The organism is Escherichia sp. MOD1-EC5990 (genome assembly GCF_002965285.1).
GTDB lineage: Bacteria > Pseudomonadota > Gammaproteobacteria > Enterobacterales > Enterobacteriaceae > Escherichia > Escherichia coli_F.
Genome location: NZ_PTRV01000026.1, coordinates 1 through 57,671, shown reverse-complemented (window position 1 = coordinate 57,671; position 57,671 = coordinate 1). Strand labels below are relative to the sequence as shown.

At 47.9% G+C, this 57,671-nt stretch carries 50 protein-coding genes, 2 tRNA genes and 5 pseudogenes; 27 read left to right on the top strand and 30 right to left on the bottom strand.

The genetic code is table 11. The features are described from left to right. Positions 1-217 precede the first annotated feature (217 nt). Positions 218-1,288, top strand: coding sequence for a glycosyltransferase family 9 protein (locus BEB42_RS22265; protein WP_000477870.1), 1,071 nt, complete (start codon positions 218-220; stop codon positions 1,286-1,288). Between the two features lie 379 nt (positions 1,289-1,667). Here the strand turns inward: BEB42_RS22265 and BEB42_RS22260 are convergent, their stop codons facing one another. Both BEB42_RS22260 and BEB42_RS22255 read right to left on the bottom strand, forming a co-directional pair. Then, the gene (locus tag BEB42_RS22260) at positions 1,668-9,656 is read right to left on the bottom strand and encodes an Ig-like domain-containing protein (RefSeq protein WP_157942752.1); all 7,989 of its coding nucleotides are present in this window, start codon (positions 9,654-9,656) and stop codon (positions 1,668-1,670) included. A 767-nt stretch (positions 9,657-10,423) separates the two neighbouring features. Continuing rightward, positions 10,424-11,302, bottom strand: a complete 879-nt coding sequence (locus BEB42_RS22255) for a LysR family transcriptional regulator (protein ID WP_000014150.1) — start codon at positions 11,300-11,302, stop codon at positions 10,424-10,426. A gap of 226 nt (positions 11,303-11,528) precedes the next feature. Here BEB42_RS22255 and BEB42_RS22250 point away from each other — a divergent pair, with 226 nt between their 5' ends. The 6 genes and pseudogenes from BEB42_RS22250 to BEB42_RS22225 all read left to right on the top strand — a co-directional run. Then, positions 11,529-12,128, top strand: coding sequence for a cysteine hydrolase (locus BEB42_RS22250; protein ID WP_001132834.1), 600 nt, complete (start codon positions 11,529-11,531; stop codon positions 12,126-12,128). Then, positions 12,125-13,156 carry a hydrogenase expression/formation protein HypE gene (hypE, locus tag BEB42_RS22245; protein ID WP_105267563.1) on the top strand — a complete coding sequence of 344 codons (1,032 nt, stop codon included), beginning with the start codon at positions 12,125-12,127 and terminating at the stop codon, positions 13,154-13,156. The genes BEB42_RS22250 and hypE overlap by 4 nt, the downstream gene beginning before the upstream one ends. Continuing rightward, a complete protein-coding gene (gene hypF / locus BEB42_RS22240; RefSeq protein ID WP_000068451.1) occupies positions 13,128-15,506 on the top strand; it encodes a carbamoyltransferase HypF in 2,379 nt (792 codons plus the stop codon). Before hypE ends, hypF begins: the two co-directional genes overlap by 29 nt. Continuing rightward, positions 15,499-16,239, top strand: coding sequence for an HAD family hydrolase (locus BEB42_RS22235; RefSeq protein WP_000556237.1), 741 nt, complete (start codon positions 15,499-15,501; stop codon positions 16,237-16,239). The genes hypF and BEB42_RS22235 overlap by 8 nt, the downstream gene beginning before the upstream one ends. After that, positions 16,239-17,432, top strand: a complete 1,194-nt coding sequence (locus BEB42_RS22230; protein WP_001027994.1) for an MFS transporter — start codon at positions 16,239-16,241, stop codon at positions 17,430-17,432. The genes BEB42_RS22235 and BEB42_RS22230 overlap by 1 nt, the downstream gene beginning before the upstream one ends. Before the next feature lie 451 nt (positions 17,433-17,883). Beyond that, positions 17,884-18,021: pseudogene (locus BEB42_RS22225) on the top strand (phage integrase N-terminal domain-containing protein); the annotation flags it as partial. On the opposite strand, the pseudogene BEB42_RS22220 reads toward BEB42_RS22225, so the two are convergent. From BEB42_RS22220 to mtfA, 3 genes and pseudogenes are all read right to left on the bottom strand, one after another. Then, positions 18,016-18,186 (bottom strand): annotated as a pseudogene (locus tag BEB42_RS22220) (Arm DNA-binding domain-containing protein); the annotation flags it as partial. The pseudogenes BEB42_RS22225 and BEB42_RS22220 overlap by 6 nt on opposite strands. 161 nt (positions 18,187-18,347) lie before the next feature. Beyond that, a tRNA-Asn gene (locus BEB42_RS22215) sits at positions 18,348-18,423 on the bottom strand. A gap of 100 nt (positions 18,424-18,523) precedes the next feature. Continuing rightward, the gene (gene mtfA, locus BEB42_RS22210) at positions 18,524-19,321 is read right to left on the bottom strand and encodes a DgsA anti-repressor MtfA (protein WP_001302302.1); all 798 of its coding nucleotides are present in this window, start codon (positions 19,319-19,321) and stop codon (positions 18,524-18,526) included. A gap of 93 nt (positions 19,322-19,414) precedes the next feature. On the opposite strand from mtfA, the gene BEB42_RS22205 reads away from it, so the two are divergent. After that, positions 19,415-19,504: transfer RNA gene (locus BEB42_RS22205), tRNA-Ser, on the top strand. Positions 19,505-20,187: 683 nt separating this feature from the next. On the opposite strand, the gene zinT is transcribed toward BEB42_RS22205, so the two are convergent. The 4 genes from zinT to hiuH form a co-directional block, all read right to left on the bottom strand. Continuing rightward, positions 20,188-20,838: a metal-binding protein ZinT gene (zinT, locus tag BEB42_RS22195; RefSeq protein WP_001007793.1), complete on the bottom strand. Its 651-nt coding sequence runs from the start codon at positions 20,836-20,838 to the stop codon at positions 20,188-20,190. A 256-nt stretch (positions 20,839-21,094) separates the two neighbouring features. Next, positions 21,095-21,730, bottom strand: a complete 636-nt coding sequence (msrQ, locus tag BEB42_RS22190; protein WP_001240068.1) for a protein-methionine-sulfoxide reductase heme-binding subunit MsrQ — start codon at positions 21,728-21,730, stop codon at positions 21,095-21,097. After that, positions 21,731-22,735, bottom strand: a complete 1,005-nt coding sequence (msrP, locus tag BEB42_RS22185) for a protein-methionine-sulfoxide reductase catalytic subunit MsrP (RefSeq protein WP_000740059.1) — start codon at positions 22,733-22,735, stop codon at positions 21,731-21,733. 102 nt (positions 22,736-22,837) lie between these two features. Beyond that, positions 22,838-23,251 carry a hydroxyisourate hydrolase gene (gene hiuH, locus BEB42_RS22180; protein ID WP_000920116.1) on the bottom strand — a complete coding sequence of 138 codons (414 nt, stop codon included), beginning with the start codon at positions 23,249-23,251 and terminating at the stop codon, positions 22,838-22,840. Between the two features lie 132 nt (positions 23,252-23,383). Between hiuH and hprR the strand changes: the two genes are divergently transcribed. Both hprR and BEB42_RS22170 read left to right on the top strand, forming a co-directional pair. Further along, positions 23,384-24,055 (top strand): response regulator transcription factor HprR, encoded by a 672-nt coding sequence (gene hprR / locus BEB42_RS22175; protein ID WP_001339045.1) that lies wholly within the window; start codon positions 23,384-23,386, stop codon positions 24,053-24,055. Next, positions 24,055-25,413, top strand: coding sequence for a heavy metal sensor histidine kinase (locus tag BEB42_RS22170; protein ID WP_105267562.1), 1,359 nt, complete (start codon positions 24,055-24,057; stop codon positions 25,411-25,413). The genes hprR and BEB42_RS22170 overlap by 1 nt, the downstream gene beginning before the upstream one ends. Positions 25,414-25,520: 107 nt before the next feature. Here BEB42_RS22170 and hchA read toward each other — a convergent pair whose 3' ends face one another. Next, a complete protein-coding gene (gene hchA, locus BEB42_RS22165) occupies positions 25,521-26,372 on the bottom strand; it encodes a glyoxalase III HchA (RefSeq protein WP_000218041.1) in 852 nt (283 codons plus the stop codon). Positions 26,373-26,939: 567 nt separating this feature from the next. Here hchA and BEB42_RS22155 point away from each other — a divergent pair. From BEB42_RS22155 to BEB42_RS26845, 4 genes and pseudogenes are all read left to right on the top strand, one after another. Further along, positions 26,940-27,372: pseudogene (locus tag BEB42_RS22155) on the top strand (transposase); the annotation flags it as partial. A 77-nt stretch (positions 27,373-27,449) separates the two neighbouring features. Continuing rightward, entirely contained in the window at positions 27,450-27,752 is a 303-nt protein-coding gene (locus BEB42_RS26510) for a hypothetical protein (RefSeq protein WP_000528690.1), read from the top strand. A gap of 286 nt (positions 27,753-28,038) precedes the next feature. Next, the gene (locus BEB42_RS22150) at positions 28,039-29,415 is read left to right on the top strand and encodes a hypothetical protein (protein WP_000255418.1); all 1,377 of its coding nucleotides are present in this window, start codon (positions 28,039-28,041) and stop codon (positions 29,413-29,415) included. Between the two features lie 158 nt (positions 29,416-29,573). Then, positions 29,574-29,960, top strand: a complete 387-nt coding sequence (locus BEB42_RS26845; protein WP_000633686.1) for a hypothetical protein — start codon at positions 29,574-29,576, stop codon at positions 29,958-29,960. A 603-nt stretch (positions 29,961-30,563) separates the two neighbouring features. Here BEB42_RS26845 and BEB42_RS26415 read toward each other — a convergent pair. Next, positions 30,564-30,875, bottom strand: a complete 312-nt coding sequence (locus BEB42_RS26415) for a hypothetical protein (RefSeq protein ID WP_157945120.1) — start codon at positions 30,873-30,875, stop codon at positions 30,564-30,566. Positions 30,876-30,888: 13 nt separating this feature from the next. On the opposite strand from BEB42_RS26415, the pseudogene BEB42_RS22140 reads away from it, so the two are divergent. Continuing rightward, positions 30,889-31,731: pseudogene (locus tag BEB42_RS22140) on the top strand (IS5 family transposase). Positions 31,732-31,785: 54 nt separating this feature from the next. Here BEB42_RS22140 and ompC read toward each other — a convergent pair. Then, a complete protein-coding gene (gene ompC, locus BEB42_RS22135; protein WP_000824399.1) occupies positions 31,786-32,979 on the bottom strand; it encodes a porin OmpC in 1,194 nt (397 codons plus the stop codon). A 649-nt stretch (positions 32,980-33,628) separates the two neighbouring features. Between ompC and drpB the strand changes: the two genes are divergently transcribed. The 4 genes from drpB (at position 33,629) to vsr (ending at position 36,581) form a co-directional block, all read left to right on the top strand. Beyond that, positions 33,629-33,910 carry a cell division protein DrpB gene (gene drpB / locus BEB42_RS22130; RefSeq protein WP_243040254.1) on the top strand — a complete coding sequence of 94 codons (282 nt, stop codon included), beginning with the start codon at positions 33,629-33,631 and terminating at the stop codon, positions 33,908-33,910. A gap of 39 nt (positions 33,911-33,949) precedes the next feature. Next, on the top strand, positions 33,950-34,645 hold the full coding sequence (locus tag BEB42_RS22125) for a phosphohydrolase (protein ID WP_000365550.1): 696 nt from the start codon (positions 33,950-33,952) through the stop codon (positions 34,643-34,645). A 66-nt stretch (positions 34,646-34,711) separates the two neighbouring features. Further along, entirely contained in the window at positions 34,712-36,130 is a 1,419-nt protein-coding gene (gene dcm, locus BEB42_RS22120; RefSeq protein ID WP_001157284.1) for a DNA-cytosine methyltransferase, read from the top strand. Then, a complete protein-coding gene (vsr, locus tag BEB42_RS22115; protein WP_105267560.1) occupies positions 36,111-36,581 on the top strand; it encodes a VSPR family DNA mismatch endonuclease in 471 nt (156 codons plus the stop codon). Before dcm ends, vsr begins: the two co-directional genes overlap by 20 nt. Here the strand turns inward: vsr and yedA are convergent. Continuing rightward, the gene (gene yedA, locus BEB42_RS22110) at positions 36,570-37,490 is read right to left on the bottom strand and encodes a drug/metabolite exporter YedA (protein WP_001212268.1); all 921 of its coding nucleotides are present in this window, start codon (positions 37,488-37,490) and stop codon (positions 36,570-36,572) included. The two genes, vsr and yedA, sit on opposite strands and share 12 nt — an antisense overlap. Before the next feature lie 172 nt (positions 37,491-37,662). Here yedA and BEB42_RS22105 point away from each other — a divergent pair, with 172 nt between their 5' ends. From BEB42_RS22105 to dgcQ, 3 genes are all read left to right on the top strand, one after another. After that, complete coding sequence (locus tag BEB42_RS22105; RefSeq protein WP_000922683.1) at positions 37,663-38,580, top strand: DUF808 domain-containing protein; 918 nt, start codon at positions 37,663-37,665, stop codon at positions 38,578-38,580. A gap of 78 nt (positions 38,581-38,658) precedes the next feature. Continuing rightward, positions 38,659-38,841, top strand: coding sequence for a YodC family protein (locus BEB42_RS22100; RefSeq protein ID WP_000009244.1), 183 nt, complete (start codon positions 38,659-38,661; stop codon positions 38,839-38,841). Positions 38,842-39,011: 170 nt separating this feature from the next. After that, entirely contained in the window at positions 39,012-40,706 is a 1,695-nt protein-coding gene (gene dgcQ / locus BEB42_RS22090) for a cellulose biosynthesis regulator diguanylate cyclase DgcQ (protein ID WP_105267559.1), read from the top strand. On the opposite strand, the gene BEB42_RS22085 is transcribed toward dgcQ, so the two are convergent. Beyond that, positions 40,703-41,518 (bottom strand): mannosyl-3-phosphoglycerate phosphatase-related protein, encoded by an 816-nt coding sequence (locus BEB42_RS22085; RefSeq protein ID WP_000949115.1) that lies wholly within the window; start codon positions 41,516-41,518, stop codon positions 40,703-40,705. The two genes, dgcQ and BEB42_RS22085, sit on opposite strands and share 4 nt — an antisense overlap. A gap of 297 nt (positions 41,519-41,815) precedes the next feature. Continuing rightward, a complete protein-coding gene (gene yodD, locus BEB42_RS22080) occupies positions 41,816-42,043 on the bottom strand; it encodes a peroxide/acid resistance protein YodD (RefSeq protein ID WP_001353131.1) in 228 nt (75 codons plus the stop codon). Positions 42,044-42,204: 161 nt separating this feature from the next. Between yodD and dsrB the strand changes: the two genes are divergently transcribed. After that, a complete protein-coding gene (dsrB, locus tag BEB42_RS22070) occupies positions 42,205-42,393 on the top strand; it encodes a protein DsrB (protein WP_000867217.1) in 189 nt (62 codons plus the stop codon). Between the two features lie 43 nt (positions 42,394-42,436). Here the strand turns inward: dsrB and rcsA are convergent, their stop codons facing one another. The 14 genes from rcsA to fliF all read right to left on the bottom strand — a co-directional run bounded on the left by rcsA (position 42,437) and on the right by fliF (position 53,809). Next, positions 42,437-43,060: a transcriptional regulator RcsA gene (rcsA, locus tag BEB42_RS22065; protein ID WP_000104001.1), complete on the bottom strand. Its 624-nt coding sequence runs from the start codon at positions 43,058-43,060 to the stop codon at positions 42,437-42,439. A gap of 289 nt (positions 43,061-43,349) precedes the next feature. Further along, positions 43,350-44,135 (bottom strand): flagellar biosynthetic protein FliR, encoded by a 786-nt coding sequence (gene fliR, locus BEB42_RS22060; RefSeq protein WP_000942313.1) that lies wholly within the window; start codon positions 44,133-44,135, stop codon positions 43,350-43,352. 8 nt (positions 44,136-44,143) lie between these two features. Then, a complete protein-coding gene (gene fliQ / locus BEB42_RS22055) occupies positions 44,144-44,413 on the bottom strand; it encodes a flagellar biosynthesis protein FliQ (protein ID WP_000187358.1) in 270 nt (89 codons plus the stop codon). 9 nt (positions 44,414-44,422) lie between these two features. Continuing rightward, the gene (gene fliP / locus BEB42_RS22050) at positions 44,423-45,160 is read right to left on the bottom strand and encodes a flagellar type III secretion system pore protein FliP (RefSeq protein WP_001253450.1); all 738 of its coding nucleotides are present in this window, start codon (positions 45,158-45,160) and stop codon (positions 44,423-44,425) included. Then, entirely contained in the window at positions 45,160-45,525 is a 366-nt protein-coding gene (gene fliO / locus BEB42_RS22045) for a flagellar biosynthetic protein FliO (RefSeq protein ID WP_001059107.1), read from the bottom strand. The genes fliP and fliO overlap by 1 nt, the downstream gene beginning before the upstream one ends. 2 nt (positions 45,526-45,527) lie before the next feature. After that, positions 45,528-45,941, bottom strand: coding sequence for a flagellar motor switch protein FliN (gene fliN, locus BEB42_RS22040; protein ID WP_001281692.1), 414 nt, complete (start codon positions 45,939-45,941; stop codon positions 45,528-45,530). Continuing rightward, positions 45,938-46,942: a flagellar motor switch protein FliM gene (gene fliM, locus BEB42_RS22035; RefSeq protein WP_001353133.1), complete on the bottom strand. Its 1,005-nt coding sequence runs from the start codon at positions 46,940-46,942 to the stop codon at positions 45,938-45,940. Before fliM ends, fliN begins: the two co-directional genes overlap by 4 nt. A gap of 4 nt (positions 46,943-46,946) precedes the next feature. Further along, positions 46,947-47,411 (bottom strand): flagellar basal body-associated protein FliL, encoded by a 465-nt coding sequence (gene fliL / locus BEB42_RS22030; protein WP_000133111.1) that lies wholly within the window; start codon positions 47,409-47,411, stop codon positions 46,947-46,949. Between the two features lie 104 nt (positions 47,412-47,515). Continuing rightward, positions 47,516-48,652, bottom strand: a complete 1,137-nt coding sequence (locus BEB42_RS22025) for a flagellar hook-length control protein FliK (RefSeq protein WP_000620115.1) — start codon at positions 48,650-48,652, stop codon at positions 47,516-47,518. Beyond that, the gene (gene fliJ / locus BEB42_RS22020) at positions 48,649-49,092 is read right to left on the bottom strand and encodes a flagellar export protein FliJ (protein ID WP_000807584.1); all 444 of its coding nucleotides are present in this window, start codon (positions 49,090-49,092) and stop codon (positions 48,649-48,651) included. The genes BEB42_RS22025 and fliJ overlap by 4 nt, the downstream gene beginning before the upstream one ends. Positions 49,093-49,113: 21 nt before the next feature. Beyond that, positions 49,114-50,484 (bottom strand): flagellar protein export ATPase FliI, encoded by a 1,371-nt coding sequence (gene fliI / locus BEB42_RS22015; protein ID WP_000213272.1) that lies wholly within the window; start codon positions 50,482-50,484, stop codon positions 49,114-49,116. Next, complete coding sequence (fliH, locus tag BEB42_RS22010) at positions 50,484-51,170, bottom strand: flagellar assembly protein FliH (RefSeq protein WP_001282657.1); 687 nt, start codon at positions 51,168-51,170, stop codon at positions 50,484-50,486. Before fliH ends, fliI begins: the two co-directional genes overlap by 1 nt. Further along, the gene (fliG, locus tag BEB42_RS22005; protein WP_000067950.1) at positions 51,163-52,158 is read right to left on the bottom strand and encodes a flagellar motor switch protein FliG; all 996 of its coding nucleotides are present in this window, start codon (positions 52,156-52,158) and stop codon (positions 51,163-51,165) included. Before fliG ends, fliH begins: the two co-directional genes overlap by 8 nt. Further along, positions 52,151-53,809, bottom strand: a complete 1,659-nt coding sequence (gene fliF, locus BEB42_RS22000; RefSeq protein WP_000994441.1) for a flagellar basal-body MS-ring/collar protein FliF — start codon at positions 53,807-53,809, stop codon at positions 52,151-52,153. Before fliF ends, fliG begins: the two co-directional genes overlap by 8 nt. A 214-nt stretch (positions 53,810-54,023) precedes the next feature. Between fliF and fliE the strand changes: the two genes are divergently transcribed. The 4 genes from fliE to BEB42_RS21975 all read left to right on the top strand — a co-directional run bounded on the left by fliE (position 54,024) and on the right by BEB42_RS21975 (position 56,542). Next, positions 54,024-54,338: a flagellar hook-basal body complex protein FliE gene (fliE, locus tag BEB42_RS21995; protein WP_001274299.1), complete on the top strand. Its 315-nt coding sequence runs from the start codon at positions 54,024-54,026 to the stop codon at positions 54,336-54,338. Between the two features lie 344 nt (positions 54,339-54,682). Further along, on the top strand, positions 54,683-55,015 hold the full coding sequence (gene emrE / locus BEB42_RS21985) for a multidrug efflux SMR transporter EmrE (protein WP_001070440.1): 333 nt from the start codon (positions 54,683-54,685) through the stop codon (positions 55,013-55,015). A gap of 168 nt (positions 55,016-55,183) precedes the next feature. After that, positions 55,184-55,735 carry a Raf kinase inhibitor-like protein YbcL gene (gene ybcL, locus BEB42_RS21980; protein WP_001353134.1) on the top strand — a complete coding sequence of 184 codons (552 nt, stop codon included), beginning with the start codon at positions 55,184-55,186 and terminating at the stop codon, positions 55,733-55,735. Positions 55,736-55,744: 9 nt separating this feature from the next. Continuing rightward, positions 55,745-56,542 (top strand): helix-turn-helix transcriptional regulator, encoded by a 798-nt coding sequence (locus BEB42_RS21975; protein ID WP_000879832.1) that lies wholly within the window; start codon positions 55,745-55,747, stop codon positions 56,540-56,542. Between the two features lie 938 nt (positions 56,543-57,480). Here the strand turns inward: BEB42_RS21975 and BEB42_RS26835 are convergent. Continuing rightward, positions 57,481-57,671, bottom strand: a pseudogene (locus tag BEB42_RS26835) (transposase); the annotation flags it as partial.

Here is a 57,671-nt window from a genome sequence, read left to right as displayed (position 1 = left end):
ACCGCGCCAGAGCGCTTCTGCAAATGATTTTATGGCTGATTAACGGCAACATGAAAAATTCGATGGAAGATGAAATCGCAGGAGTTGCATAAGGATTGAGCAGAGCACCTACAGTTTTGAGATATGAAACATAAAAGTCCGCATATGCACAAAATTGCACCCTGATGATTCTGATAGACTGCATTGCATTTTAACCAGTAGGGAGGCGAGGTTAGGTATGTTTTTAGCATCATTGTTGAGACGTATTGCATTTAGTTACTACGATTATAAAGCTAATAATTTCAATATTGGAAAAACAGACTTTGTTGTTATCCACATTCCCGATCAAATTGGCGATGCTATGGCCATCTTTCCAGTTATTCGGGCGCTTGAATTGCATAAAATTAAGCATCTTTTAATTGTTACTTCGACTATTAATTTAGAAGTCTTTAATGCGCTCAAACTTGAACAGACTAAATTAACATTAGTCACAATGACTATGCAGGATCACGCAACATTAAAAGAAATAAAAGATTTAGCGAAGAACATAACACAGCGATACGGTACGCCGGATCTTTGTATAGAGGCGATGCGTAAAAAGAACCTGAAAACGATGTTATTTATCAGTCAGTTGAAAGCAAAAACGAATTTTCAGGTTGTCGGTTTAACCATGAAGTGCTATTCCCCTTTGTGTAAGAACGCGTCCCGGATGGATCAGAATCTCAGGGCTCCCGTACCCATGACATGGGCGTTTATGATGCGTGAAGCGGGTTTTCCTGCAGTCAGGCCAATATATGAATTACCATTAAGCGAGCAGGTAATAAATGAAGTACGTGAGGAATTGTGCACTTTAGGATCTTACATTGCGCTTAATTTAGATGGCAGCGTGCAGGAACGCACATTTTCGTTATCAGTAGCTGAGAAACTCATCGCCAAAATTCAAAGTGATAATGATATGCCAATAGTCATTGTTCATGGACCAAAAGGGGAAGATAAAGCCCGGAAATTAGCGGGTTGTTATAATAATGTCTACCGGCTATCCTTATCACCCTCGATTAAACGTTCAGCAGCAATCATAAAAGATGCTTATATCGCAATAACCCCTGATACCTCAATATTACATATGGCAAGTGCCTATAATACCCCCGTCGTTGCAATTTATGCTGATTACAAAACGCGGTGGCCTGCGATGGCAGATATCTCGGAGTCAGTGGTCGTTGGGCAAAAAATTGATCATATAAGTTTGGATGAATTCGGAAAGGCGCTAAAAAGTGCTTTGGAGAGAGTATGTGCCAGTACTTACGTATAGAAGGTAATGCCGATCTATGCTGAACAGGGGACATTAATACCCTGAGGTTGGTCAATCACCACAAAAAAAACCTTTGAATCAAAGCAATACTCACCGAATAATAAGGCAACCTGAACTTAAATCCCCGTTAACTGGCATACATTATTATGACTTGCACTGATGTAATTAGCTAAATATTATCGTGATTTGACTAAATAGCAAAAATGATAGCTATCAAAAATAGCTCATATACTTTGTTTCCCGCTGCCGTAGAATAGATGGTCCTTCCATGTTTCAAGCATTTATTCAAAAAAAAGGGGGCTCGACTGTCTTACGATAAACAGAGAGGGATTGTAAAGTCGAGTGCCCCTAATGGAGCACTCTATAAAAAAATCAACAATCAAATGTTTTTATAACATGTCACATGAGAAAATCCAAGTTTTGCCATTACGCTTTGCTCACCTGTTGCCAGGGAAATTTCGTATTGTTCATTGGAGTTTGCGGGACTAGATGACCAATACATATCTGAATAAAAATCGGCTTCATTCATGTAATGCCCCATATCTCCCCATTCACTGTACAATGTCCCTATACCTCGGGAACGACCCTGGCTTAAAAGGCTTGCGCGGGGAAGCATGTAGCCATTGCTACTGCAAAAATTTTCAGCAAGGCTGTATATCATGAAAGAATCGCCGGAGTTTACCCACCAACTCTTCACCCGGATTTCGTATATATAGCCAGGGCCTCCTGATTTTGGCGTCGCTGTAATCGTTACCCAACTGCTTCCGACATTTTTAAATGTCACTTTACCGGTAGCGTCAACATCGACCCAGGAGGCAGAGCTTGAAAACTCATAATCAGCCGCCGTTTTGCCCGGGGAAAAGTTGTCATTATTCAACTGATAATAAGCCCCAGTGAACCCCTGCGAAGGGAATGTAGTTGTCGGTAGGTTAGCACCATTGACTAACACGGTACCGCTCATTATTTTGTCTTCTGCGCGAGTGAATTGTATTGTGGTACTCAGACCCGCTTGATGAACACCATTCAATACAGGGATCAGCGTTGCGATACCCTCTCCGCCTCCTATAACAGTGGCTTTGTAATCACCGTTGATATTTTGACTGTAATCAATTGCGCTAATTTTCACATAGGGCACGTTAGTACCTGATTGCACAAATTCCATCCCTTCAGAAACTTTGATCGGATTGCCTGATATATCGTGCAAAACAAGATGTAGCTCAGCACTATCGGTATAGTCCCCTTTTAGTGATGACCGATTGTTCTTAAGGACGGACTGCGAGGCGTCTGCCGGGCCTGCCACCAGCGTTATATTAGCTGTTTGCGTTGCACCTGTGCTCGTTCCTGCACTAACAGTTACGCTCCCAGTTCGCGCACTTTTCAAGGTGGTTGTCGCAAATCCGTGTTGATCGGTCACCGCTGTTAATGACCCTAATGTGGCAGAGCCACTTTTTAATGCGAAGTTCACATTGACGCCTTCGACTTGGTTACCACTGCCGTCCTCAACAGTAGCCTTCAGCGTGCTGATATCGCTGTCGTTGGCAGTGATAGTTGACGGATCAGCGCTCAGGCTGACCACATGGGCTGTGCTTTGGTTGCCAGTAACTTTCACGATTGTCTGCGCCTGAATAATTACGCCACTAGTGATAGATGCTGTAACCGTATACGTACCGACTTTATTGCTGGTCAGAACGACTTGTGCCTCCCCGGAAGGATTGGTTTTCATTGTTTCGCTACTTAACGTTGCATCTTCTGGCGTTACGCTAAAGGTAACGAGTTCATTGTTCACTGGGGCCCCATTTGGATTGGTTAGCCTTACTGTCAGAGTTGAACCTAATGGGTCATTGATGCCGATAAGTGGACTTGATGCTGTGAGTGTCAGTTTTAAATCGATTACCACCAGGTCCTTCTCATAAGAGGAGCCATTCGCCAGGGATGCTTGCACAGTATACGAACCGTATCTATTGGGCGTCATGGTGACCTCGGCTATACCCTGTGTATTCGTAGAGACCGTATCCTGACTAATGACCATGTTAAAAAATGACGGCTCTGCACTGAATGTCACAAGCTGTTCAGAAACTGGATTGCCAAACTGGTCGTCGACGTGCGCTTTAACCGCCAGGGGGGTTGCGACCATAACCTGACCTTCAGGCATTTCCAGACTGGTGATCGTCGCAGAATCAGCATCTGCTTTGACAGTCAACGTTTGCATGATGGTATCTGTAGGTGCATTTGCCAGATTAGCCACAACAATTTTCGTCCCTGCAATGGTGCTTGTTACAAGAATTTCTGCCTTACCCTGAGCATCTGTTTCAGCGGTGGTGTTACTCAGCGTGGCGGATAAGCCGCGGAAATTGACCTTGATGCCTTCTAATGGATTGTCATAAGCGTCAGTGACACTTGCCGTCAGGGTCGCACCCTCGGTTGTGCTGGCGATTAATGAGCTTGATGATGCGGTAAAATCAGCCAGTTTAGCGGTACTCGCATCGGCAAGCAAAGTCACCGGCCTCGTATCACTGACACCATAACTGTCCACGCTGACCGTCACGGGATAGGTGCCGGACTTCGTACCGCTTAGTGTAACTTCCGCCTTGCCGTTGATGTCAGTAATGGCGGAACCGCCTTCTCCAAGAGTGAAGCTTGCACTCACATCTGCCGGTAGTGTGAATGTCACCGGCTCATTGGCTAACGGGTTGCCGTGTCCATCAGTCACCGTTGCCTGAAGTTGGGTCATCCCAACGTTATTGGCGATAAAGTTGTTCTCGGTAACGTTCAGATTAACCTGCGCTGTGAGCGTATCCGCAATAAAGTTCACCACCAACTGCTCACTCTTACCGCCAGCCATCGCTGCTGTCACGGTATGTGCTCCTGCTTTTGTACCTTTCAGTGTGACTTTCGCTTTGCCTTCAGCATCAGTAACCGCTTTACCGCCATCGCTCAGCGTGAAGTTTGCCCTCACATCTTCCGGGAGAGTAAATGTTACTTCAGTGTTGGCTATCGCATTGCCCTCTGTATCTGCGACTGTTGCTGTTAATGTCGTGAGATCGTTATTGTCGGCAATCACCGGATCTTTTGAGGCTCCCAGCGTGATTTCAGCATTCGCCACGTTCGGCACATAGGTCACTGTTTGTTGTATCGAATCGCCATTGTCGAGCGTTGCCGTCACTTGATAAACCCCGGCTTTTGTAGCGGTAAAGCTTGCGTAAAAATGGCCGTAGGAGTTGGTAGTATATATAGCGTTATTACTGGGGGTCACACCTTCACTTGGCGAAACGCTGATGGTCACCTTATGTTGGGGTACACCGTTTCCGTAATTATCGTTTACCACAACATACAGATCGGTCGTGTTGCCTGCGGAGACTGTATCAGTAAGTGCTTGTAACAAGGTGATATGTGCCGTAGACGCATCAGCGTTGACATTAATTGATGTGCTAAGCGTGGAGCTACCATTTTCCAGACTGGCCTCAACGGTATCCGGCCTCCCTCCTGATTCTGCCGAGGAACGGGTATTGGTATAAGTGACGGTTGCCTTACCCTGTTCGTTCGTTACGGCTTGGCCGCCATTCGTCATTTCAGCAGAGTTTGTACTGCTGGTGAAACTCACAGTTACACCTTTCACCGGAAAGCTATTATTATCAACGACTGTCGCGGTGATGACGCTGCCGGTGCTATTCTGCGGGGTACCAGCGATTATGCTGTTTGGGACAGACGTCAACCCAATAATTTTTGCCGCAGCTGTGTCGCCAATAAAGTGCACAGTTTTGTGGTCGCTGGCACCATTATTAGCAAGTGATACAGTGACCGTCTGCTCACCAAAGGCAACGCCTACGAGAGTGGCCTGCGCGATGCCAGACTCATTGGTATTACTCTCCCCTGGGGTGAGGGTGAGGCCTGAAGAGGCTGAGCTGAATGTTACCGGAAGATTGTTCACCTCATTGTCGAACTGGTCTTTAACCGTTGCAGTTAACGTTGCACTATCGACGCCATTACCCGTGATCTCATCTTTTGACATCTGCAGGGCAACCTGAGCCGAGGTTTTGTCTGCCACAAATGTTACCGGCTGCGATTCACTGGCATTGTTATTAATCAGCGTCGCGGTAACTGTATGCGTGCCCGCTTTTTTACCTTTGAGGGTGACATGCGCTTCCCCATTGGCTTGGGTGACGGTAATACCGTTATTTTCAAGGGTAAAGTTTGCCGCGACGTCTTGTGGCATGGTGAAATTCACCGCTATCCCCGCCACCGGATGATTCGACGGATCTTTCACTGTAGCTGTCAGCTGCACACTGTCGCTGTTATTCGTCACCACCTGGTGAGCAGGAATGTTCAGCGTGAGCCGCGCGTTGCTGGCATCGGGAGCAATATTGACTGTCTTCGAATCGCTATTGCCGTTAGGCAGAGTGGCTTCGGCTGTATGAACACCCAATACCGCGCCTTTTAGGGTAACTTCAGCAACACCACTGTCGTTAGTATTGGTCGTGCTCTGACTAAGTTGAGTATCTGCCGGGTAGGTACTGAAGGTGACCGGTAGATCTTTTACAACGTTATCGAAAGGATCTTTCACTGTTGCCGTGAGTAACGTCTCGTCCACTCCATTACCCGTGATTTCCACTTTCGAGGTTTGCAAGGCGACAATCGCGCTGTCCTTATCCGCCACGAATGTGACTGGTTGCGCATCGCTGGCATTATTGTTACCCAGCGTTGCGGTAACCGTATGCGTACCCGCTTTTTTGCCTTTAAGGGTGACATGTGCTTCCCCATTGGCCTGGGTAATGGCAATACCATTATTTTCAAGGGTAAAGTTTGCCGCAATGTCCTGTGGCATGGTGAAGCTCACCGTTGTTCCCGCCACGGGATGATTCAACGGATCTTTCACGATTGCCGTCAGCTGCACACTGTCGTTGTTATTCGTCACCACCTGTTGAGCAGGGATATTCAGCGTGACTAGCGCGTTGCTGGCATCGGGCGCAATATTGACTGTCTTCGTATCTCTGTTGCCGTTAAGCAGTATGGCTTCGGCTGTATGAATACCCAAAACCGTGCCCTTAAGGGTAACTTCAGCAATACCGTTCTCATTAGTATTACGCGCGTTCAGACTCAGTTGCGTGTCTGCGGGAGAGGTGCGGAAGACTACTGACAGATTTTTAACCACGTTATCAAAAGGATCTTTCACTGTTGCTGTCAGCGTCGTCTCATCCACGCCATTCCCAATGATTTCCGCTTTCGATGTTTGTAGAACGACAACCGCTCTGTCTTTATCCGCCACAAACGTCATTGGCTGTGCATCGCTGACATTGCTGTTAGCCACACGAGCCGTGATCATATGCGTGCCCGCTAACGTGCCGGTCAGGGAGGCGATTGCAACCCCGTTACTATCCGTCATGCCTTTTCCGCCGTTGCTAATCGAGAACCGACTTGCGACGTCGTTTGGCACAGTGAAGGTGATTTCTTTATCTTTTAGTGGGTTGCCATTTTTATCCTGCAAGGTTGCAGTCATATGTTGCGGAGCTGTGTTGGTGACGGTGATATCACCTGAAGGCACACTGAGGGTCAGGGCAGCAGTACTTTGATCACCGATAAAATTCACCTGTTGACTAGCCTGGGAACCAGAGCTGACAGAGGCCGTAACCGTGTAATCACCATTTTTCAAACTGGTCAGCGTGGCTGTGGCGATCCCGTCGTGGCTATTCACTTCGGTTTGGCTCAGTTTCGCCTCTGCTGAATTAACATTGAAGGTGACCTTGACGTCATTGAGCAGGTTGCCTTTTGCATCCCGGACTGTCGCGGTCATGGTGGCGCTGTCATTGCCGTCAGCGACCACTTCATTTTTCGACTTCTGTAGATCAACCTGCGCGGTACTCGAGTCACCGACAAAACTGACGATTAACGTTTGTTTCACGCCATTTTCAAGGGTGACTTCAACCGTGTTGTCTTCCTGCTTGCTGCTTTTCAGATCAAAAGTCGCCAGGCCATTAGCGTCTGTTTTTGCGGTGTTTTGATTGTTGAAGGAAGTTGCCGATCCGTTTAATACCGCAAACGTGACGGTATGATCATTGATTGGGTTGCTTCCTTCATCAGCGACATTGACCGAGACGGTGTTTGCTGCATTCTCATTGGCGAGCACACCATTATTGCTGGCAGATAATGTCGCAATTTTCGCTGACTGCGGGTTGGCGTCGATGATAAATCCAGCGGTATGCAAATCTTCATTCCAGTTTTGCATTAACAGCTTCGCAGTAAGTCCACTGCCTTTGGTATAGGCGGTATAGGTTGCCTTATAGACGCCATCTGCGGTTTCTTTCCAGTCTGTAGTGACTCCTGGTTTCACGTTGTCGATGCTGACTGCAGTATTCAGTTGCTGTTTTTGCTCCTTAACAGGTTTGTCATTTTCATCTCTCAGTTCTACCGTCACTTCGATAGGATTGCCGGACAGATAATGGTTTTTATCAATCGTAATTGACGAGTGAGTTCGGGATGACGAAACAGAAATGATATTCACCACGGCGGGGGCTTTGGCCGCATCCGCACCGTTCAGCTGTGGCATCAGCGTCAGCGTGCCAGACATCGCTCCTGTGGTCAGGACTTGGGTATAGCTTCCGTCACCATTATCTTTCCAGTCAGAAAGGGTAATGTCCTGAACACCTTCATGACGCGTCGAGAGCACCAGCCCGATAACAGGATTACCAGCTGCATCATGAGCAATAAAAGTCAGTGTGGCGGTTGAATGGGAATCCGCACTCAATGTTTGGGTACTTAACGATACCGAGGAATCTTTCTGGCTTAGCGCAGGTGCCTGAACGACCACCATGCTTTGTTCACGATTCGACAAATTGCCTTTGACGTCTTCAGCGGTAACTTCAATCGGCCAGGTGTTATCGGTTTCTGGCGTACTGGTGAACCGGTAACCAGGCAGGGTAACCAGAATATCTTTACCCGTTGTGACCACTTTACCACCGGCAGCTTCCAGAGCGGTGGCTTCGACGTTATAGCCTTTCAGGGCATATTTGGTTTGTAGCGACGAAACCAGTGATTTCACTTCTCCTGACTTCCCTGTCACGGGGTCTGTCAGGGTCAGGCGAACCAGTTCTTTTTTGCGATATTCCAGAACGATGTTGTTGTTGCGATCCACCAGATCATAACGGCTGCCTGCAAGGCTACGCCGTGCAGCGACTTCGTTCGGGTCAAGCTGTTTCTGCATTGCGCTGCCAGGTTGCCAGGTAAAATCGACGGCAAAACGGGTGTCATTTTCGCCCTGTTTACCCTGGCGTTGCTCCGCGCTGAAGGTCATCAGCGGGAAGGGGGTATAGTTAAGTCCAGCGGTTATGGCATGAGGATTACTTTGCCGATCGTCTTTATCGAACAGGGCCACTTCATCGCCATAATACTGTTCATAGACCAGTTTACCGCCAAGGTGCGGCCAGGCGGGTAACCAGCCTTCTGCGCGTACATCCCAGCCATTGGCCGGGCGTGCTTCATAATCGTTGTCCAGTTCAGGTGCGCTGCGCCAGTTGGTCAGTCGCAAATAGCCGTTACTGCTTAATTTAAGATAGTCGCGCCAGTACTCCGCGCCAATGCCGGCGCGGGAGTGGTAACGGCTAAGATCGTGGTCGAAAAAGAAGTTGATGCCCGACATCCATGTGGGAGTGAAATGACGCCAACCCAAGCCGTTGTTAATCTGCGTACGCTCGTCAGTACGGTGGAGAGTATGCTGGCTGAAAAAGAGATTATCAGGCGTTTCATACCATGGATGGAGAAAATCGAACTGGGAATTCTTCAGGCTAAAATCTTCATCCACGCCCAGCGTGATTCTTGCGGTGCCGAAGCGGCTTAACCAGTCTGTCATTGCGCCAGATGCCTGAGAAGAGGCCCATCCACGCGCCATATTGGCCGCTTGCTCGCTGTTCATATCTTCGGCGAGCAGAGACCCGATTTGCTGTGAAGTACTGGCTATCTGTTGCTCAAGGTTGTCACTGCTATTACGCGGCGACGGGGTTAAATTTTTTTCACTAACTTGTGCCGGGACATCCAGTTCATCACCCTGGCGGACATTATCAAAACCTCGAGCAAACGTACGAAACTGGTTGAGTTTGCGTAACTCAGCCAACGAAATACTGAAACGTTCGGCAACGCTTTGGGCCGATTCGAGCGCTCCAAGGGTGTAGGGCACCGTATTGGTATTTGCAATGGCGATTTGTGCAGGAACTGGTTGTTGGGTTGCGGCGTTTACCACACCTTGTGCTGCCGCAGCCATAGGGAACACAAGTTGAGTTACCAGGCAGATACCCGCAGTTAAGCGGCGTAGTTTAATACCCATCCCGCATAAGATTTGTCGGTCATTTATTTCTTCTCCACTTCTCTTCTTCGTAGCCATGCTTACCTTCCCTGAACGAGCTAACATAAATGCGCCCTTTCTAGCACAGCGAAAAAATATAAATCCTGATAGCAATATGATTGAAAATTAATAACTTTTCGTTAAGCAGTTTTGGGTGTGAGTTGCAAGAGGGGAGACTACTGAATAACTCAGTTTAATAATTGAGGGGGCAATGGTGACGAATATAGGGACGGAGTAGAGAAGATAGTGCTGAACTCTTTGCCAGCAGAAGGTTATGTGGCACAAAAATAACCGTAACTTCTCACTCTCGACAGGAAAGCTGTAGACGGCGTCCATAACAAAACGCCCCCAACCATAAGGTCGAGGGCGCTTAAGATGACAAACCCGCTCTTCGTTAAAGAATCAATGCTTAATGTAGATGAGTTGCATTGCACGATAAAAGCGAATTTTTAGAATTTGGCTCCTCTGACTGGGATCGCCGTAGCCATTAACAGGCTGATTGGTAAAGCTAAAAAAATTTGAGTTTGTCAAGACCACCAGAATGACCACCATTTTAAAGTAACATTTGAAGTTTACTCAGTAGCACCTTTAGCTTCACTTACAATCAATTAACCTGTGAAGATAGCTGTACCTACAATCGCAATAACTTATTACAGATCCGACGACAAACATCACCTGTTATCCACTCTGGCACTACCGTGCATGATAATCAATAAGTCGGGTGCTGGCTTGCAAGGCAATTGCGTTGTAATGTACCAAATCCCAGTTCGCCTTCACTCTAAAATGCCCCGACGTTTCGAACGCGTTTACGGTAAATAATGCGTGACAATCTGCAGGAACTCATCCCGCATCTGGTTGTCGATTTTCGGATTCCATGCCACACCAATGTTCCATATGATCTGCTTTCCCCACAGAGTAATCAGCTTGACTCCTACAGGTAAAAAATTCTCGACGCTGGCGGGTAGCAGCGCGAGACCATTCCCTCCGGCTATCAATGCTAGCAGGGAATGAATATCATTCGTCGCAGAGATTGGCTCAATGATGAGTTCATTATCCCGCAGGAACGCAGTCGTTTGCTCCGCCAGACAAGGGCTGACCGCTGGATCCATGCATAAAATCGGATAGATTGCCAGCGTACGCTGGAGATCGGTGGGATCAATATCGACGGCTACCGGGACAGCCAACACCAGATTTTCTTTATTTATTAAGCGAGAGGCCAATAATTCTGTTACCGGCATACGAACAAAACCAGCATGCAGTTCACCTTCCATCAACATCCTAGCTTGTACGCTGGAGGCAATTTGGCTGATAACAACGTCGCAGTCGGGAAATTTCTGGCGAAAAGTGTTAATCCAAACTGGTGTGCTTTTAAACGAAGATATACCAAATCCGAGCACCAGTTTACCCGTACTCCCCTTTTGGATTTCTCTGGCGTAGGTTAAAAAATCGTGGTGGGATTTCAGCAACTCATAAGCTTTAGCAAACAACTGCCTGCCAACCATCGTCAACACTGCCCCGTGGCGACCACGCAGGAAAAGCTGCCCTCCGGTCTTCTGTTCGAGCATCTTGATCTGCTTTGAAAGCGCAGGTTGTGTCAGAAATAAAGCTTCTGCAGCTTTATTGTAGTTTCCCTTTTCCGCCAGTGTCACAAATGCACGCAGCAGCCTTATATCTATTCCTGACATTTATTGAATCCTGAAAAATTGGAATTATACAAATACTCGCAACAGATGACATGATGCGTAAAATGATTTACGCCGAGATCCCCTTGGTTTGTCAAACTCAGAAACGCCATACCTGCTGCTCTTGGTTCTATTTAACACTCACTAATGCGCAGGTTATTTATAAAAATTGACCTCATAAATCATTCAAAAACATTAATTATATAAATACAATAAGGATTAAATATTTATGCCAAATATTGCCGTTCTCACTAATGACCTGCAGTATGAGTTTACCTACAAAATAACACGCTCTCCAGAAATTCTGGCGCAAAAACTCGTCCAGTTTAATCAGTTTCTCGATGGCATTCGCGCTCTGGATCAATCCATTATCCACCTGCAACTTATCAACGATCCTAATGACCCGGCGGTACAAAAGCGCTATCGCAACCGCGAAGCGGGCATTCCTGCACTAGCTGGTCGCCCGGAAAACCAGATTATCGATAAAGTATACCGCCCCACAGATCTGGTTGTAGTCAAGGGCAGAGACAGCGGTTTTTTTAATAACGATCTCGACGAAATCCTCCAGCAACTCGGGGTAAAAACCGTAATCGTTACCGGGTTGCAAACTCATGTTTGCGTGCAGACCACTGCAGCGGATGCCTTCTTTCGCGGCTATAACGTCTGGGTACCGGGCGACTGCGTGTTCGCTCCTTCGTCCGAAGATACAGAGCGTGCACTCGAGTGGCTTGCCAGCTATTGCGCAACTGTAGCACCTTCTGCGGAAATTTTATCAATATTGCAAAAACAGAACGATCTGCCTGAGCGCGGCGAAAGGGAAGCATCATGAGCTTAACCCAGACGCTAAATCATGAAGAGGTCGTTGTACTGGATCATGGCACCGGGGCGAAATTAAGCCGCGAGTTGGTTGAAAAAATTGCTAGCATTCTCGGTGACACCTATCTGGGCGTGATGGAAGATAGCGCGGTGCTGGGGTTATCCACCAGGCGAATTGCCTTCACCACCGACTCCTTTGTTGCCACGCCGCTGATTTTCGGCAACGGTGATATTGGCAAATTCGCCGTCTGCGGCACCGTTAACGATCTCGCTGTCAGTGGGGCTCGTCCCCTTTACATCACACTCAGTCTTATTATTGAGGAAGGTATGCCGATGGCTGATCTGGTCAGAATCATCGAGTCCGTACGTGAAACGGCTCGTGAGGCAGAGGTCAAGATTGTCGCTGGTGATACCAAGGTCGTAGGCAAAGGTGAAGCAGATCGGCTGTTTATCAATACTGCTGGCATCGGCGTGTTTGAACATCCGCCAGTCTCAGTTAAGAACGTGCGTCCGGGGCAGAAAATAATTCTGAGCGGATATATCGGCAATCACTCGATTCACCTGCTGTCGATGCGGGAAGGACTGGGGTTCGAGCGAAATATTCTTAGTGATTGCGCACCGCTGAACCACATTATTGACAAACTCATCAGCAACATCCCTGAAGGCAAAATAGCGTCAATGCGAGACGTTACGCGCGGTGGGCTGTCCGCTGTTTTACACGAACATGCGCGCGCAACAAATTATCAGATTCATTTCGACCAGCCATCTTTGCCCATACAGCCGGAAACCGCCATGGCAGCTAATATGCTGGGTGTTGACGTCATTAATCTCGCTAATGAAGGTTGTTTGTGCCTGTTTGTTGAACCTGAGTATGCTCAGAAGGTACTACATTTGCTGCAGGAGCATCCTGTCGGCAAGCACGCGACAATTATCGGCGAGATCACCGCTGTCTCGGGTACTGAAGTCTATATGATTGAAGCTGATGGAACACACACAGAAGTCGAGGAATTATATGGCGCAGAATTACCCAGACTCTGTTGAGCTTCACGAGACGCCGGAAACCCGGCGTTACCGCATCTGTGGGGTCGTTCAGGGCGTTGGATTTCGTCCCTTTGTTCACCGACTGGCCCGCACCTATGGTGCCACCGGCTGGGTGTTAAACGATTCAGAAGGCGTGTTGCTTGAGCTGCAGGCATCCGGCACGGTTATTGCCAGAATCATGGACAAACTGGTGACCGAGGCACCACCACTGGCAAAAATCATCAGTACGCAGGAAGTTAGCCCAACGGATACCAGAGCGCACTATGAAACGTTCAGCATCCGTAAAAGCCGCGATCATACCAGCATGGACACGATTATCCCGCCAGATACCAACGTCTGCAGCGATTGCCTGCGCGAGATAAGCGATCCTGATAATCATCGTTATCGTTACGCTTTCACCAATTGCACCAATTGTGGGCCGCGCTATTCCATTATTCTTGGTATGCCTTACGATCGTGCCCAGAGCACTATGCGTAAATTCCCTTTATGTCCAACCTGTGAGCGTGAATACAACGATATTGAGGATCGACGCTATCATGCCCAGCCCAATGCCTGCCCAGTTTGCGGCCCACAGTTGCAACTTACCGATCGACAGGGCACATCCGTTCACACAGATGATATTGTCAAATTTGCCATTACGAAACTAAAAGAAGGCGGAATTCTTGCAATAAAGAGCCTTGGTGGCTTTCATCTCGTGGCCGATGCTTGCAATGAGAATGCTGTCAATGAACTTCGGCAACGCAAGCGAAGAGACGCCAAACCTTTTGCAGTGATGGTCGCGGATGTGGAAAGCGCGTCGCGTATTGCTTTCATCCCCCCCTGTAATCACAAATTGCTGGAAAGCCCGCAGCGTCCCATTGTCTTGTTGTATAAGCGCAACGTCCTGCTGGCGAGTACCGTTGCGCCACATAATCCGAACATCGGTGTAATGCTGCCTTCAACGCCGCTTCAGCATTTATTGCTGGAAGACCCGTCTCTGCCGATCCTGATTATGACCAGCGGTAATATTTCCGGTCATCCGATCGTCTTTGACAACGACATGGCAATTAAGCAACTCGGGAAAATCGCGGATTACTTCATTCTGAATAATCGCGATATTCATACGCGTGTTGACGATTCGGTGGTCCGCACGGTGTTTCGCAACGACGCCATTACCTCGCAGCTATCGTTTTTGCGCCGCTCCCGCGGTTACGCGCCATACCCTATTCATCTACCTTACGCAGTGGATTCCGTTATCGCGCTCGGGGCGGAGCTAAAAAACACGATCAGCATCGGCAAAGGAAAACAGGTTTTTCTGAGCCAGCATATTGGCGATCTTAAGAATAACGTGACTTTTAAATCACATATCGAATGTATTGATCATCTTCAAAACCTGCTGAACGTGAAGGCAAATGTCGTGGCCTGCGATTTGCATCCCTCTTTCCGCTCTACCCGGCATGCGCTGGAGAATTTAGAGCATCAGGTTGTTCAGGTTCAACACCATCACGCGCATATGGCATCCTGCATGGCGGAAAATGGCCTGTCAGGTACTACTCTAGGCGTAATTTTTGACGGTACAGGATATGGCACCGACGGCACCATTTGGGGCGGTGAGTTTCTCGTTGGTGATTTCGAAAAATTCGAGCGTGCAGGATGCTTGCGTTCAATGACCCTGCCCGGAGGCGATCGGGCAGTTAAAGAGCCGCTGCGCGTCGGCATCTCCTTACTGGTGGAAACCTTCGGCGAAGATATCAGTACGCTCGCAGTACCAGGCTTGCAGGCGCTCCAGCCTCAGCAGCGCGATATATTCAGTAAAATGGCGACCAGAAAAATCAACACCACCACGACCAGCAGCATGGGCAGACTATTTGACGGCATCGCCGCGCTGATGGGCGTTTGCACTCAGGTGGAGTACGAAGCCCAGGCGGCCATTGAACTGGAAGCGCTGCTGCAGTGTAAACTTCATATGACGGCTCCGTTCAGCTACATCATTGCCGATGTCGAGAATAAGCTCGAGGTGGATTATCGCCCGATGATAAGGGAACTGGTGCAATGCTTCAGCCAGCCCGGTTTTGATATGGCCGAACTAAGTCGGCGCTTTCACTCTACCATCGTCGACATGATTTGCGAGGTCTGTAAACGTCTGGTGGCACGCTCAGGCACGCAACAAATTGTCCTGAGCGGCGGCGTGTTCTGCAATGAATTCATCCTCGTTAATTCTCTTAACAGTCTGGAGTCTTGTGGATTCCGGCCTTACAGCCATCAGTTAGTTCCGACTAACGATGGTGGTATTTCATTGGGGCAAGTGGTTATTGCTACCGCATACACTCGCGCAACGCGCAATAAAAATCTGGAGAGAGAAAATGCATAGTTCTGCGAACCGTATTGCCGCTGTTTTATTCGATATGGATGGTGTCCTTATTGATTCCAATGCGGTGATTGAGCGCGGCTGGGCTGAAGGCGCACAGATGTTTGGCAAGACGCTAACGGAAGAGGATATCGTCAGGCATATTCACGGACAGCCCGGCCCGCATACCATTCGCGCCCTGTTCAGCGACCTTTCCCTGGAAGATCAAAAGAAGGTCCAGTCACATATCATCCACGTTGAAAATACCGCTGATTACGACCCGATCCCTGGAGTTAGCGAACTTATCCAGGCGTTGCATAAGGCTGGCATCAGTGTGGGGATTGTCACTAGCGGCTGGCGGTCGAAAATCGATCGTATTATGGAGATGCTGCAAATCACGCCCTGTATTTCAGTGATTGTCGAACGTGATGATGTCGTGCGCGGCAAGCCTTATCCCGATCCTTATCTGCTTGCCGCAGAGCGGTTTCATCTTGCACCGTCCAGAACACTGGTCTTTGAGGATTCAAGAAGCGGCGTAACATCTGCTGTTACAGCAGGCGCAATTTGTGTTGGCATCGGTACAGACAGTCTGAAAGAGTGCGGTGCCGTGCTTGCAATTACAGATTTTCGTAATGTGAAAATCACCTCACAGACAGGCGAAAAAGTAGTGATTGCCTTTACTCCAGAGCACCAGATGGAGATGGAAACTCAGAGCTCTCGTAAGAAAACATCCTGTACCACAAGAGAAGAGTGCTAATGAATATCACACAGAAGGGACGCTGGGCTGTCACTATGCTATTTTTTATCAATGGCTTCGTCACCGGAGGTTGGGCTGTGCAAATTGCACAGCTTGTACCACGCTTTGGCGTGACCGACAAAGTGATCGGCCATTTAATTCTGATCTTCGGATTCGGTGCACTAACCATGATGCCCATATCAGGCATTCTGATGGAAAAGATGGGGACACAAATCGTAACGCGTATTTTTGCCCTTGCAGCCTCCCTGGCATTAATTCCGGTTGGTTTAGCCACCACCCCATTAGTGTTGATGCCAGCGTTATTTGTTCTTGGTGCGATGATTGGTGCCATGAATGTAGCGATGAACTCGAATGCCGTGGCGGTGGAGAGATCACTCTCACAAGCGATTTTATCCTCCTGCCATTGCTTCTGGAGTATCGGCCTATTTGCGGCGGGCTCGATAGGCGGCCATCTTGTTGAACAATTTGGCTTTTTGACGCATATCTTTTTGATTAGTGCCGTGGCCTTAATACTGACGCTGATTATCGCTCCGGCCATTTTTAAAGACATACAGACGGTTAAATCCACCAGCAGACAGACCACCCGGTTGCCTCGTTCTCCGGCGATTTATCTGATTGGATTGATGGCTTTTCTGGCCATGATCCCTGAATGCGCTGTTGTTGACTGGTCGTCACGCTATTTGATTAAAAATCTCAATGCAAAAACAGAAATCGCCAGCCTTGCCTTCGCCTGCTTTGCTGTAGCAATGGCCTTGTTTCGCTTTATGGGTGACGTGATCCGCAACCGCTTCGGCGCAATATTAATTATACGAGTCTCCAGCTTACTGGCAGGCGCTAGCCTATTGTTGAGCGCACTGGCACACAATCCCTGGCAGGCGATCTGCGCATTTACCTTAGCGGGAATCGGCATCGCCAACCTTGTGCCCATTGTCTTTTCCGCAGCGGGAAATCAGCCCAATATTTCCACCAACACAGGAATGAGCATTGCCACAACCATTGGGTATTTAGGCACGCTAATGGCCCCTGCGCCTATTGGCTATATTGCGGAAATAACCGGTTTTCCAGTGGTTTATTGCGGACTAGCTTTCATGTCGGGAATTATCTTTTTGCTGGCACCACTGGTTCGGGGGGCAGAAATCTCTGTACAGCGGCAGCGAGCCTCAAACAAACACCAGAATACCGGAGCGTTGTAATTTCTGCCTGGCAAATACTGTGAAACGCTGACGCAAATTTTACTTTCCTGCGTATTGTCATCACAGGCCGTACAGACAGTGCGCGGTCTGTTGGCGGATCTGCCTGGTATTTTGCCGATGAACTGAGGGCGTCCTGCGGGATACGTATCGCCAGGGGCGTGAAACTAATTGATGAGGTGGCGGCATGATGCCGGCGGACTAGCATATCTGCCTTTCGCCGCCTGACATGTCCTTTGGGGCCGCTGTCAGTTCAGAGTAAAGGAGAAAAAGATCGATACCGAGGGGGGGCACGACGCCCCGGAGACACCCCTGTTTCGTCAGACAGTCTGTACCGCGTACAGCCTGAAACTCCCTAAACCTCAACAAACTGCCACTTCGACGTGAAGGTATCGTTCTGGCGCAGCCAAAAAGCACATGCCGGAGACTGTTTTTTAGGTTGTAGAGGGTAGTCATGAGCAAATTAAGTAGTGAAATGAAGGCCCTGACGAAGAAAGCAGGCGGCAGCTTCAAAACGGTAAATGACCGTATCCATATTACAAAACGGTTCAGTGAGCATTTACGCGAACTGAACATCCAGATCCGGCGGGTATGCGCCAAGACTGACTCTGGATTCTTTTCCGTTGAAACGATATTTGAGATACCAGATGCGTGAACCGCCCGGATTGACGAGCAGATACAGACCGTGAGAGTCGGAGAGTTTTACCGGACGGGAAGAGGTTTTTAACTTGCGGATTTTAGAATCGTTTAAAGACATTTGGGGGTCACTCCAGAATCGAACCAAACTGACCCCAGATCTGACCACCAAATTATCCCGATGCGGAGAGAAAACCAGATACGCACCGGGGAGGATTTTCACGCTAACTTACTGAACCGTAAACAAATAGAGATGTACAGATAAGCATGAAAACTTGAATTTGGCTCCTCTGACTGGACTCGAACCAGTGACATACGGATTAACAGTCCGCCGTTCTACCGACTGAACTACAGAGGAATCGTGTGAACAGGGCGCATGTTACTTAGCGGTACCTTGTCTGTCAACACTAAATTTCATAAGTCATTTCAATTGGTTAATTAATCTGCAAAGTTGTTAATTAATGAACATTCGTCGCCGAAAACGAGTCTGTATCATTAGCGTGATGCAGTCTCTGCAAAGGATCTTGTTGATAAAATTGGCAGAAACGTTGCCACAATGAAGGGAAACGAGGAGCAAAAAGCTCAGGGGCGCTAAAGAAATATTCAGAAAGTACGGCAAAACACTCAGCAGGATCACTGGCAGCATAAGCATCGATGCTCGCCGCATTCTCACCGACTAATTCGATCTCTTCCTGAATGTTGTTCATTGCGGCATGAAGATCGTGTTCCCAGCCAGCAACCTCACGCAACGGAATAAAGGGAACTCCGCTGGCGCGATCGCCGTTACGGGTGTCCAGCTTATGAGCGACTTCATGAATAATCAGGTTAAAACCAGAAGCATCAAACGAATCTTGTATATCCAACCAGTTCAAAACGATTGGCCCTTGCTGCCAGCTCTGACCTGACTGAACAATACGTTGGTTATGCACTAAACCGATATCGTCTTCCCACTCATCATCGACTACAAATGGCGCAGGGTAAATTAAGACTTCATGAAAACCATCCAGCCATTCTAGCCCTAACTCCAGAACGGGCAGGCAAAATAGAAGGGCTATCCGGCAGCTTCTTAATGAATCCAGCTCAAAGCCCTGTAAGGGAACAAGCCGTTTTTGCTGTAAAAAACGTTCGGCAAGAGTGACTAATTTGCTTTGTTCCTGTTCTGTCAGGCACGTTAAAAGGGGAATCGATAGTGCTTCCTGCCAGGGAAGGGCAGTTTGATGTGCTGATTCTTGTACTTTCCAGGGCCACTTAATCATCGTTTTGCTCGCAAACTCGTCACTTGAACAAAATTGCACGGACAGGGACTGTTAAAATGCCAAATTTCCTGGCATCATGGCAACCATCTGAACGGAGAGATGCCGGAGCGGCTGAACGGACCGGTCTCGAAAACCGGAGTAGGGGCAACTCTACCGGGGGTTCAAATCCCCCTCTCTCCGCCACTTTATCAATGACTTATCTCCTAACTTCCCGCCTTGCTTTTTCTTAACAGAACAATCGTAGAATATTCTTGAAGGGTTAGATCGTCACTGTTTTCTGTTCGATACTGTGACATTCAGCACTTGATTCGCTATGGATCAGACAGGAAGGTTTCGAGCGAAAATCTACTGTTATTCAGTCGTTTTCTTATCGGTCACCATTATTCTTCTCATCTTATGCTTTAGATATTGATCCTATGAAACCGATGTTACGTTAGTGGGCGGGAACTGAAGTTACGGAGTAAAAGGGTTAATAATTGAGCCAAAAAAGGAACGCGGCCGTCAGATTAAAGCCGCGGGACAAAGTCCATAATTTCCAAGAGTTGTTGAATTTCCCAGCTTTTTTGAAAGCCTTTGTATCATACTAACAAGTAAAAAAGGTTTAAATACCAAAATTAACCTATATTTCTGGTTAGCTTTACCATGACAGATGACTTGCTCCTGGAGACATTGGCGCTACCAGTCTGTATTGGTGAGTTGTGTATTTATTGTTCGCCGTTTCCTCAGTTTTTTTCTACAGACATAATAAAAAAGACACGTCTCAAGCATGAGCGTGTCTGAGTTTGTCTTATTTATTTGTCTTGGTAAATTATTGTCGTTACTACCAGGCACTGTTCTGTTAAATAACTGAAGTCAGCGCAAAAAAATCAATGAGACATCATCTCCTCGACCACTTCTTCGCTACTCAACTGATAGGGATAATACGTTGGCCAGTTTTCCATTTCATTCAATAAAGATTGCTGTGAATCATTACCCATAAAAATGTGAAAATGAGATGATTTTCGTGGTGCAATTATATGATCGCTAAACTGTATATATTTAGGAGCTTTGCTTTTAGGATCTTTACATTCGAATAAGTAACGAACGCCTTTCTTGCCTGATTTATAGGTGAGTATTTTGTAGCCATCGTAATCATATTTACAGGATGTAGTTTCGTTATTTCTATGGAATTCAACAATGCCGTCCTCAATACCAATCATTTCGATATCTGTCGCGTAGCCTTTCTGATAATAATCTTTAACTTCTGCGAATGTTTTGGTTTTATCTGCATTCGCTTTCTTTCGAAAGACGGGGTCAAGCTTGCCATTTTGCAGTAAGGGATAAACGGATTGCCAGACTCCATCCCAGTCACTGAGCGTTCGGTTTTGTACATTGGCATCATCAAAAACACCGTTAGCCGCTTTTTGTTCGACCTCTGTTAGGGGGTTACCGTGTGAGTGATGACCATGCGAAAAGGCAGGACCGCTAACAATAAATACACCTAAAGCAATAGCCATTTTATGAAGACGAATCGCCAAAACAGTTTCCTCCAGAGTTATTGTATATGATGTGTTATGTTATATTGTAACATATGACGAAATGCAATAACTTTTAGGAAACAAGAGCATAGTTTTCTCAGGTGTATTTACCTATCTTATTGAAATGAAATAAATTATGTCGATGATTTGAGGTTGATGACAAACGAAACATAACTTGATGCGATCTGTGTGGGCCGGATAAGGCGCTCACGCCGCATCCGGCAGGGATAACGCGTACTTTGTCGGCAATATGAAGTTATAGAGATAATTTGTTGTGAACCTGCTTGCGTAGCCGGTTGAAAAGGGAAAGCAACTTCTTATACCGTAAGGCTAAAAGCAGTACAGCCAGCCCTGCGTAGATGAGTGGCTGCGGTGAAATAATCTTCACTGACCACAGATAATGTATTGGGGCCAGGATCGCGACAAGATAGACGAAGTTATGCAACTGTTGCCAGTGTTTACCGAGTTTTCGTTGCATCGCCTGGGTTGAAGTGGACGCTAAAGCAAGCAAAACTACCCAGCTAATAATACCTAACGTTAAATAAGGTCGGGTGATTAACTCCTTACCTAATAGCGCCAGATTATTCACGCCCAGCTCCAGTAATGCGTAACTGGTTAAATGCAGTGTCGCCCAGGCAAAGCACCATAAGCCTAACAGGCGGCGAGTGCGTATCAATAATGGCTGCTTTGCGTAACGTGCCAGAGGTGTAACTAACAAGGTCGCCAGCAAAAATTTCAGTGCAGTGCGTCCGGTAAAATGCTGAATATCTTTCACCGGATCGGCTCCCAGTCCACCGTGATTGATCGCCCAGGCAAGCCAGAGCAACGGCAACAATCCGGCAAGATGCAGGCAAAGTTTTAGCCATGTCACCTGTTTTGCTGTCAGACGCATTTAGAAATTCTCCCGCAAATCCAGGCCACGATACAGCGATGCCACCTGCTCGGCGTATCCATTAAACAGTAGCGTTGGCTGGCGCTGTACATCGAGGATGCCGCCTGAACCAATAAATCGCTCAGTAGCCTGTGACCAGCGGGGGTGATCAACATGCGGATTAACGTTGGCGTAAAAACCGTATTCATCAGGCGCTGCCATATTCCAGGTGGTTGGCGGACGCTCGCGGGTCAGCTTAATACTGACGATCGATTTAATCCCTTTAAAGCCATATTTCCACGGCACAATCAGTCGCACCGGCGCGCCATTTTGTGGCGGTAACGCCTTGCCATAAACACCTACGGTCATCAGTGTGAGCGGATGCATTGCTTCGTCGAGACGTAATCCCTCGACATAAGGATATTTAAGCCCGCCGCCAATAAAGCGATCCTGCTGGCCTGGCATCTGTTCCGGCGCATAAATTGTTTCGAAAGCGACATACTTCGCATTGCTGGTGGGTTCGGCAAGCGCCAGCAATTTGTGCAGCGGAAAACCAATCCACGGCACCACCATCGACCATGCTTCTACGCAGCGCATACGATAAATACGCTCTTCCAGTGGGAAGCGACGAGTTAAATCATCGTGATCGAGTGTTAATGGTTTTGCCACTTCGCCACTGATTTTCAGTGTCCATGGATCGGTTTTCAGGCTACCAGCATTAGCGGCGGGATCGGCTTTATCTAGCCCGAATTCATAGAAGTTGTTATAGCCGGAAACTTTATCTTCTGGCGTCAGCGGTAGGTTATTTTGCCAGGCGGCAGGCTTGCTGAACTCCAGCGGTTTCCCTGCGGGGGCGGGCGGACGATCGTTCCCTTTAAACCAGCTAAGCAGATCAGCATGTGCGGCGTGAGGCAAAGAAAGTGCAGCTGCGCTGATGCCCAGTGCTTTTAACACCTGCCGACGCTGCATAAAGAATACCGACTCGGCAGTAATATCAGATTCTTTTAAAAATTGATTCTTTTTCATAAGCCATCACACTGTTTTGTCGTTAACCAGTAAGAGATTGTTAATCTGTCAGGGAGTCTCCTCCCTAACAGTAGCAGAGATCTGCTTTTACATATTTACGCATTAACTGCCACGATAGGTTGAATACCCATATTGGCTAAGTAACAAAGGTACATGATAATGCTCGTTCACTTTATTAATTTGAAACTCAACAGGGATCTCAGGGAAGAAACTTTCAAGATTTTGTTTCTTAAAATATTCTCCAGTTTTAAATACAACACGGTAATCGCCCGTGGTTGCAGTTTGCTCGGGCCACAGTGCCTTGATTCGTCCATCCTTATCTGTTTTGGCGGTATTAAGTTGTAACCAGCCGTTATCCGCTTTCTTTTCCAGAGTGACTGTCACGTCGGCAGCGGGTTTTCCTGTTTGCTGGTTCAAAATGTGCACGCTAAGAATGTTTTGTTGTGCGGCATAAACCAAAGAAGGTAATGAAAATGCAGCCGTTGCAACCGAGAGTAGTAAATAACGCTTTAACATGTTTATATCCTTGTCATGTGAATGAGTTTTGAGGATAGCGAAAAAACGTCTGTGATAACCTTACAGAAGCATTACAATTTTGTAATGAACCAGGCTGTTTCTATAACATATGATTTATGGCATATTATTTTCATGAAGATTCTACTTATTGAAGATAATCAAAGGACCCAGGAATGGGTAACGCAGGGGCTTTCAGAAGCAGGTTATGTCATTGATGCGGTTTCTGATGGCAGAGATGGGCTTTATCTTGCGCTGAAGGATGATTATGCATTGATCATTCTGGATATTATGCTTCCGGGTATGGATGGCTGGCAGATCTTACAAACGTTACGAACGGCAAAGCAAACCCCCGTTATTTGCCTTACAGCAAGGGATTCTGTCGATGACAGAGTCAGAGGGCTGGACAGTGGGGCAAATGATTATCTGGTAAAACCTTTTTCATTTTCTGAGTTGCTGGCGAGGGTTCGGGCACAATTAAGGCAACATCATGCGCTGAATTCAACATTAGAAATCAGCGGATTAAGAATGGACTCTGTCAGCCAAAGTGTGAGCAGGGACAATATCAGTATTACACTGACGCGCAAGGAGTTTCAATTACTTTGGCTACTGGCCTCCAGAGCTGGCGAAATTATACCCAGAACGGTTATTGCGAGTGAAATTTGGGGAATCAATTTCGATAGTGATACTAATACGGTGGATGTCGCTATTCGCAGGCTCCGCGCAAAAGTTGATGATCCTTTTCCTGAAAAGCTAATCGCTACAATCCGGGGAATGGGGTATTCATTTGTAGCGGTAAAAAAATAATGAAAAGATTATCTATAACCGTCCGTTTAACCTTGCTTTTTATATTGCTACTGTCTGTCGCTGGCGCTGGAATTGTCTGGACTCTCTATAATGGCCTGGCAAGTGAGTTGAAATGGCGCGATGATACAACACTCATTAACCGGACTGCACAGATCAAGCAGTTACTAATTGATGGGGTAAATCCATATACTTTACCTGTCTATTTTAACCGGATGATGGATGTTAGTCAGGATATCTTGATCATTCATGGTGATGGCATCAATAAAATTGTTAACCGGACGAATGTCAGTGATGATATGTTAAATAACATACCTACGACTGAGGCAATCAGTGCAGCTGGCATTTACAGAAGCATTATTAATGACACAGAGATAGATGCTTTACGAATTAACATTGATGAAATTTCGCCATCATTAACGGTTACTGTGGCTAAATTGGCTTCAGCCAGACATAACATGCTTGAACAGTATAAAATTAATAGCATTATAATTTGCATCGTCGCCATTATACTGTGCTCAGTATTAAGTCCGCTGTTAATCAGAACGGGATTACGAGAGATCAAAAAGTTGAGTGGGGTAACGGAAGCATTAAATTATAACGACACCCGAGAGCCTGTTGAGGTTATCGCACTACCGAGTGAATTAAAACCTCTTGGTCAGGCGTTGAATAAAATGCACCATGCTTTAGTAAAAGATTTTGAGCGCCTTAGCCAATTTGCTGACGATCTCGCTCATGAACTTAGAACGCCAATTAATGCATTACTGGGTCAGAATCAGGTGACGCTCAGTCAAACCCGAAGTATCAGTGAATATCAAAAAACAATTGCCGGAAATATTGAAGAGCTGGAAAATATTTCGCGGTTAACAGAGAATATACTGTTTCTTGCCAGAGCAGATAAAAGCAATGTTTTGGTGAAACTGGATTCGCACTCTCTTAACAAGGAAATTGGGAATTTGTTAGACTATCTGGAATACCTTTCAGAAGAGAAAGAGATTCGTTTTCAGGTCGAGTGCAATCAGCAAATCTTTGCGGATGAAATTTTACTTCAACGAATGTTATCGAATCTTATTGTTAACGCCATTCGATATTCACCAGAAAAATCGTGCATTCATATAACCAGTTTTCTTGATGCCAACGGCTCTCTTAATATTGATATCGCCAGCCCTGGATCGAAAATTAGTGAGCCGGAAAAACTCTTCCGTAGATTTTGGCGGGGAGATAATTCGCGTCATTCTGCAGGTCAGGGGCTTGGCCTTTCTTTAGTCAAAGCAATTGCCGAATTGCATGGGGGAAGTGCTACGTATCACTATTTAAATCAACATAATGTGTTCCGTATTACGTTACCGCAAAGAAATTAACCTAGGGCTTCAGTACGCCACAGGTTAACCGTGAAAAAACGCAGCCACGTCGTGAGTACTCACGTGGCTGCGATTGATTATGCGCTTATATTACAATGTAACAGGGATTAACCCACGTAAGCTGCCAGCATTTCCTGTGCTGCCAGTTTACCCAACGCATTCGCAGCGAAAGGACTGTCGCCGGTGAGCAGTTTACGGTCTTTATGAACTCGCCCGGTGATGTCGTCATTAATAATGTTCATGCCCATTTTCTTCAGCTCTTCGCCGAAGTACCAGGTGAGATGACCCGGCATATAGCCAATATCTGGCGTTTGTTTGTCTGCGGCGTCTGGGAATGCGCAAATGGAATAACCGTTCAGTGGGTTATCGCTGTGGCGAAGCGCCAGAAATGCCGCTGGGCCGTGGCAAAGGGAGATAACAAAACGGTCATTTTTGATTGCCCACTGTAAAGCGGCAGCTACGTCCTGGCTTTCTGGTAAACCAATAAGTGCGCCATGACCACCAGGAACAAAGATTGCTGCATATTCGCTGTCAGCATTGAGGCTGGCGACAATATCCGCGAGTTTCTTCGGATTGCGGAACAACGATTTATGCTGCTCAAAGAACGGCATTACTTTTTCATCTTTGTGTGGCATAGCCCAGTATTCAAACTTGGTCATCAGGCCGGAAATGGTCGCCACTTCGAATTCGAAACCTGCCGCATGGAGATGATACAACGGTAGCAACGTTTCAATCGGATGGTTACCGGTTGAGAACAATTTGCCATTGTCGGTCGGCAAATAACGTTCGTCCGCGGCGATCACCAGAATTTTGTGTTTACCGCGATACGGTTTTGGGTAGTCCACGCCATCAAGATCAGAGACGGGACTGGTATATTGGCTAAGCGAATATTCTGAAGGGAAGAATGCATTATCTTCAGCAGTATCGACCTGCGGATCTTTACTTTTTTGAACAGTCATAGTGTATTCCTTGTTGTTGCTTAGTTAGGTTAGTCACTATATTTGCGACTGAGCTGGTCGCTATTTTTAACCAGGCTGGAAAAATGAGTCAATATATCGAAAGCGGTAGGCGACGAGGGAAAATATGTAATGATGATGCTGCACTGATGTTGAATGTTTCTCACGCCAAATTTTCCTTTTTGAGTCATGTGGTCACAAGTGACTTCAATGATTTTAGACCATTATCAGAGATCTGGGACGACGATGAGAGATTTAGTGCTATGGAATATTGCTATTCTGTTGAATATTTATATCCCGAACTGCTGTAGAAAAGGCTTTTTTCATGCACTATTTTTGCAAATATTTTTATATGGGAGGTGGTTTTGTTGCGGATTAATTCATAAAGAAATGCATTTGGGGTGGCTGGAAGAGTCGCTGGTAGATGTTATTGTGCCAGGAGGGGCAGGGTAAGGTGCTGTATCGATATGTTTGGCAATTGCGTGTGCCGTAGATGGAGATGAAATGATCTTACCCAGTAATAGTGGACACTCGGCTAAGTGAGTAAACTCTCAGTCAGAGGTGACTCACATGACAAAATCTGTATCAACCAGCAAAAAAGCACGTAAACAACATTCGCCTGAATTTCGCAGTGAAGCCCTGAAACTTGCTGAACGCATCGGTGTGCTGCCGCAGCCCGTGAACTCAGCCTGTATGAATCACAGCTCAACAACTGGCGCAGTAAACAGCAACATCAGCAGACTTCTTCTGAACGTGAGCTGGAGATGCCCACCGGGGTTGCACGTCTCAAACGCCAGCTGGCAGAGCGGGATGAAGAGCTGGCCATCCTCCAAAAGGCCGCGACATACTTCGCGAAGCACCTGAAATGAAGTATGTCTTTATTGAAAAACATCAGGCGGAGTTCAGCATCAAAGCAATGTGCCGTGTGCTCCGGGTGGCCCGCAGCGGCTGGTATACATGGTGTCAGCGGCGTACAAGGATAAGCAAGCGTCTGCAGTTCCGCCATCAGGTGTGTGCGCTGCTAATGTCATACTCACAGACCAGCCTTGAACGATGACCATGACGTTACAGGACTGAGAATTGGGTAACGTTGAGCAGCCAGAAGAAGTCTGTCAGTCCTATCAGGTAAATATTTCAGCAGATCAAAACCTTCAGTGTGAAGTTGTGGATGTATCCGGCACGGCGTGTTTCGGCCTCATTCTTGAGATCGACCGGGGTGTACCGACGCTGCATATCGACACAGGGAGTGATTCACTGCTGCATATTCACGCAGCTCACAACGGACTGGTACTAATACCGGATTCACCAAGCCATGGATATGAAAATGCCCCAGTAGATCGTTTTTCGTATAACAGCCCGTCCCTGTGGGTGCCAGGGGTGTAACAAGGTATTAAACCCAGCGGCATAGAAGCCAAGGGTAATTAAACAAACAACTAAATAGCTCAGGGGATTACTGATGAGCGATTTTTGATAGTTCCGTTCAGATATATAAGGTGTAATTGTGCCAGAGATCATCTCAGGCACAATTTATTAGCCCAGGACGTTAATTTAAGTCGCTGCACTGGTAACTTGGGTGTTGACAGTTAGGGCTAAGATATTCAGCGATGGTGTTAAATTCGGATTGTTGTGTATAAATTAATAGTTCATCGTGAGGAATAGCGAGGTTACTATGGTTAGTGTGACGAGTAATATATATCCAAATAAAACAGAGAATGATAATAGCCAGTTACAAAATCAGAATCTAAGGGAGAGTATCGAAAAAAGCCTCGAGAGTAATATTTCTAAGTTAAATGCGATGGAACAAAGTGGCCTGCTCGATAATTATAGGGCAAGGTCTCACGATGACAGTTTTCGTGAAGTTTTTCGCAGTTTATTATTATACATTTTAGATTCTTTTCATATCTATCGGCATGATATTAGTGATAAATTGGTTCCTTATTTTCATGTTACGCCTGAATCGGAGAATGAGAATTATAAGACATGGATTGCCGTTACAGGCATGGATAGTTATACAAAAATTGAGCAGACCGGAAGTAATAAATTTAAAGTCACTGATATGTATCGTGAGCTCAATAACAAAAAAACATGTTTTGATCAAAAGAGTAGGGAAAAGGATTTTAGTGGTCGAAATGTAAAAGAGTTTATAAGGTTATTATCAGATCACGATCAATTTGAAAAACATCAACTCTCAGAATTAACAGTTGCTGCAAATGCTCTTAAGCTGGAAGTTGCTAAAAATAACTATAACATGTCCTCCTGTACTGATAAGCAAATCGAATGCCGAATGATCGAGCTTCTAAAGGAACAAAAAGATTTAATTCCAGAACAGTATTTACATCAATCAGGTATGGAAAACCTTACGCTTGGAGAGGCGGAATTTAGCTCACTCTTTGCAGATGCAGAAAGACAAGTTCTGGAGGGAAGTTCATTTGTTTTATGTTGTGGTGAAAAAATAAACAGCACTATAAGAGACTTACTTAGCGAAAAATTTCATGCCAACGAATCTTTCACTCGCTCTGGATCTCTTTCTCATGATGTTTATGAGGAAATATTCAAGAAATTTATTTTCAAATCTGATGAATGTCATCTGGTGAGAGAGTCTTTAGAGCAGGATCGTATAACGCCAGAAAAAAGAGAAGAAATTATTTCTTGTTTATCCAGTCCTACCGGGATTGGAAATTTGTTTTATGCTTGTTCACAAGCATTTCATGTTGCTAATGATAACGCTGCACATGATGTGCGTAGCGCCGCTCTAGCTGTTAGCGATAAATTAATTGATTGTCCGAGTTTTGTTGCTTTGAATGGTAGACATAACCATCTTCATGCCGATTTCTCAGCAAACGGATTCACACAAACCCTTTACGTTTTAAGAGCAGTCGTAAATAGCGAGAATAACAACTTTGATATTGCTAATTATATCTATACCACTAAAGGCGAAAGTATCATCCATAACAACGCTGAAGATGATAATCGGTCAAGGGATAATGATATCCGCAATATAAAGAGAAATTTCTCTGGCAATATTACGATTGCAACTTACAAATAATTCGCTTTTTTCAGTAATACGCGCAAAACGCTTACCTCTTAGGTAAGCGTTTTGACGATAAACCCAACATCATTAGGCCAATACATACCCCATATCTACTTGAACAACATCGCGCTTATCGTTAAGGTATGCGCGTTTTTATCCGCCAGGATCCAATCATGATCACCGTTGCCCTTACATACCCTTACCCACAAGTTTTCTGGGATATTTCTATGTCATTAATTGACAACATTAATCGTGTTAATCCTGACCATATTGCTTTTGGGCCTGGTGGCGAATCATTTTTTCTTGCCAGATATCCTCCAGGTCTCGCCAACATTACTGTTGCTGTTTTTATATCAGGAGGATTTTTCGGAGGTGCTGTATTTTCAACAAGAAGCCAGAGGTATTTCCACTCATCTCCGGGGGAAATAAATTTGCTAGATATTTCTGGCATAGTTTTATACAATGAGATTATATACATGATTCGCCAGGCTATTATTAAATATAGCGCGAGACTGTTCTGGGTTCTTTCAAACGTTTCAAGCTATAATGTCTCAACCTGACATCCACTTTTTAATACTTAAAAAAAACTTCAATTTGCCAGCGTTGTAAATACCACTGAATAAGTTGTGCTGGTTCCGTTAAATCTTCAACAGGAATACTACTCATTAACTACCAGATAAGAGGTTGGGTCCCTTTCGGTGGGTTTCTTTCTTTTGCAAGCAAAACTGTTACGGTTACCGGAACACAACGAAGCTTTCCTCTACGTCCGGTGGGGGGATGCAGTGTCAGTCTGGCCAGGCGCAATTCCTGTGTCACTGTTCTGACTAGCTGCCCCCGCCCATCTGGTATAGCGAATTCAACCAGTTGCTGCGGTGTAATCTCCATGATTCTTTCGTGCAACAACCTATGATCCCGTTTTCCATGGATATTCAGCGTGGCTCTGTTATTAAATTTCATTCTGACAAGCCAGTCAGCTTTTATTCCGGGAGTCTGTTCTGCGTGTTCAAACAGATCATAAAAATCGCCTTCGCGCTCAGAAATTGACAATACATGGGTAGCAGGGCATTGGCGGGCCAGTTCTGTTGCTTTATTATATCCTTCAACCCAACGCCAGGTTTCTTTTTCACTGACATGTTTTTATGAAGTAAATCATTGCAGATTTCTTATCGGGTATTTTTACTGGTCTTTAATTCATCCCTGAACCACTGATAGTCATCATAAACACCAAGGCAAACACCTGACTCACTGATGACGAGTTGAGGATGAAGAAATAAGTTTCTTTCATCTTTATATTTTTTAGGACCAACTCCCTGTTTTTCATTCAGACCAGAATAATTAAGTTCAATTGTATCCTGTAAAACTAAAACTCTTTTAAACTGCTGAGCTCTTTCAATGATGTTTTCTTTGTGAGGAGCCATGATTTTATTAGGCTGTGTCCCGTAATAGTTTGAGCTATAGTAACGGTCTGTTTCCACAACATATTGAACCATAGCTCGCTACGACCTCCCCGATGAAGCATGGGCCATCATCAAGCCCTTGTTGCCCCCTGAACCTGCCACACGACGGGCCGGGCGCCCATGTGCAGAGCATCGTAAAATCATCAACGGCATGTTCTGGGTATTGTGTTCCGGCGCACCATGGCGCGATTTACCCGAACGATATGGGCCATGGAAAACCGTTTATAACCGCTTTAACAGGTAGTCAAAGTCAGGCGTGATTAACATCATTTTCAACAGATTGCTTTCACTACTTGATGCGAACGGCTTTGTTGACTGGTCTGCCACAGCGCTGGATGGCAGTAATATCCGGGCACTAAAATGCGCCGCCGGAGCTCAAAAAAAATTCCGATATCGACGGAGATAATGGGCTGGGTCGCTCTCGAGGCGGTTTGGGCACCAAAATCCATCTGGCAACAGACGGAAGCGGGCTCCCGTTAAATATCGTGCTAAGCCCCGGGCAGTCTCATGAAGCCAGTTCGCGCAACGACTTCTGGACGGCATTGGCGTTCATCGTCAGAACGGTTGCATGAAACGCCGTGGTCATGTTGTGCTGGCCGACAAAGCGTACTCGGGACACACATTGCGCAACGAGCTGAAAAATAAAGGCATAAAGGCAGTCATCCCCCGAAAATCAAATGAAAAAATGGCATCGGATGGACGAGCACGACTTGATCGCGATGCGTATCGCAATCGCAACGTCGTTGAACGGTGCTTTGGTCGCCTGAAAGAATACCGCCGCATCGCTACGCGTTACGACAAAACGGCGAGAAATTATCTGGCGATGGTGAAACTGGGCTGCATCCGACTCTTTTATCAACGGTTGCGTAATTAAGGGACACAGCCTAGTGTTATGTTTTACAGTAACACGCCGAGGCGTGTTGGCTGATTAGAACTGGTAGACTAAGCCCACAGCAACGATATCATCGGTAGCGATGCCGTTTGCTTCGTAGAAGTCATCATCGTTGTCCAGCAGGTTAATTTTGTAATCAACATAGGTGGACATATTTTTGTTGAAGTAGTAGGTCGCACCGACTTCAACGTATTTAACCAGATCTTTGTTAGTGTAACGCGGGTCGCCGTTGCCGTCATGAGCCCAGCCGCCTAAATCCTTACCTTTAGATTGCAGGTAAGCGATGGACGGGCGCAGGCCGAAGTCGAACTGATACTGAGCAACAACTTCAAAGTTTTGGGTTTTGTTAGCGATGGCTGATCTTGATTCACCATTATCAAACTCGCCACCACCATATGGGGTCATATTGCGAGTTTCAGCGTACATAGCTGCTAAATACACATTATTAGCATCATATTTTGCACCAACAGTCCATGCTTCAGCGGTTTCACCACCAGCATTTCTGTTGCTATGGTTACGATCATTTAAACCAACTCCAACCTGGCGATCTGAGCGATCAGAGTTTGAATATGCAGCACCCAGACTTAAACCGAAGTCGAAGTCGTAGGATGTAGACATACCGAAACCATCACCATTTTCTTTGGAAAGGCTACGGCCATCACCACTACCGGAACCTTCCTGCCCGAAGGGGCCACCACTTTCATTATTACCCTGATATTGCAGAGCAAAGTTCAGACCATCAACCTGACCAAAGAAGCCATTGTTACGGTAGGTTGCAACGCCGTTGGTACGACCGTTCATGAAATTGTCGGCACCAGCATAGGTATCACCACCAAATTCTGGCAGCATATCGGTCCATGCTTCGATATCATATACGACACCGTAGTTACGACCATAGTCGAAAGTACCATTCTGACCAAAACCTAAACCTGCGAATGCCAGACGGGTAGCAGAGTTATCGCCATCGCCTTCTGTGCCATTTGCCTGCAGGTTGTATTCCCACTGACCGTAACCAGTGAATTGATCAGCGATCTGAGTTTCACCTTTGAAACCGATACGAGCATATGACATATCGCCATCAGCGCCCGAGTTGTCAGAGAAGTAGTGCAGACCTGCTACTTTTCCGTAGAAATCCAGTTTATTACCATCTTTATTATAGACTTCAGCCGCATTTGCTGCGCCAGCAACTAATAACGCCGGGACCAGCATTGCCAGAACTTTTCTTTTCATTATGTATTCCCTTGTGATTATAATCTTCATGAATATATCAATAAGTGCCGTTATCCAAAAAAAAGCACATTTGGATACTATTCTATGAAGTTCATTTTATTTTAAGGATTACATGTAACAAATGTATTTAAAAGATTTCAAAATGTTTCCAATCTATTTAATATAATTCAGAATTATGAATTCTAGATATATACATTCATGAAAATTATGAATATATATCAATATGTTATGAGTTGATTGAAAAGATAGGAAGTGTCAATGATTTTTGCGCCAGACGGCCTATGTGATCGCGCGCACATTAATGAAGGCATAAAAAAAGCCGGCATCATGCCGGCCCAAAAAATATAAACAAGACGATAAAAGGCTAATAACGGGGTTATCATGACACAGAAATCTAAAAAGGTATAATTGTATTCAGTGCTAATGTATTTTTTGGGTGAATTAATAAAACCATTATCCAAGATAAAAATAAATCTTTATTGCTGTTTTTCCGGTAATTATTGCCGTTGCGCAAAAACTATCTATTTGCTCAAAAAATGATTGAGTCTTGACTGACTCATCCAATGTGGAAAAATGTGACTTTTATCACATAATAGTACTAAGTTTGAATTTTCCGGGTTATCTCAAAATGGAATACGGTTCGACAAAGATGGAAGAGAGACTCTCTCGCAGCCCTGGCGGCAAATTGGCTTTGTGGGCTTTCTATACATGGTGTGGCTATTTCGTCTGGGCAATGGCGCGATACATCTGGGTGATGAGCCGGATCCCCGATGCCCCCGTGTCGGGATTTGAAAGTGATTTAGGATCTACTGCGGGGAAGTGGTTAGGAGCATTGGTCGGATTTCTGTTTATGGCCCTGGTTGGTGCCTTGCTAGGCGGCATTGCCTGGTACACCCGACCTCGTCCCGCACGTAGCAGACGCTATGAATAAAAACTGCTAAGGTTGCGACTCTTTGGCAACGGAGCGCGTATGGATTTACAACACTGGCAGGCACAGTTCGAAAACTGGTTGAAAAACCATCATCAACATCAGGACGCGGCACATGACCTGTGTCATTTTCGCCGCGTCTGGGCTACGGCACAGAAACTAGCGGCAGATGACGACGTTGATATGCTGGTGATTTTAACCGCCTGTTATTTTCACGATATCGTGAGCCTGGCGAAAAATCATCCGCAACGGCAGCGTTCTTCAATACTGGCAGCAGAAGAGACGCGTCGCCTGCTGCGTGAAGAATTCGCGCAATTTCCAGAGGAGAAAATTGAGGCTGTTTGCCATGCCATTGCCGCACACAGTTTTAGCGCGCAAATTGCCCCTTTAACGGTGGAAGCTAAAATCGTACAGGATGCGGATCGGCTGGAAGCTCTGGGGGCGATTGGCCTGGCGCGTGTGTTTGCCGTTTCGGGGGCGTTGGGCGTGGCATTGTTTGATGGCGAAGATCCGTTCGCGCAGCATCGCCCACTTGATGATAAACGTTACGCGCTGGATCATTTTCAGACTAAGTTGCTGAAGCTACCGCACACCATGCAAACCATAAAAGGCAAACAACTGGCGCAGTACAACGCGCAATTTTTAGTCGAGTTTATGGCGAAGCTCAGTGCCGAGCTGGCGGGAGAGAATGAAGGTATCGATCACAAAGTGATTGATACGTTTTCACCGGTTGGCTGAGCGCGTGGCCCTAAATGATGGTAATTATGTTAACCTGTCGACCATCTCAGATGGCCGGTTAAATCTATGCAGGAAAATATATCAGTAACCGATTCATACAGCACCGGGAATGCCGCACAGGCAATGCTGGAGCAACTGCTGCAAATTTATGATGTCAAAACGCTGGTGGCGCAGCTTAATGGTGTGGGTGAGAATCACTGGAGCGCGGCAATTTTAAAACGTGCGCTGGCGAATGACTCAGCATGGCACCGTTTAAGTGAGAAAGAGTTCGCCCATCTGCAAACGTTGTTACCCATTCCACCGGTACATCATCCGCATTATGCATTTCGCTTTATCGATCTATTTGCCGGGATTGGTGGTATTCGTCGCGGTTTTGAATCGATTGGTGGGCAGTGCGTGTTTACCAGCGAATGGAACAAACATGCGGTACGCACTTATAAAGCCAACTATTATTGCGACCCGGCGGTGCATCACTTTAATGAAGATATTCGCGACATCACTCTCAGCCACAAAGAGGGTATAGGTGATGACGCGGCGGCGGAACATATCCGTCAACATATTCCTGAGCACGATGTTTTACTGGCCGGTTTTCCTTGTCAGCCGTTTTCTCTGGCTGGCGTATCGAAAAAGAACTCACTCGGACGAGCGCACGGTTTTGCCTGTGATACCCAGGGCACGCTGTTCTTCGATGTGGTGCGTATTATCGACGCGCGTCGCCCGGCGATTTTTGTGCTCGAAAACGTCAAAAACCTGAAAAGCCACGACCAGGGGAAAACGTTCCGTATCATCATGCAGACGTTGGATGAACTGGGCTATGACGTGGCAGATGCAGAAGATAATGGCCCGGACGATCCGAAAATCATTGACGGTAAACATTTCCTTCCGCAGCACCGTGAACGCATCGTGCTGGTGGGTTTTCGTCGCGACCTGAATCTGAAAGCCGATTTTACCCTGCGTGAGATCAGCGAATGTTTCCCTGCACAGCGAGTGACACTGGCGCAGTTGCTGGACCCGATGGTTGAGGCGAAATATATCCTGACGCCGGTGCTGTGGAAGTACCTCTATCGTTATGCGAAAAAACATCAGGCGCGCGGTAACGGCTTCGGTTATGGAATGGTTTATCCGAACAATCCGCAAAGCGTCACGCGTACGCTTTCTGCTCGTTATTACAAAGATGGCGCGGAAATTTTAATTGATCGCGGCTGGGATATAGCCACGGGTGAGAAAGACTTTGACGATCCGCAGAACCAGCAACACCGCCCACGTCGGTTAACGCCTCGTGAATGTGCGCGCTTAATGGGCTTTGAAGCACCAGGAGAAGCGAAATTTCGCATTCCGGTTTCGGACACTCAGGCCTATCGCCAGTTCGGTAACTCGGTGGTCGTGCCGGTCTTTGCCGCGGTGGCAAAACTGCTTGAGCCAAAAATCAAACAGGCAGTGGCGTTGCGTCAGCAAGAAGCAAAACATGGCCGACGTTCACGATAAGGCTACACGCAGCAAAAATATGCGCGCAATTGCCACGCGCGATACGGCGATTGAGAAGCGCCTCGCCAGTTTGTTAACCGGGCAGGGACTGGCGTTTCGCGTTCAGGACGCCAGTTTGCCCGGACGCCCGGATTTTGTTCTTGATGAATATCGCTGCGTGATATTTACCCACGGCTGCTTCTGGCACCATCATCACTGCTATCTGTTTAAAGTGCCTGCGACTCGAACCGAGTTCTGGCTGGAGAAGATAGGTAAAAATGTTGAGCGCGATCGCCGCGACATTAACCGCTTGCAGGCGCTCGGCTGGCGTGTATTGATTGTCTGGGAGTGCGCGTTACGCGGGCGCGAAAAATTGACGGATGCGGCACTTACCGAGCGTCTGGAAGAGTGGATCTGCGGCGAAGGTGCCAGCGCGCAGATCGACACGCAGGGGATTCATTTACTCGCTTGATGAGTCCTGAATAACTGGCGCAACTACGGGTTTTGCCGGGAAGAGATATTTTCCCAACGTGACCAGTACCACCGCGAAGACAATCACGCCGAGCGCCAGCCATTCAATCTTCGACAGCGTCTCTCCGCCCAGTCCCGTACCCAGCAAGACCGCGACCACCGGGTTAACGTAGGCGTAGCTGGTGGCGAGAGCCGGACTGACGTTGCGGATTAAATACATATAAGCGTTAATGGCGATAATCGAACCAAACAGCGCCAGATAGCCGACCGCAAGGAAGCCTGAAAGGGAAGGGATCGTCGTGAGTTTTTCACCCGCAATCATCGACGCAATCATTAACACCACGCCAGCCGCCAGCATCTCAATCGCACCCGCCATCATCCCTACAGGTAAGGTAATGCGCGAGCCATAAACCGAGCCAAACGCCCAGCTAATCGAGCCGATTAAAATCAGAATCGCACCCCACGGATTGCCGCTTAAATTTCCACCGCTATTGAGCATGATGATTCCGGCAAGCCCAATGGCGATACCCATCCATTCCAGTTTGCGCGTTTTAATGCCAAACAGGCGGCTGAAGCACAGGGTAAAGAGGGGCACGGTTGCAACCACTACGGCGGCGATGCCGGAAGGAACATTTTGATGTTCGGCAACCGTTACCATGCCATTACCGACAGCCAGCAATAACAGGCCAATCAGCGCGGCATTGAGCAGCGGACGTAGCGGGGGGAGTTTGTGTCCGCGCAGTAGCAAAAATGCCAGCAATAAAATACCGGCTGTCAGGAATCGAACGCCCGCCATCATTAACGGAGGCCAGCTTTCCACGCCAATCCGAATGACAAAATAGGTTGAGCCCCAAATGATATACAACGCAAACAGCGCGCCAAAAAGCGGTAACAACTGGCGGAAACGCATAATCCCTCACGGTGGAAATAAAAAGGTGGTTCATAGTAAACGTGAAAATCATTCTGCTGGCGAGAGATATAATTGCACTTGATTGTTAAAAAAATGTTGACCTATGAAGCAAGTATCAGAGCTGCCGTTTTTGCTTCATACTTACTCCCTTCAACAATAAAAATGAGAGGGAATGCTTTTGGCCGGGAGTAGTTTACTGACGTTGCTCGATGATATCGCCACACTGCTGGACGATATCTCCGTGATGGGCAAACTGGCGGCGAAGAAAACCGCCGGTGTACTAGGGGATGATTTATCGCTCAATGCACAACAAGTTTCAGGTGTGCGTGCCAACCGGGAACTTCCCGTGGTCTGGGGAGTGGCGAAAGGATCGCTGATCAATAAAGTGATTCTGGTGCCGCTGGCGCTGATCATCAGTGCATTTATCCCGTGGGCGATTACGCCTTTGTTGATGATTGGCGGCGCGTTTCTCTGCTTTGAAGGGGTAGAGAAAGTGCTGCATATGCTGGAGGCGCGTAAACACAAAGAAGATCCGGCGCAGAGTCAGCAGCGTCTGGAGAAGCTGGCGGCGCAGGATCCGCTGAAGTTTGAAAAGGACAAAATAAAAGGGGCGATTCGTACCGATTTTATTTTGTCTGCGGAAATCGTCGCCATCACGCTGGGGATTGTGGCAGAAGCGCCGTTGCTTAATCAGGTGCTGGTGCTTTCAGGCATCGCACTGGTAGTGACCGTGGGCGTCTATGGGCTGGTAGGGGTTATTGTTAAGATTGATGACCTGGGGTATTGGCTGGCGGAAAAATCCAGCGCGCTGATGCAGGCATTGGGTAAAGGGTTATTGATTATCGCGCCCTGGCTGATGAAAGCGTTATCGATTGTCGGCACGTTGGCGATGTTCCTCGTCGGTGGCGGGATTGTGGTTCATGGTATTGCGCCGCTGCATCACGCCATTGAACATTTCGCCGGGCAGCAAAGTGCAGTGGTGGCGATGATATTACCGACTGTTTTAAATCTGATACTTGGTTTTATCATCGGCGGCATTGTGGTGCTGGGAGTGAAAGCGGTAGCGAAAATGCGCGGTCAGGCACATTAATACTCGCACTGGCTATTATGCAAAATTCGCCATCTTCAACTAAGGTGAACAAGTTTCACTCGAAAAAAGGAGGCGAGTATGAGCTTTATGATTAGTGAGGAAGTTACGGTTAAAGAGGGCGGCCCGCGGATGATTGTCACCGGCTATTCCAGCGGTATGGTTGAGTGTCGTTGGTATGACGGTTATGGGGTCAAGCGGGAAGCTTTTCATGAAACCGAGCTTGTTCCGGGGGAGGGGAGTCGTCCTGCGGAAGAAGTTTGAAAGAGTATCATTAACATCAGGCCGGATCACATCCGGCCTGATATGCCAATGCCTGCAATGAATGATTGTCGCGTCTTGTTATGTCACCATTATAAAATTATGACTGTTTTGCGGTACGCTATCGCCAGGTTATGCCAGAATCATAAAAAAGCAGGTTGGGAGTCGTCAGGGTGCAGCACGAGACAAAAATGGAAAACCAGAGCTGGTTGAAAAAACTTGCGCGCCGCCTGGGGCCTGGTCATGTCGTTAATCTCTGCTTTATCGTAGTGCTGCTTTTTTCCACCTTGCTCACCTGGCGTGAAGTGGTGGTTCTGGAAGATGCCTATATCTCCAGCCAGCGTAATCATCTGGAAAACGTAGCTAACGCGCTCGATAAGCATCTGCAGTATAACGTCGACAAACTGATCTTTTTGCGTAATGGCATGCGCGAAGCTCTCTTAGCGCCACTGGATTTTACCTCTTTGCGTAATGCCGTAACGGAGTTCGAACAGCATCGCGACGATCACGCCTGGCAAATCGAACTCAACCGACGACGCACCCTGCCAGTCAATGGCGTTTCGGATGCATTAGTCAGCGAGGGAAATCTCCTGTCTCGCGAAAATGAAAGCCTCGACAATGAAGTTACTGCTGCGTTGGAGGTTGGTTACTTGCTACGACTGGCGCACAATTCCTCGTCGATGGTCGAACAAGCTATGTATGTCTCGCGTGCCGGATTTTACGTTTCGACGCAGCCGACCTTGTTTACGCGCAATGTACCAACGCGTTATTACGGCTATGTCACCCAACCCTGGTTTATCGGTCATTCTCAACGAGAAAATCGTCAACGCGCGGTACGTTGGTTCACCTCGCAGTCAGAACACGCCAGCAATACTGAACCTCAGGTTACCGTCAGTGTTCCGGTAGACAGTAATAACTACTGGTATGGCGTGCTGGGGATGAATATTCCTGTACGTACCATGCAACAATTTCTACAAAACGCCATCGATAAAAACCTCGACGGTGAGTATCAGCTCTATGACAGTAAGCTGAGATTATTGACCTCTTCCAATCCTGACCATTCAACAGGGAATATTTTTGATCCTCGTGAACTCGCCTTACTGGCGCAGGCAATGGAACATGACACGCGGGGCGGCATTCGTATGAACAGTCGCTATGTTAGCTGGGAACGGCTGGATCACTTTGACGGTGTCCTGGTGCGCGTGCATACGCTAAGCGAAGGGGTGCGCGGCGATTTCGGCAGCATCAGCATTGCATTAACCCTGCTGTGGGCGCTCTTTACCTCCATGTTACTCATCTCCCGGTATGTGATTCGCCGGATGGTCAGCAACATGTATGTTCTGCAAAGCTCGTTGCAGTGGCAGGCGTGGCACGACACCTTAACCCATTTATATAACCGTGGCGCCCTGTTCGAAAAAGCCCGTCAGCTCGCTAAATTGTGTCAGACACACCAACATCCTTTTTCTGTCATTCAGGTCGACCTTGACCATTTTAAAGCGATTAATGACCGCTTTGGTCATCAGGCGGGCGACCGCGTGCTTTCTCATGCTGCCGGGTTAATTAGCAGTTCCTTGCGTGCTCTGGATGTTGCCGGGCGGGTCGGTGGCGAGGAATTTTGTGTGATTCTGCCAGGCGCGAGCCTGACGCAGGCTGCTGAGGTTGCAGAACGTATTCGCCTGAAGCTAAATGAAAAAGAGATGTTGATCGCCAAGAGTTCGACGATACGCATCAGTGCCTCGCTGGGGGTAAGCAGCAGCGAGGAAACAGGTGATTATGATTTTGAACAACTCCAGTCACTGGCTGACCGTCGGCTTTATCTCGCTAAACAGGCAGGGCGCAATCGGGTGTTCGCGAGCGACAACGCTTAACGGGCAGAGAGAAAATGGTCCAGGCCTTCACGCCAGCCTTCCGGTCCTTCTCGCTGCGTTCGCCAGACGCGGGCCGGATCCTCATGATGCAGATGCACCCCTTGACGATTTAGCCCTTTCACAATCACCGCGTAATCCATTACCTCCAGTAAGGGCGCATCGTTTGGCCCATCGCCCAGACCAAGCGTGGTTGGTCGTTTGCCTAACGATTGTTGATAGGTCGCGATGATCCAGTTTGCGGCCTGATCTTTTCCGGCAGAGGCATCCAGTACGTGCCAGAAGCGCGCCCCCTGCATAAACTGCAAGCCCAGCTCGTTCAGACGGGCGGTAAATTGCGCCATCCGCTCGTCACTGTCGCGCCAGATAAGCGTTACAGATGCCTCATGTAACTGCGTCAGTGCCGCCTGGCTACGGCTTAATCCCGTCCATTCGGCGATGGTTTCATCGTCGACGTCATCAAAAGTTGTGAATTTAAAATGTTCTTTCTCGCGTAGCGTATTTAAAACCTGGCTGATTTCGCCATGGCTAATACCTGAGATGATGCGTGGAAAACCGTCTATATCCTGCCATTGCTCAGCAAGCTGGATCACTGCGCCATTTTCGGCAATCAGCGGTAAACCTTGTAGCCCCAACGTTTTTTGCAAGTACAGCATTTCCGCTGATGTCTTACTGCTACAGAGAATGACGGGAACATTCGCTTCGCGTAAACGGCTGAGCCAGGGGGCAGCTGGTTGCCAGTCATAACTATGACTGTCCAGCAGGGTGCCATCAAGATCGCTAAAAACCAGTAGTGGTTGTTGAATTGAAAGCATGGTTGCGCAGTACTCCCCTTACCAGGATGATTCTCAAAACAGCACAAATTATCAAAGATAATTTTTTCGTGAGCGATCCCGTTGACGCCAGAGCCACCAAGGGGTGACGCGCGTCACATTTCTATTCATAAGTAGCGTTAATCATTCATATCACGAATATTTTCTTGTCAGCGAAAAAAATTGCGGATAAGGTGATGAACACATCAGATTTCCTGGTGTAACGAATTTTTTAAGTGCTTCTTGCTTAAGCAAGTTTAATCCCGACCCCCTCAGGGTCGGGATTTTTTTATTGTGCATTCAACGATTCACTTCAGAGACGCTGAAGTCATGAATATCCAGTTCGAAGGCATCCGCCAATTCACGCCATGTATGATATTCACGTCCATCGACACTAACGTGTTCAGGATCGTGCTGGCTGCGATGAACTTCGCTTTCGCTAATTTCATTGATCGCCGCCAGCAGGGCATCGACATCGACACTGACCTCACGTTTTGCGGTATCGCTGTACTCTTTTGCGGTTTTCATCATCTTTCCTCGCAACCGTTACTCTGTTGTTGCCGCCAGTCGTTAAGTCCGCTGGCATCTCTTAAGTATAGACCGTCGAGAAAATCAGCACTCGCGCGCGCCCGGCGCTGCCAGAAAAACGAAAATGTTCTACACTGGCACAAAGCCACAGGAGGAAAATGATGAAGGTGAATGATCGGGTAACAGTCAAAACGGATGGCGGTCCGCGTCGTCCTGGCGTGGTACTGGCAGTTGAGGAGTTTAGTGAAGGCACAATGTACCTGGTTTCGCTGGAAGACTACCCGCTCGGCATCTGGTTCTTTAATGAAGCAGGGCATCAGGACGGTATCTTTGTGGAGAAAGCAGAGTAATCTAATTCAGCCTGACTGGTGGGAAACCACCAGTCAGAATGTGTTAGCGCATGTTGACAAAAATACCATTAGTCACATTATCCGTCAGTCGGACGACATGGTAGATAACCTGTTTATTATGCGTTTTGATCTTACGTTTAATATTACCTTTATGCGATGAAACGGTCTTGGCTTTGATATTCATTTGGTCGGAGATTTGAATGGTTCCCTGACCTGCCATCCACATTCGCAACATACTCGATTCGGTTCGGCTCAATGATAACGTCGGCATATTTAAAAACGAGGTTATCGTTGTCTCTTTTTTCAGAATATCGCCAAGGATATCGTCGAGAGATTCCGGTTTAATCGATTTAGAACTGATCAATAAATTTTTTCTGACCAACAGATATTCATCAAAATGAACATTGGCAATTGCCATAAAAACGATAAATAACGTATTGGGATGTTGATTAATGATGAGCTTGATACGCTGACTGTTAGAAGCATCGTGGATGAAACAGTCCTCATTAATAAACACCACTGAAGGGCGCTGTGAATCACAAGCTATGGCAAGGTCATCAACGGTTTCAATGTCGTTGATTTCTCTTTTTTTAACCCCTCTGCTCAACAGATACCCGGTTAAACCTAGTCGGGTGTAACTACATAAATCCATAATAATCGTTGACATGGCATACCCTCACTCAATGCGTAACGATAATTCCCCTTACCTGAATATTTCATCATGACTAAACGGAACAACATGGGTCACCTAATGCGCCACTCTCGCGATTTTTCAGGCGGACTTACTATCCCGTAAAGTGTTGTATAATTTGCCTGGAATTGTCTTAAAGTAAAGTAAATGTTGCGATATGTGAGTGAGGTTAAAACAAATATTTCGCCACAGGAGTATCCTGGAAGATGTTCGTGGGTATTATTTTTCAGATAATCCTTAGGATAACAAGATAAACATTAGGGAATCATATTACAGGTAATTCGCTGATAATATCTGCCAGCAAATTAAAAATTTCACTGAATAAATGTTCGCAAAAAGGAGCAATTAACGGCATTAATGCCGCCATTAATGAGATACCGACAGTCAGAGTTAATGGAAATCCAATAACAAAAATGGATAATTGCGGGGCCATACGATTCAGTAAACCTAATGCCAGATTCAGTGTCAGCAGCAGAGTAATGAGCGGTAACGCCAGCATCAGTCCATTGAGGAAAATCAAACTCCCTGCTTTGGTGAGTGCCAGAAACGCATTGCTATTTAGCGGCTCGCCACCAATAGGCAGGGTGTGAAAGGTATCCACCAGCAGTGAAATCAGCCATAAATGACCGTTAAATGTCAGGAACAGCAGTAACGCCAGCATATCCATGATGCGCGCTAAAACGGGCATATTGAGATGGCTGGCCGGATCGACAAACGTCGCAAATGACAGTCCCATTTGCAGACCGATAATTTCGCCAGCGGTTCGCACAGCGGCAAAAGCAAACTGCATGGTAAAACCAAGCGCAATGCCGATCAGAATCTGCTGCACGGCCAGCCACAGAGCAAAGAACGAAAAAACAGGAACATCGTTGGCAGGTAATGATGGGGCAATGGCGAACGTGATCATCATTGCCAGACCCAGTTTTACCCGTTTCGGCACGCTGCGTTCGCTCAGAATTGGCGCGGTAGAAATGAGCGCCAGCACGCGCAGTAACGGCCAGAAGTACAGACTTAGCCAGGAAAGCCATTGATCGCTTGTCACCTGCAACATTGTACGGGCTACCCGATGATATACGGCAGGTTAGTGAACAAGGTACGGACGTAATCCAGCAACAGATTGAGCATCCACGGTCCGGCAATAATAATGGCGATAAATACGGCGATGATTTTCGGAATAAACGACAGCGTCATTTCATTAATCTGCGTGGCGGCCTGCAAAATACTGATGATCAGGCCCGTGACCAACGCCACCAGCAACAGCGGGGCAGCCAACGCCAGCGCGACTTTCATCGCTTCAGTCCCCATCATCATGACCGATTCAGGTGTCATTTTGCCTCTCTAGCTGTAAAAGCTCTGCGCCAGCGAACCGACCAGCAATTGCCAGCCATCCACCAGTACAAACAGCATCAGTTTAAAGGGCAGAGCAATGGTGGCAGGGGGGACCATCATCATCCCCAATGCCATCAGCACGCTGGCAATCACCAGGTCGATAATCAAAAAAGGAATGAAAATCGTGAAGCCTATCTGAAATGCGGTTTTCAGCTCGCTGGTCACGTAGGCCGGGAGCAAAATGCGCATTGGCACGGCTTCAGGTCCCTGCAACGGGCCGGTATTCGCTAGTCTGGCAAACAACCCTAAATCTGCCTCGCGGGTCTGACGCAGCATAAACTCACGCAGCGGCTGCGCCCCTTTTTCCAGCGCCTCCTGCATTGAGATTTTCTCTTCGCTGAACGGCTGGTACGCATCGACATAAATTTTGTCGATCACCGGCGACATTATAAAAAAGGTCAAAAACAGTGCCAGCCCCAGCAATACCTGGTTGGGTGGTGCGGAGGGCGTGCCCAGCGCGTTTCGCAATAATCCAAAAACAATGATGATACGGGTGAAACTGGTCATCATCAGTAAAATCGCTGGAATAAACGTCAACGAGGTAATGAACACCAGCGTCTGCACCGGGAGGGACCAACTTTGTCCACCGCCAGGCAGCGGCTGACTGGTGATACCCGGCAGTTGTGCGAAGGCGAGGGGGGTAACCAGCCAGAGAAGAACAGGTGCGACAGACAACAAACGACGCATCAGGATCTCCCGCTACGCTTAAGCAAGTTTTTCATGACCGACTGAAAATCGGTCTGCGGTATCTCTTCCGTTGGCGCAGAAGGGGGAAGTTTATGCAGCAGATTGATTTGCCCTGCGGTAACGCCGAGCACTAGGCGTGCATCTTCCACATCGACCACCACGACCCTTTCACGGGCGCCCAGCGAAGCACTGGCGCTAATTTTCAGACCGTTAACGCCAGTTCGTTTGGGGGCAAATCCCAGCCGTTTTACCAGCCAGGCAGCAGCGAGGATCAGGGCAATAATGGCGATCAGTGCGCCGCTCACCTGCAGCAGCGGTGCAGCAGAAACCGGCGCGGACGGTTGCACAGTAGCGTGGTTATTCATCGCTAACGGCTCAGGCGGCGCATTCGCTCAGACGGAGTAATGATATCGGTGATACGCACGCCATATTTATCGGCAACGACCACCACTTCGCCCTGGGCGATTAAATAACCGTTGATCAGAATATCCAGCGGTTCGCCTGCCAGGCCGTCCAGCGCTACGACTGATCCTTGTGTCAGGCGCAACAGCTCTTTGATGGTCATCCGCGTGCGGCCCAGTTCGACGGTCAGCTTAACCGGAATATCCATAATCAGGTCGATATCCTGCAACGTTCCGCTGACATCACCGCCGCCAAATTGCTGGAATACCGCGTCTGCAGCGCTTTTACTGCTGGTTGATTTTTGTTCGCTCAACGCTTCAGCCCACAGATCGTCCATTGCGCCGTTGTTATCATCGGCCGGATTATTCAAGTCACTCATTTGGGCTGTTCCTCGTTCAGAGAATTCAAAATCGGGTTAATCAAATGTTCAATCCGTAACGCATACTGGCCGTTGAGGGTGCCGTACTGGCTGGTCAGCACCGGAACGCCGTCAACATGGGCGATGATGCGATCGGGTTTTTCTATCGGCAGGACGTCGCCGGGTTTCAGTTTTAAAATCTGCGACAGACGCAGCGATATATCGGCAAAGTTAGCGACCAGCTCCAGCTGTGAGTGCTGCACCTGACGCACCAGGTTATCGCGCCAGTTCTGATCTTCATTTCGTGAGTTTTCCAGCGGCGGGTTAACCAACAATTCCCGTAGCGGCTCGATCATGCTGAATGGCAGACAGATATTAAATTCGCCGGTCAGGTTGCCAATCTCCACATGGAACGGTGTGTTAACCACGATGTCGTTCGGCGAGGTGGTGATATTGGTAAATTTCACCTGCATTTCCGAACGCACGTACTCGACATCCAGCGGATTAATTGCCTTCCAGGCGTCGCTATAGCCTTCCAGCGCCAGCTTCAACATACGGTTGATGACGCGCTGTTCAGTATGGGTAAACTCGCGACCTTCCACTTTGGTTGGGAAGCGTCCATCGCCGCCAAACAGGTTATCCACGGCAATAAACACCAGACTCGGCGAGAACACCACCAGCCCTGTGCCGCGTAGCGGTTTCAGGTGGATTAGGTTCAGGTTGGTCGGCACCGGCAGGTTGCGGGCAAATTCATGGTACGGCTGAATGCGGATGGCCCCGACGGTAATGTCCGGGCTACGGCGCAATAGGTTGAACAGCCCCATACGGAAATGGCGGGCAAAACGCTCATTAATGATTTCCAGCGCCTGCAAACGTTCGCGTACAACCCGTCGTTGGGTATTCGGATCGTACGGACGAATGTCACTATCGCCGCTAACACTGGCCGTCGGTTCGTCTTTGACTTCGCTGTCACCATTCAACAGCGCATCAATTTCAGCTTGAGAAAGAATACTATCGCCCATGTCGTTATCGCAGAATAAAAGCGGTATACAGCACGTCGGTGACATCCTGTTTCGGTTGCCCGGCAACAAGCGGGGTGGAAAGTGTGGCTTTAATCTCAGCAATCAGGCTTTTCTTGCCTTCTTCTGTCGCCAGTACGACAGCATCCTGACGAGAAAACAGTAACAGCAAGCGGCTACGGACTTCCGGCAAATACTCACTTAGCCGCGAGCGGGTAGCTTCATCTTTTAGCCGCAGAGTTATGCCGATATAAAGCACGCGATCCGCATCACCCAAATTGACCGTAAAGGTATCCAGCGCATAGAAGACCGGGGAGGGCACGACGCGTTGCTGCGCTTTGTCGTCAGCAGCAACCTGATGCGAATGCCAGTAGCTGTAACCTGCGCTGGCACAGGCCGCGAGGGTAATGAATACCAGAATCGGGATCCAAAGCGATCGCTTGCTTTTCTTGCTTATCGCGTAATCAGTCATGTGTTGCGGTCTTCCTGTGTCGCTACTGCTTATCGGCTAATTATCCTGCGTCTTGAACGCAACAAAGCGGGGAAAAGACGCGGATTACGGTGCTACCTCTGACGTTAGGCGAAAATATCAACGCCACTGTTGCCTGTTACGCGCCCTTGTAAAGAGACGGGAACGGGTAGCGTATCGTCGTCTTCACCCGCCAGAGGTTCATGATTTGCTGTGCGCTGGCTTTGCTGTTGCTGTGAAGCGGCCTGTTGCTGACCACTAAAGCTTTCGCCACTGATGTTGCTTTGCCCTAACTGAATGCCACTTTCTGCCAGCTGCGTACGCAGTACCGGTAGCGCAGCTTCCAGTGCGGCGCGTACGTGCTGATGCGGTGACACCATCTGGATTTGCGCCTGGCTATCATCCACTTTGAGGGAGATTTGTACTTCACCTAAATCCTGCGGGTGCAGACGCAACTCTGCACTTTGTTGCCCCTGGCGGGTAAACAGCGAAATATGCTGGCTTAATGATTGTTGCCATTCGTGAGAACCCAGCGGCGCACTCAAAACAGGTGCTGCGACGGTGGGCAGCGGCTGTGTCTGGTGCGGAGTGATGAGCGGGCTGACGGCAGCGGTCACCGGCGAAGGTGTGCTGATGACTTCCGCTTTACTCTGGGCCTCTGCTACCAGCGGTGTTACTGGCTGAGCTTGCGCGTCAGGGGCGTCATCAGGCTGTGCGGTTGTGAATTGCGCCGTAGTCAGTTTTGTGTAGAGAGTTGGTTTCTCTGTCGGTAACACGGTTGACGGCGCATCAGCCACTTTGGGCGTATTGTCAAAACCCGGCAACATCGCAAAAAGGGCGCTCAGGCTTGCGGTGACGTCTTCATTAAGCTCATCCGCTTTTTCGTCTTTTGTCGTATTTTTGTCAGCCACCGCAGCCACCGCAGCCAACGTCATCGCCTGAGCGGTGGTTAACGGTGTTGATGTGGATTGTTCGTCGTTGATGACAGGCGGTATTTCATCCACAGGGATCAGTAAATCCGCTTGTTGCGCGTCGGAAACAATATCGCTGACCAGCGGCTCGCCTTTTGTCGTGGGCTTATCTGTTGCCACCAGCACCTGGGGGGCCGCTTTGTCAGTCGTTGTCTCGCCTGCTAATGCTTCGCTCAACAACGCGAGAAAATCTTGTGCAGCATCGCTGGCTTTGCCGCCAGGCAATGTGGTGGTGTCAACGTCGGCGGTAATCAAGGGCGCTAAGCGAATCATTCAGGTTTCCTCATGGCGGCGCGCTGGGCGAACTCATCCATCTTTTTCTGATCGAGACGGTTTTCTGCAAGCAGTGCCGCCGTGGATTGCCGTTCCTGCAGTGTCTGCCAGGCCTGCAAACGTTGTTTCTTTTCTCGCCAGCTGTTCAGGGCAATGTCAACTTTCTGCGTCCACTGATTAAGTTGCTGGCGATGCTGAGTAATGGCTTTTTCCAGCGTCTGGATAAACTGCTGATAGTTGATCCAGCGGTTACTGGTCATCCCGGCACTCATATCGCTGTTGAGGTTATTGCGATATTCATTCTGATAATCGATCAGCATTTTGAGTTGTTCCTCTGCCTGCTGGCATCCGCGACGCATTTCACCCAGCAGGCGCGCGGCATCTTCTACCTCTTTTTCTGCCAGATCTTTCAGGGTCGCCAGCGCGCCATGTTCTGCCATCTGCCGTTATCTCCTGCGTTTTCACACTGAAGGGAATATGCGCTCCAGCCCCTGGAGAGACTCTTCCCAGTCCGCGCGTTCAAAAATGCCTTGTTGCAAATAGCCCTCCAGCTGCGGCCACAGAGCGATGGCTTTATCGAGCATTGGATCGCTGCCTTTGGCATACGCGCCGACGCTAACCAGATCGCGGTTACGCTGAAAACTCGACAACAGCTGTTTGAAGGTGCGCACTCGCGCGTAATGTTGCTCGCTGATCAACGCCGTCATTGCACGGCTGATCGACGCTTCAATATCAATCGCCGGATAGTGTCCGGCTTCCGCCAGACGACGAGAAAGAACAATGTGACCGTCGAGGATCGCCCGTGCGGAGTCGGCAATCGGGTCCTGCTGGTCATCGCCTTCGGTGAGCACGGTATAAAACGCCGTAATTGAGCCGCCGCCGCTGATACCGTTACCGGCACGCTCGACCAGCGCCGGTAATTTGGCGAATACCGACGGTGGATAACCTTTGGTGGCAGGCGGTTCGCCAATCGCCAGCGCAATCTCACGCTGGGCCATCGCGTAGCGGGTGAGGGAGTCCATAATCAGCAACACATGCTGACCACGATCGCGAAAATCTTCGGCAATGCGCGTGGCATAGGCGGCACCTTGCATTCGCAGGAGCGGAGAAACATCCGCTGGAGCGGCAATCACCACGGAGCGTGCACGCCCTTCGGCACCGAGGATATTCTCAATAAAATCTTTTACTTCGCGGCCACGTTCACCAATCAAACCCACGACAATGACATCGGCGCGGGTGTAACGTGCCATCATCCCCAGCAGCACACTTTTACCGACACCAGAGCCAGCAAATAGCCCCATACGCTGCCCGCGACCAACGGTAAGCAGGGCATTGATTGGGCGCACGCCCGTGTCCAGCACATGTTCAATCGGTGTTCGTTGCAATGGGTTAAATGGCGGGGTGATCAGCGCACCGGTTTCTGTCGTATCGGGGGAGGGAAGGCCATCAAGCGGTTTACCGCTGCCATCCAGAACGCGACCTAACAACGCCGGACCGAGTGGCAACTGCTTGCCGCTTTGCAGCCCTTCAGCCGAAATGTGTTTGGCATAAACGCGCGCGCCGGGCAGGACACCTTCCACTTCTTCCAGCGGCATTAAAAACAGCCGTTGACCGTTAAAGCCAACCACTTCGCTTTCTACTTCATGCGTTTCCGACCCGTTCTGGCGCTCAATCACACAGGTTGCGCCGAGCGGCAATTGTAATCCGGTAGCCTCCAGCACCAGCCCGGTGGCGCGGGTTAATCGCCCGTAGCGACGTACCGCAGGCAACTGCGCCATTTTGGCTTCGAAGTTATCCAGCGTGGTTAGCCAGCGAGTCAGGCGCGTGGTCATTACACCACTCCTGGTGCTGCCAGACGGCAGAGTTCTTGCCAGCGAGTAGCGACGCTGGCATCGAGATCGCCTTCATCGGCGGAGACTTTGCAGCCGCCTGGATGGAGCGTGGGATCGCCCCGTAAGCGCCAGCCATGCAAACTTAAGGTTGCGCCCAGCATATTATCAACACGTTGCAGATCATCCGGGTGCACGCGCAGTTGCGGTTTGCCGCTGAATAACGGTTCTTGCTGCAACAACTGTTGGATCTGTTTGATCAGCGCCGAGTTGTCCACCGTTGGCGTTTGACCGATGACCTGGCGCGCCGCCTCCAGCGCCATCTGCATCAGGCGCGAAGCAATCACACTATCAAGTGCATCAAGGGTAGTTTGAAATTCGCTGACCAGTTGCTGCATCCGGGCATGAATCGGCGCTTGCTGGGATTTTGCCTGTGCCAGCCCTTGTTCCAGCCCCTGGGCCAGACCTTCCTGATAGCCTTGCTCATGGCCTTGCTGGCGACCTTCGGCAATCCCCGCCTGATAACCTTGCTCATGGGCCTGCATTTGCAGTTGTGCCAGTTGCTGCTCAAGGCTGGGTTCAGTCTCTTCAATGATGGTTTCTTCTGGCTCGGCCATTGGCACAAACTCTGCCTGTGGTGGCGCGAGATCGTCTGGCGTCCAGGTTTCCCACGGCAAATTATCAGACATAGGTATCCTCGCCGCTACCAATCACCATCTCGCCAGTTTCGGCAAGGCGGCGCACAATCAGCAGAATCGCTTTCTGTTCGTTTTCCACCTGCGACAGACGCACCGGACCACGGTTGGCGAGATCGTCGCGCAGAATATCGGCGGCACGCTGCGACATATTGCGCAGGAACTTCTCGCGCAGTGGTTGCTCGGCCCCTTTCAGCGCGATCAACAGCGATTCGGAATCCACTTCCTGCAACAGACGCTGGATGCTGCGATCGTCGACATCCACCAGATTTTCGAACAGGAACATCTCGTCGATAATTTTTTGTGCCAGCTCGCCGTCGAATTCACGCACGGCGGTAATAACGGCTTCTTCCTGCTGCGTTTTCATCAGGTTGATAATTTCGGCTGCCGTTCTCACGCCGCCCATTTTGCTGCGCTTGAGATTCTGACCGTCGAGCAAGCCATTCAGTACTTCGGTCAGTTCCGCCAGCGCGGCTGGCTGCACGCCGCCAAAGGTGGCGATACGCAACATCACATCGTGGCGCAGACGCTCATCGAACAACGCCAGAATATCGGCGGCCTGGGCGCGTTTCAGATGCACCAGGATAGTGGCGATAATCTGCGGATGTTCGTCACGAATAAGATCGGCCGCACTCTGCGGCTCCATAAAGTTGAGCGTTTCAATACCGCTGGCGGTATCGCGGGTTTCGAGAATATCTTCCAGCAGGCTGGCGGCACGTTCTTCACCGAGGGCTTTAACCAGCACCGAACGCAGATAATCGTTGGCGTTGATATTCAGTGCGGCAAACTGTTCAGCTTCTTGCTCAAACTCCGCCAGCACATCGGTTAGCTGCTTGTTGGAGATCTGCGTGACGTTCGCCATTGCTGCACTCAGGGTTTGCACTTCGCGCTGGGAGAGGTGCTTGAACACCTCTGCCGCCCGGTCTTCGCCAATGGTCATCAGCAGGATGACGCTTTTATCGGTGCCTGTCAGGTTACTCATGATCGTTATTTATCCACTGGCGAATGACCAGCGCCACCACGCGCGGATCGTTATCAGACATTTCACGGATACGCTGGCTCATGACCTCTGCCCCCAGACGTTGGTTCGCGCGTCGTTGTTGGAGTTGTTCATCTTTGCTCAGGCGGACTTCCACCGCATCTTCCACTTCCTCGCGGGCCTGCGCCTGTTGCTGCACAGCTTTCATCGCCTCAGCGCGACGAGTTAGCTGTGGACGTACCGCTTTACGCCACAGTAGCCACGCCACCAGCAGTACCAGCAACCAGCGTCCGGCGCTCAGCAACTGATCGATAAATACCTGTTGTTGCCAGAACGGCAGTTCTCCACCGCTTTCGTCGCTGCTATTGAACGGCGAGTTAACGACATTGAGCGAGTCACCGCGTTTTTCAGAAAAGCCCATCGCCTCGCGGGTCAGATCTTCAATTTGCTTCATCTGTTCGTTGCTGAGAGGCAACGGTTTGCCATCTGGCAAGGTTTTGTAATTCACCACTACCGCGACTGACAGACGTTGCACATCGCCCACGTTCATTTTGGTATGACGAATGGTGCGATCGACCTCGTAGTTACTGGTTTCATTACGTTGTGTGCTACGCGGCCCATTATTGCTGGTAGTGCTTGCCTGCTGCTGGCGATTATTTTGATTTGCCGGAGGCGTGCTGATCGGCGCGTTATTTGCGGGTGCTGGTTGATTCGACAACGCACCCGGTACGCCGCCTGGATAACCGGAACCGCTTTGCTCGCTCTCATTAAGCTGGCGTGAGCGGAGCGCCGCCTGAGATTTATCACCGTTAGGGCGATACTGCTCTTCGGTTTGCTCCTTACTGGCGAAGTCCAGTTGCGCCGTAACCTGGGCGTGAATATTGCCGTTGCCGACAATAGGCGACAGGATCGCTTCAATACGCCGCTGAATTCGGCCTTCGACATCACTGGCATATTTCAACTGAGCATCATTAAGATCGCGCCCGCTGGTGTTGGATTGGGTTAACAGATGTCCGCCCTGATCCACCAACGTCACGTTCCCCGGAGGCAGACCAGCCACCGCGCTGGAAACCAGATGCACAATGGCGCTAATTTGCCCTTCATCGAGTGCGCGGCCGGGTAACAGATTTACCGTCACCGATGCAGAAGGGGATTTTTGCTCACGGACAAATAAAGAGGGTTTTGGCATTGCCAGATGGACACGCGCTCCTTTTACCGGGCCGATAGTTTCGATGGTACGAGAAAGCTCGCCTTCCAGCGCCCGCTGATAATTCACCTGCTCGCTGAACTGACTGATACCAAACTTTTCCTGATCGAGCAGTTCGAAACCGACCGCGCCGCCTTTGGGCAAACCTTGTTGCGCCAGGCGCAGACGCAGTTCGTGAACTTTATCTGCCGGAACTTCAATCGCGCCGCTGGCTTCGCTAAAGCGGTAAGGAATATTCATTTGCGTCAGTTGGCTGACGATTGCGCCACCATCCTGATCGGACAGATTGCTGAATAATGTGCGGTAGTCGGGGGCTTTCGCCCACAGGATCAGTGCGACCATGACCGCCACTGCCGCGGAACCGGCAACAATCAATGGAATTTTCGGATTCGCACGCAGGCGATTAAGCCACTCAAGAGATTTTGTCTGGGCTGCAGTCGCATTCATCGCGCACCTCGTGGCTGATTATGGACGGCGTTATTGGCAAAGTGGAACAAGACTCACTCCCGGGTCAGCAAACTCGAAAAATTGACGCTCCCATTATTTGTGCTTTCGTTTTTTTCTATCCGCCAATAAACCCGTTTTTTTGTTGCTATTTAGCGCCTTTGTCTTATTGACTTACTGGTAGGCTTTGCTACCAGAAATTATCCGGGAGATGAAAATGTCAGCGATACAGGGGATTGAAGGGGTTATCAGCCAGTTACAGGCTACGGCGATGAGTGCGCGTGCGCAGGAATCACTACCGCAACCGACCATTAGTTTTGCTGGGCAGCTGCATGCCGCGCTCGATCGCATAAGCGATACACAAACCGCCGCCCGCACGCAGGCAGAAAAATTCACCCTCGGCGAACCCGGCGTGGCGTTAAACGATGTGATGACCGATATGCAAAAAGCCTCAGTTTCTATGCAAATGGGGATTCAGGTGCGTAATAAGCTGGTGGCGGCGTATCAGGAAGTGATGAGCATGCAGGTGTAGGTTTTGTAACCTGTTGACTATGCTTGTTTAATTATATCCGATCCCACAGCGTGGGGCATGGATGGGGCAAACTCACTCAATTTCTGGTTTAAAATGGATACCTGATCCTGGTTGTTTTCTGCCATCCACGATCCGTAAACGCGATAAAATGTTTTGTCTTCGCTTTGCTCATAGGAAGAGTGAACTCTTTCGTTAGCCTGGGGTTCCTTCTGATCATTATTGTTCCTGCCTTTATCTCTTGCCACGCCAGAGCCCCCTGGATACACACACACCAGGATGAAAACGGTGAGTTGTGTTCAAACTGTAGTACAATTCTCTCCAGTATGAACAGGAAAGAATATGCTATGAACCCTTATATTTATCTTGGTGGCGCAATACTTGCAGAGGTCATTGGTACAACCTTAATGAAGTTTTCAGAGGGGTTTACACGGTTATGGCCCTCTGTTGGCACAATTATTTGCTATTGTGCATCATTCTGGTTATTAGCTCAGACGCTGGCTTATATACCTACAGGGATTGCTTATGCTATCTGGTCAGGAGTCGGTATCGTTCTGATTAGTTTGCTTTCCTGGGGATTTTTTGGCCAACGACTGGACCTGCCAGCCATCATAGGCATGATGTTGATTTGTGCCGGTGTGTTAGTCATTAACTTGTTGTCACGAAGTGCACCGCATTAAAAAATAATTATCCTTGAGACAACAGGAATGTAATTTGTGCATATTATGGCTAATGTTGAGGGCAACTTTATAATTATGATTGCATTTGCACGATCATTGCGCCTTTATGCATAATGAGAGCAAGGCACATCAAATAAAATAACGATAGGTCACAACAAAGAGGTTTTTATGAAAAAGCTTATCGTTTCAAGTGTATTGGCATTCATAACATTTTCTGCGCAGGCCGCAGCATTTCAGGTCACTAGTAATGAAATAAAAACAGGAGAGCAACTTACAACGTCTCATGTATTTTCTGGATTTGGGTGTGAGGGGGGTAATACATCGCCCTCATTAACCTGGTCTGGTGCTCCAGAAGGCACCAAAAGCTTTGCCGTAACTGTGTATGATCCAGATGCGCCTACAGGCAGTGGATGGTGGCACTGGACGGTTGCTAATATTCCAGCAACGGTAACATATTTGCCCGCTGATGCAGGAAGACGTGATGGTACAAAACTTCCGACTGGTGCTGTCCAAGGCCGAAATGATTTTGGCTATGCAGGATTTGGTGGAGCATGTCCTCCCAAAGGAGATAAACCCCATCATTACCAGTTTAAAGTATGGGCTCTAAAAACTGATAAGATTCCTGTAGATTCTAATTCCAGCGGAGCGTTAGTTGGTTATATGCTTAATGCCAATAAAATTGCAACCGCTGAGATAACACCCGTTTATGAGGTAAAGTAGGATAAGAGTATGCTGGCAAAAGATAGGACTAACCTAAAGATTGAAGAAATACGGATGCATAAACATCATGAGATTCACAGGGTTAAGCCTCTTATGCCAGCTTTATGTCGTATCCGTCAGGGAAAAAAAGTTATCAATTGGGAGACGCATAGTCTAACTGTTGATAATAATCAGATAATATTATTTCCCTGTGGATATGAATTTTATATTGCGAATTACCCAGAAGCAGGTCTTTATCTTGCAGAAATGCTTTATTATCCCATTGATCTAATTGAAAAGTTCCAAAATCTTTATGCGATAACCGATCAAATTCGTAACACGACAGGTTTCTGCTTACCTCAGAATCCTGAGTTAATATATTGTTGGGAGCAACTAAAAACATCTATTTCCCGAGACTTCTCAACGCAAATTCAGGAACACTTAGCAATGGGCGTTCTACTTTCATTAGGAGCACATCATGTTAATTGTTTACTTTTATCAGATAGTAAACAATCATTAATAAGTCGTTGTTATAACCTAATGCTATCCGAACCTGGAACAAAATGGACAGCAAACAAGGTAGCGAGATATCTCTACATTTCTGTTTCCACATTGCATCGCCGTCTGGCAAGCGAGGGAGTAAGTTTTCAAAGTATATTGGACGACGTGAGGTTAAATAATGCGTTGTCTGCTATACAAACGACAGTAAAACCCATCAGCGAGATTGCCAGGGAAAATGGTTACAAGTGTCCTTCTCGTTTTACTGAAAGGTTCCATAATCGTTTTAAGATAACACCAAGAGAGCTAAGAAAAGCGTCCAGAGAGTAAAAGTATTTTATGAAGGAGCAACAGCATCGATTTTTATTTTGGAAAATAAATACGGCATACTCAACCTATTGGAGCCTGAACAATCCGGTGACTTCTGCGCTAATCGGGGACGTTTATAAGCACATATAATTGATACTATCTTCCTCCATCACAATTTCAGAAATGCACGTGTGATTTTTTTGCATCCGGCGTTTGGACTATGTGGAGTTCAAGAGTGGGAAAGTTACAAGAGGTTGAGGGGATAATTAAAGGGATGCTTATGACATTAGATATCCGGATAGGTACGGATATCGTTGTTATTAAATCTAGTTTATACGTTAAGATGCAGCTACAGCAGAAATTACCACTGTTAATTTTTTCATCGTGAGCCCTTTTATTTGTACTATTATTTAAAAATGATGTCACTGCACTACAAATACTCATCTAATCAATGAGATTATTTCAAGATGTAAGTTTTAGTTTCTCATTTAAATTGTGAAGCAGATCCCTCCTTTTATCTGAACTGTTTCTATTGTACACAATGCATGACTATTTTGTGAACGAATATAAATTTGGTAGTCAAATTATATTAAAGGTTGTTATTTATGATTGACTCATAATTTATTTTTTTAATTTAAATAACCTAATAATAACCATGGAGATTATTTGCATGATATTTGTTTAGACTTGTTAATGTAATTGAGGTGATTTTATTTAATACGCAATATAGCGCCGCTTGATATTAGTTCTATTTTTTTTTGCGTAAGATAGATGAGACAAACTGAGACGCATAATGGTTTGCAAGGCTCTAATACTTTGATGTTGAGGATGTGATGGGGCATGTACGTGCATAGTACAATGATGTCCATGCCGGTGTAGATAATCTCCAGGCTTATCCGGTGCGCCGTAAAACCCCGTCCTTCAGGGCGGGGATATAAGGCGCGGTTTTCCACCTGACCAGGTGTTTGCTGTTGTTCAATGTATTGGCGGATGACGGACATTGGCGCACCTCCGCAGCTACTGGCAAAATTGCCAGGACTCCACAAAACGCCTTTGTAGTAATACCTGACTGTAATATCTGGTCGATCTCGTCGCAGTAACCTACCCGATACGCCTTTGAGGCTGTTTACCAGACTGGATATCGCCAGTT

Bases quoted from the DNA above. Each gene is read 5' to 3' on its own strand.
- fliF (WP_000994441.1), bottom strand. From the start codon at position 53,809: ATGAATGCGACTGCAGCCCAGACAAAATCTCTTGAGTGGCTTAATCGC.
- hypF (WP_000068451.1), top strand. From the start codon at position 13,128: ATGGCGCAGAATTACCCAGACTCTGTTGAGCTTCACGAGACGCCGGAA.
- msrP (WP_000740059.1), bottom strand. From the start codon at position 22,735: ATGAAAAAGAATCAATTTTTAAAAGAATCTGATATTACTGCCGAGTCG.
- hiuH (WP_000920116.1), bottom strand. From the start codon at position 23,251: ATGTTAAAGCGTTATTTACTACTCTCGGTTGCAACGGCTGCATTTTCA.
- ybcL (WP_001353134.1), top strand. From the start codon at position 55,184: ATGAAAAAGCTTATCGTTTCAAGTGTATTGGCATTCATAACATTTTCT.
- dcm (WP_001157284.1), top strand. From the start codon at position 34,712: ATGCAGGAAAATATATCAGTAACCGATTCATACAGCACCGGGAATGCC.
- fliO (WP_001059107.1), bottom strand. From the start codon at position 45,525: ATGAATAACCACGCTACTGTGCAACCGTCCGCGCCGGTTTCTGCTGCA.
- BEB42_RS26845 (WP_000633686.1), top strand. From the start codon at position 29,574: ATGATCACCGTTGCCCTTACATACCCTTACCCACAAGTTTTCTGGGAT.
- BEB42_RS22255 (WP_000014150.1), bottom strand. From the start codon at position 11,302: ATGTCAGGAATAGATATAAGGCTGCTGCGTGCATTTGTGACACTGGCG.
- fliM (WP_001353133.1), bottom strand. From the start codon at position 46,942: ATGGGCGATAGTATTCTTTCTCAAGCTGAAATTGATGCGCTGTTGAAT.
- hypE (WP_105267563.1), top strand. From the start codon at position 12,125: ATGAGCTTAACCCAGACGCTAAATCATGAAGAGGTCGTTGTACTGGAT.
- msrQ (WP_001240068.1), bottom strand. From the start codon at position 21,730: ATGCGTCTGACAGCAAAACAGGTGACATGGCTAAAACTTTGCCTGCAT.
- BEB42_RS22125 (WP_000365550.1), top strand. From the start codon at position 33,950: ATGGATTTACAACACTGGCAGGCACAGTTCGAAAACTGGTTGAAAAAC.
- fliL (WP_000133111.1), bottom strand. From the start codon at position 47,411: ATGACTGATTACGCGATAAGCAAGAAAAGCAAGCGATCGCTTTGGATC.
- BEB42_RS21975 (WP_000879832.1), top strand. From the start codon at position 55,745: ATGCTGGCAAAAGATAGGACTAACCTAAAGATTGAAGAAATACGGATG.
- BEB42_RS22170 (WP_105267562.1), top strand. From the start codon at position 24,055: ATGAAAAGATTATCTATAACCGTCCGTTTAACCTTGCTTTTTATATTG.
- fliG (WP_000067950.1), bottom strand. From the start codon at position 52,158: ATGAGTAACCTGACAGGCACCGATAAAAGCGTCATCCTGCTGATGACC.
- ompC (WP_000824399.1), bottom strand. From the start codon at position 32,979: ATGAAAAGAAAAGTTCTGGCAATGCTGGTCCCGGCGTTATTAGTTGCT.
- hchA (WP_000218041.1), bottom strand. From the start codon at position 26,372: ATGACTGTTCAAAAAAGTAAAGATCCGCAGGTCGATACTGCTGAAGAT.
- BEB42_RS22265 (WP_000477870.1), top strand. From the start codon at position 218: ATGTTTTTAGCATCATTGTTGAGACGTATTGCATTTAGTTACTACGAT.
- vsr (WP_105267560.1), top strand. From the start codon at position 36,111: ATGGCCGACGTTCACGATAAGGCTACACGCAGCAAAAATATGCGCGCA.
- BEB42_RS22250 (WP_001132834.1), top strand. From the start codon at position 11,529: ATGCCAAATATTGCCGTTCTCACTAATGACCTGCAGTATGAGTTTACC.
- BEB42_RS22105 (WP_000922683.1), top strand. From the start codon at position 37,663: ATGCTTTTGGCCGGGAGTAGTTTACTGACGTTGCTCGATGATATCGCC.
- BEB42_RS22230 (WP_001027994.1), top strand. From the start codon at position 16,239: ATGAATATCACACAGAAGGGACGCTGGGCTGTCACTATGCTATTTTTT.
- mtfA (WP_001302302.1), bottom strand. From the start codon at position 19,321: ATGATTAAGTGGCCCTGGAAAGTACAAGAATCAGCACATCAAACTGCC.
- BEB42_RS22260 (WP_157942752.1), bottom strand. From the start codon at position 9,656: ATGGCTACGAAGAAGAGAAGTGGAGAAGAAATAAATGACCGACAAATC.
- fliE (WP_001274299.1), top strand. From the start codon at position 54,024: ATGTCAGCGATACAGGGGATTGAAGGGGTTATCAGCCAGTTACAGGCT.
- fliN (WP_001281692.1), bottom strand. From the start codon at position 45,941: ATGAGTGACTTGAATAATCCGGCCGATGATAACAACGGCGCAATGGAC.
- BEB42_RS22235 (WP_000556237.1), top strand. From the start codon at position 15,499: ATGCATAGTTCTGCGAACCGTATTGCCGCTGTTTTATTCGATATGGAT.
- fliI (WP_000213272.1), bottom strand. From the start codon at position 50,484: ATGACCACGCGCCTGACTCGCTGGCTAACCACGCTGGATAACTTCGAA.
- rcsA (WP_000104001.1), bottom strand. From the start codon at position 43,060: ATGTCAACGATTATTATGGATTTATGTAGTTACACCCGACTAGGTTTA.
- drpB (WP_243040254.1), top strand. From the start codon at position 33,629: ATGGAAGAGAGACTCTCTCGCAGCCCTGGCGGCAAATTGGCTTTGTGG.
- fliJ (WP_000807584.1), bottom strand. From the start codon at position 49,092: ATGGCAGAACATGGCGCGCTGGCGACCCTGAAAGATCTGGCAGAAAAA.
- fliQ (WP_000187358.1), bottom strand. From the start codon at position 44,413: ATGACACCTGAATCGGTCATGATGATGGGGACTGAAGCGATGAAAGTC.
- BEB42_RS22150 (WP_000255418.1), top strand. From the start codon at position 28,039: ATGGTTAGTGTGACGAGTAATATATATCCAAATAAAACAGAGAATGAT.
- BEB42_RS22085 (WP_000949115.1), bottom strand. From the start codon at position 41,518: ATGCTTTCAATTCAACAACCACTACTGGTTTTTAGCGATCTTGATGGC.
- emrE (WP_001070440.1), top strand. From the start codon at position 54,683: ATGAACCCTTATATTTATCTTGGTGGCGCAATACTTGCAGAGGTCATT.
- fliH (WP_001282657.1), bottom strand. From the start codon at position 51,170: ATGTCTGATAATTTGCCGTGGGAAACCTGGACGCCAGACGATCTCGCG.
- BEB42_RS22100 (WP_000009244.1), top strand. From the start codon at position 38,659: ATGAGCTTTATGATTAGTGAGGAAGTTACGGTTAAAGAGGGCGGCCCG.
- hprR (WP_001339045.1), top strand. From the start codon at position 23,384: ATGAAGATTCTACTTATTGAAGATAATCAAAGGACCCAGGAATGGGTA.
- yedA (WP_001212268.1), bottom strand. From the start codon at position 37,490: ATGCGTTTCCGCCAGTTGTTACCGCTTTTTGGCGCGCTGTTTGCGTTG.
- fliP (WP_001253450.1), bottom strand. From the start codon at position 45,160: ATGCGTCGTTTGTTGTCTGTCGCACCTGTTCTTCTCTGGCTGGTTACC.
- dsrB (WP_000867217.1), top strand. From the start codon at position 42,205: ATGAAGGTGAATGATCGGGTAACAGTCAAAACGGATGGCGGTCCGCGT.
- BEB42_RS22025 (WP_000620115.1), bottom strand. From the start codon at position 48,652: ATGATTCGCTTAGCGCCCTTGATTACCGCCGACGTTGACACCACCACA.
- yodD (WP_001353131.1), bottom strand. From the start codon at position 42,043: ATGAAAACCGCAAAAGAGTACAGCGATACCGCAAAACGTGAGGTCAGT.
- fliR (WP_000942313.1), bottom strand. From the start codon at position 44,135: ATGTTGCAGGTGACAAGCGATCAATGGCTTTCCTGGCTAAGTCTGTAC.